The 57,671-nt window shown below is 49.9% G+C and carries 49 protein-coding genes (2 of these 49 cut by a window edge); 33 read left to right on the top strand and 16 right to left on the bottom strand.

Annotated features, from left to right (window positions below):
- From LGT44_RS02450 to flgL, 13 genes are all read left to right on the top strand, one after another.
- Window positions 1-66, top strand: the 3' end of a protein-coding gene (locus LGT44_RS02450; protein WP_274704275.1) for a CheR family methyltransferase. The gene continues 771 nt to the left of window position 1, outside the view; the window shows 66 of its 837 coding nt (coding positions 772-837); its start codon lies off the left edge, out of view; it ends in the stop codon at window positions 64-66.
- Between the two features lie 166 nt (window positions 67-232).
- Window positions 233-631 (top strand): flagellar basal body rod protein FlgB, encoded by a 399-nt coding sequence (gene flgB / locus LGT44_RS02445; RefSeq protein ID WP_230330518.1) that lies wholly within the window; start codon window positions 233-235, stop codon window positions 629-631.
- A 2-nt stretch (window positions 632-633) separates the two neighbouring features.
- A complete protein-coding gene (gene flgC, locus LGT44_RS02440) occupies window positions 634-1,080 on the top strand; it encodes a flagellar basal body rod protein FlgC (RefSeq protein WP_145465836.1) in 447 nt (148 codons plus the stop codon).
- A gap of 10 nt (window positions 1,081-1,090) precedes the next feature.
- Entirely contained in the window at window positions 1,091-1,882 is a 792-nt protein-coding gene (locus LGT44_RS02435; protein WP_145465835.1) for a flagellar hook assembly protein FlgD, read from the top strand.
- A 27-nt stretch (window positions 1,883-1,909) separates the two neighbouring features.
- Window positions 1,910-5,545 carry a flagellar hook-basal body complex protein gene (locus tag LGT44_RS02430; RefSeq protein ID WP_230330519.1) on the top strand — a complete coding sequence of 1,212 codons (3,636 nt, stop codon included), beginning with the start codon at window positions 1,910-1,912 and terminating at the stop codon, window positions 5,543-5,545.
- A gap of 204 nt (window positions 5,546-5,749) precedes the next feature.
- The gene (gene flgF, locus LGT44_RS02425; protein ID WP_230330520.1) at window positions 5,750-6,496 is read left to right on the top strand and encodes a flagellar basal-body rod protein FlgF; all 747 of its coding nucleotides are present in this window, start codon (window positions 5,750-5,752) and stop codon (window positions 6,494-6,496) included.
- A 13-nt stretch (window positions 6,497-6,509) separates the two neighbouring features.
- Window positions 6,510-7,295, top strand: a complete 786-nt coding sequence (gene flgG / locus LGT44_RS02420) for a flagellar basal-body rod protein FlgG (protein WP_145465832.1) — start codon at window positions 6,510-6,512, stop codon at window positions 7,293-7,295.
- A 10-nt stretch (window positions 7,296-7,305) separates the two neighbouring features.
- The gene (gene flgH, locus LGT44_RS02415) at window positions 7,306-8,004 is read left to right on the top strand and encodes a flagellar basal body L-ring protein FlgH (RefSeq protein WP_145465831.1); all 699 of its coding nucleotides are present in this window, start codon (window positions 7,306-7,308) and stop codon (window positions 8,002-8,004) included.
- Between the two features lie 20 nt (window positions 8,005-8,024).
- Window positions 8,025-9,122 (top strand): flagellar basal body P-ring protein FlgI, encoded by a 1,098-nt coding sequence (locus tag LGT44_RS02410; protein WP_145465830.1) that lies wholly within the window; start codon window positions 8,025-8,027, stop codon window positions 9,120-9,122.
- Window positions 9,123-9,150: 28 nt separating this feature from the next.
- A complete protein-coding gene (locus LGT44_RS02405) occupies window positions 9,151-9,450 on the top strand; it encodes a hypothetical protein (RefSeq protein ID WP_145465829.1) in 300 nt (99 codons plus the stop codon).
- A 291-nt stretch (window positions 9,451-9,741) separates the two neighbouring features.
- On the top strand, window positions 9,742-10,824 hold the full coding sequence (flgJ, locus tag LGT44_RS02400; RefSeq protein ID WP_230330521.1) for a flagellar assembly peptidoglycan hydrolase FlgJ: 1,083 nt from the start codon (window positions 9,742-9,744) through the stop codon (window positions 10,822-10,824).
- Window positions 10,817-13,798 carry a flagellar hook-associated protein FlgK gene (gene flgK / locus LGT44_RS02395; protein WP_230330522.1) on the top strand — a complete coding sequence of 994 codons (2,982 nt, stop codon included), beginning with the start codon at window positions 10,817-10,819 and terminating at the stop codon, window positions 13,796-13,798. Before flgJ ends, flgK begins: the two co-directional genes overlap by 8 nt.
- Before the next feature lie 21 nt (window positions 13,799-13,819).
- Window positions 13,820-15,058, top strand: a complete 1,239-nt coding sequence (gene flgL, locus LGT44_RS02390; protein ID WP_230330523.1) for a flagellar hook-associated protein FlgL — start codon at window positions 13,820-13,822, stop codon at window positions 15,056-15,058.
- Window positions 15,059-15,086: 28 nt separating this feature from the next.
- Here the strand turns inward: flgL and LGT44_RS02385 are convergent, their stop codons facing one another.
- The 14 genes from LGT44_RS02385 to LGT44_RS02320 are packed head-to-tail and all read right to left on the bottom strand — an operon-like array spanning window position 15,087 to window position 29,158.
- Window positions 15,087-15,854, bottom strand: coding sequence for a HisA/HisF-related TIM barrel protein (locus LGT44_RS02385; RefSeq protein ID WP_230330524.1), 768 nt, complete (start codon window positions 15,852-15,854; stop codon window positions 15,087-15,089).
- Window positions 15,847-16,467 (bottom strand): imidazole glycerol phosphate synthase subunit HisH, encoded by a 621-nt coding sequence (gene hisH, locus LGT44_RS02380; RefSeq protein ID WP_268866364.1) that lies wholly within the window; start codon window positions 16,465-16,467, stop codon window positions 15,847-15,849. Before hisH ends, LGT44_RS02385 begins: the two co-directional genes overlap by 8 nt.
- Entirely contained in the window at window positions 16,464-17,585 is a 1,122-nt protein-coding gene (locus LGT44_RS02375; RefSeq protein WP_230330526.1) for an N-acetyl sugar amidotransferase, read from the bottom strand. Before LGT44_RS02375 ends, hisH begins: the two co-directional genes overlap by 4 nt.
- Window positions 17,582-18,253: an LbetaH domain-containing protein gene (locus tag LGT44_RS02370; protein WP_230330527.1), complete on the bottom strand. Its 672-nt coding sequence runs from the start codon at window positions 18,251-18,253 to the stop codon at window positions 17,582-17,584. The genes LGT44_RS02375 and LGT44_RS02370 overlap by 4 nt, the downstream gene beginning before the upstream one ends.
- Window positions 18,254-18,263: 10 nt before the next feature.
- Entirely contained in the window at window positions 18,264-19,028 is a 765-nt protein-coding gene (locus LGT44_RS02365; protein WP_230330528.1) for an oxidoreductase, read from the bottom strand.
- An 8-nt stretch (window positions 19,029-19,036) separates the two neighbouring features.
- A complete protein-coding gene (locus LGT44_RS02360; RefSeq protein ID WP_230330529.1) occupies window positions 19,037-20,380 on the bottom strand; it encodes a glutamate-1-semialdehyde 2,1-aminomutase in 1,344 nt (447 codons plus the stop codon).
- On the bottom strand, window positions 20,377-21,087 hold the full coding sequence (locus tag LGT44_RS02355) for an acylneuraminate cytidylyltransferase family protein (RefSeq protein WP_230330530.1): 711 nt from the start codon (window positions 21,085-21,087) through the stop codon (window positions 20,377-20,379). The genes LGT44_RS02360 and LGT44_RS02355 overlap by 4 nt, the downstream gene beginning before the upstream one ends.
- Window positions 21,084-22,148: a nucleotidyltransferase family protein gene (locus LGT44_RS02350; protein ID WP_230330531.1), complete on the bottom strand. Its 1,065-nt coding sequence runs from the start codon at window positions 22,146-22,148 to the stop codon at window positions 21,084-21,086. The genes LGT44_RS02355 and LGT44_RS02350 overlap by 4 nt, the downstream gene beginning before the upstream one ends.
- A 2-nt stretch (window positions 22,149-22,150) precedes the next feature.
- Window positions 22,151-22,807, bottom strand: a complete 657-nt coding sequence (locus tag LGT44_RS02345; protein ID WP_230330532.1) for an acetyltransferase — start codon at window positions 22,805-22,807, stop codon at window positions 22,151-22,153.
- Complete coding sequence (gene neuB / locus LGT44_RS02340; RefSeq protein WP_230330533.1) at window positions 22,785-23,864, bottom strand: N-acetylneuraminate synthase; 1,080 nt, start codon at window positions 23,862-23,864, stop codon at window positions 22,785-22,787. Before neuB ends, LGT44_RS02345 begins: the two co-directional genes overlap by 23 nt.
- Entirely contained in the window at window positions 23,857-24,996 is a 1,140-nt protein-coding gene (gene neuC, locus LGT44_RS02335) for a UDP-N-acetylglucosamine 2-epimerase (RefSeq protein ID WP_230330534.1), read from the bottom strand. The genes neuB and neuC overlap by 8 nt, the downstream gene beginning before the upstream one ends.
- Window positions 24,989-26,143, bottom strand: coding sequence for a LegC family aminotransferase (locus LGT44_RS02330; RefSeq protein ID WP_230330535.1), 1,155 nt, complete (start codon window positions 26,141-26,143; stop codon window positions 24,989-24,991). The genes neuC and LGT44_RS02330 overlap by 8 nt, the downstream gene beginning before the upstream one ends.
- Entirely contained in the window at window positions 26,136-27,119 is a 984-nt protein-coding gene (locus tag LGT44_RS02325) for an NAD-dependent 4,6-dehydratase LegB (protein ID WP_230330536.1), read from the bottom strand. The genes LGT44_RS02330 and LGT44_RS02325 overlap by 8 nt, the downstream gene beginning before the upstream one ends.
- A 2-nt stretch (window positions 27,120-27,121) precedes the next feature.
- Window positions 27,122-29,158 (bottom strand): motility associated factor glycosyltransferase family protein, encoded by a 2,037-nt coding sequence (locus LGT44_RS02320; RefSeq protein ID WP_230330537.1) that lies wholly within the window; start codon window positions 29,156-29,158, stop codon window positions 27,122-27,124.
- 249 nt (window positions 29,159-29,407) lie between these two features.
- Here LGT44_RS02320 and LGT44_RS02315 point away from each other — a divergent pair, with 249 nt between their 5' ends.
- The 4 genes from LGT44_RS02315 to LGT44_RS02300 all read left to right on the top strand — a co-directional run bounded on the left by LGT44_RS02315 (window position 29,408) and on the right by LGT44_RS02300 (window position 37,650).
- Complete coding sequence (locus LGT44_RS02315; protein ID WP_230330538.1) at window positions 29,408-32,509, top strand: flagellin N-terminal helical domain-containing protein; 3,102 nt, start codon at window positions 29,408-29,410, stop codon at window positions 32,507-32,509.
- A gap of 65 nt (window positions 32,510-32,574) precedes the next feature.
- A complete protein-coding gene (locus LGT44_RS02310) occupies window positions 32,575-32,958 on the top strand; it encodes a flagellar protein FlaG (RefSeq protein WP_230330539.1) in 384 nt (127 codons plus the stop codon).
- A 137-nt stretch (window positions 32,959-33,095) separates the two neighbouring features.
- Window positions 33,096-37,046, top strand: a complete 3,951-nt coding sequence (fliD, locus tag LGT44_RS02305; protein WP_230330540.1) for a flagellar filament capping protein FliD — start codon at window positions 33,096-33,098, stop codon at window positions 37,044-37,046.
- A 166-nt stretch (window positions 37,047-37,212) separates the two neighbouring features.
- Window positions 37,213-37,650, top strand: coding sequence for an ester cyclase (locus LGT44_RS02300; RefSeq protein ID WP_230330541.1), 438 nt, complete (start codon window positions 37,213-37,215; stop codon window positions 37,648-37,650).
- Between the two features lie 78 nt (window positions 37,651-37,728).
- Here the strand turns inward: LGT44_RS02300 and LGT44_RS02295 are convergent, their stop codons facing one another.
- Window positions 37,729-37,923 carry a (2Fe-2S)-binding protein gene (locus tag LGT44_RS02295; protein WP_145465811.1) on the bottom strand — a complete coding sequence of 65 codons (195 nt, stop codon included), beginning with the start codon at window positions 37,921-37,923 and terminating at the stop codon, window positions 37,729-37,731.
- A 324-nt stretch (window positions 37,924-38,247) separates the two neighbouring features.
- On the opposite strand from LGT44_RS02295, the gene prfB reads away from it, so the two are divergent.
- The 3 genes from prfB to ung all read left to right on the top strand — a co-directional run bounded on the left by prfB (window position 38,248) and on the right by ung (window position 41,698).
- A protein-coding gene (prfB, locus tag LGT44_RS02290; RefSeq protein WP_230330542.1) for a peptide chain release factor 2 occupies window positions 38,248-39,343 on the top strand; the annotation gives its coding sequence in 2 pieces (ribosomal slippage) (window positions 38,248-38,319 and window positions 38,321-39,343; 1,095 coding nt in all).
- A 38-nt stretch (window positions 39,344-39,381) separates the two neighbouring features.
- On the top strand, window positions 39,382-40,914 hold the full coding sequence (gene lysS, locus LGT44_RS02285; protein ID WP_225693507.1) for a lysine--tRNA ligase: 1,533 nt from the start codon (window positions 39,382-39,384) through the stop codon (window positions 40,912-40,914).
- 106 nt (window positions 40,915-41,020) lie between these two features.
- Entirely contained in the window at window positions 41,021-41,698 is a 678-nt protein-coding gene (gene ung, locus LGT44_RS02280) for a uracil-DNA glycosylase (protein WP_230330543.1), read from the top strand.
- A 76-nt stretch (window positions 41,699-41,774) separates the two neighbouring features.
- Here ung and LGT44_RS02275 read toward each other — a convergent pair whose 3' ends face one another.
- The gene (locus LGT44_RS02275) at window positions 41,775-43,793 is read right to left on the bottom strand and encodes a methyltransferase domain-containing protein (RefSeq protein WP_230330544.1); all 2,019 of its coding nucleotides are present in this window, start codon (window positions 43,791-43,793) and stop codon (window positions 41,775-41,777) included.
- A 266-nt stretch (window positions 43,794-44,059) separates the two neighbouring features.
- Here LGT44_RS02275 and fliS point away from each other — a divergent pair, with 266 nt between their 5' ends.
- The 13 genes from fliS to LGT44_RS02210 all read left to right on the top strand — a co-directional run.
- Window positions 44,060-44,524 carry a flagellar export chaperone FliS gene (fliS, locus tag LGT44_RS02270; RefSeq protein ID WP_145465807.1) on the top strand — a complete coding sequence of 155 codons (465 nt, stop codon included), beginning with the start codon at window positions 44,060-44,062 and terminating at the stop codon, window positions 44,522-44,524.
- 250 nt (window positions 44,525-44,774) lie between these two features.
- Window positions 44,775-46,235 carry a sigma-54 dependent transcriptional regulator gene (locus tag LGT44_RS02265; protein WP_230333517.1) on the top strand — a complete coding sequence of 487 codons (1,461 nt, stop codon included), beginning with the start codon at window positions 44,775-44,777 and terminating at the stop codon, window positions 46,233-46,235.
- Between the two features lie 202 nt (window positions 46,236-46,437).
- Window positions 46,438-47,640: a sensor histidine kinase gene (locus tag LGT44_RS02260; RefSeq protein WP_230330545.1), complete on the top strand. Its 1,203-nt coding sequence runs from the start codon at window positions 46,438-46,440 to the stop codon at window positions 47,638-47,640.
- Between the two features lie 24 nt (window positions 47,641-47,664).
- Window positions 47,665-49,029: a sigma-54-dependent transcriptional regulator gene (locus tag LGT44_RS02255; protein ID WP_286719386.1), complete on the top strand. Its 1,365-nt coding sequence runs from the start codon at window positions 47,665-47,667 to the stop codon at window positions 49,027-49,029.
- Window positions 49,030-49,150: 121 nt separating this feature from the next.
- Window positions 49,151-49,549, top strand: a complete 399-nt coding sequence (gene fliE, locus LGT44_RS02250) for a flagellar hook-basal body complex protein FliE (protein WP_230330547.1) — start codon at window positions 49,151-49,153, stop codon at window positions 49,547-49,549.
- Between the two features lie 15 nt (window positions 49,550-49,564).
- Window positions 49,565-51,253, top strand: coding sequence for a flagellar basal-body MS-ring/collar protein FliF (fliF, locus tag LGT44_RS02245; protein ID WP_230330548.1), 1,689 nt, complete (start codon window positions 49,565-49,567; stop codon window positions 51,251-51,253).
- Window positions 51,243-52,277: a flagellar motor switch protein FliG gene (fliG, locus tag LGT44_RS02240; RefSeq protein WP_145465801.1), complete on the top strand. Its 1,035-nt coding sequence runs from the start codon at window positions 51,243-51,245 to the stop codon at window positions 52,275-52,277. Before fliF ends, fliG begins: the two co-directional genes overlap by 11 nt.
- A gap of 1 nt (window position 52,278) precedes the next feature.
- Window positions 52,279-53,313 (top strand): FliH/SctL family protein, encoded by a 1,035-nt coding sequence (locus LGT44_RS02235; RefSeq protein WP_230330549.1) that lies wholly within the window; start codon window positions 52,279-52,281, stop codon window positions 53,311-53,313.
- Window positions 53,300-54,637, top strand: a complete 1,338-nt coding sequence (fliI, locus tag LGT44_RS02230) for a flagellar protein export ATPase FliI (protein ID WP_230330550.1) — start codon at window positions 53,300-53,302, stop codon at window positions 54,635-54,637. The genes LGT44_RS02235 and fliI overlap by 14 nt, the downstream gene beginning before the upstream one ends.
- Window positions 54,634-55,098, top strand: a complete 465-nt coding sequence (fliJ, locus tag LGT44_RS02225) for a flagellar export protein FliJ (RefSeq protein WP_145465798.1) — start codon at window positions 54,634-54,636, stop codon at window positions 55,096-55,098. The genes fliI and fliJ overlap by 4 nt, the downstream gene beginning before the upstream one ends.
- 250 nt (window positions 55,099-55,348) lie before the next feature.
- Window positions 55,349-55,636, top strand: a complete 288-nt coding sequence (locus LGT44_RS02220; RefSeq protein ID WP_145465797.1) for an STAS domain-containing protein — start codon at window positions 55,349-55,351, stop codon at window positions 55,634-55,636.
- A gap of 43 nt (window positions 55,637-55,679) precedes the next feature.
- Entirely contained in the window at window positions 55,680-56,042 is a 363-nt protein-coding gene (locus tag LGT44_RS02215; protein ID WP_145465796.1) for a response regulator, read from the top strand.
- Window positions 56,043-56,047: 5 nt separating this feature from the next.
- Window positions 56,048-57,671 carry the 5' portion of a chemotaxis protein CheA gene (locus LGT44_RS02210; RefSeq protein WP_230330551.1) on the top strand. 488 nt of this gene lie beyond the right edge of the window, so only the first 1,624 of its 2,112 coding nucleotides appear in the window; the start codon lies at window positions 56,048-56,050; the stop codon falls past the right edge of the window.

Below are 57,671 nucleotides of genomic sequence, written 5' to 3'. Positions count from 1 at the left end.
TATTTCGAAATGGTGCAATGCCACCCGGGGATTGTGTACCGGGCGAAGAAGATCGGAGGTGTATAGCCTGTTTGCCGCCGGTCGGTAAAGGTTTGCCGTTGCCGTAGAATTGCCGCTCCATTGCCGCCTTAAAGGGCGGCTTTTTATTTTCAACCTATTGAAAAATAAGGATTATTTTTTTTGGCACAGGGGTTGCTATCTTCCAGTCATAGTCACGTAAGAGAATCAGATTATGGCCTCTATCAATTTCACCAACGCTCTCGGCGTTCATCCTTCTGCACTGCAGCTGCGCGCGGCGCGGGCAGAAATTCTGGCGAATAATCTGGCTAACTCCGACACCCCGGGGTTTAAAGCACGTGACATCAATTTTCAGGCCGTACTGGCCGGAGAGATTAACTCCCGTAACAGCGTAGCGCTGGAGCGCACTCACTCCGGTCATCTCAGTGGTCACAGCCAGCGCGATGATGAATTGCTGTACCGCAATCCGATTCAGCCCTCCATTGATGGCAACACCGTCGACTCGCAGATGGAGCAGGCGCTGTATGGCCGTAACAGCATGAATTACAACGCCAGCTTTGAATTTCTCAGTGGCAATTTCAAAGGCATGAAAGGCGCGATCCGGGGAGAATAATTATGTCGTTATCCAACGTATTTGATATCGCCGGTTCCGGCATGAATGCTCAGTCGATCCGGATTAACACGACCGCCAGTAATATCGCCAACGCAGAAAGTGCATCCAGCTCGGTCGATGAAACCTACCGTGCACGTAAGCCCTGGTTTGCGGTGATGCATAAAACTTTTATGGAAGTGAATGCTAATAACGAGTTTCAAAGCATTGAAGATGGCACCGGAGCCGGTGTTCAGGTGATGGGAATTGTGGAGAAGGATGCGCCGCTGCAGCAGCGTTTTCAGCCGGATCACCCAATGGCAAATGAAGATGGTTATGTGTACTACCCGAACGTGAACATTGTTGAAGAAATGACCGATATGATGTCTTCATCGCGCAGCTATCAGATGAATGTAGAGGTGCTGAAGACCGCAAAACAGATGCTGCAACGTACGTTGACTCTGGGACAGTAAGGAGCAGGTTATGGCAATTAATGAAGTCGGTAATAACACTGCTGCGCTGGATCAGTACCGCAAGCCCAGCAACAGTGCGGAACCAAAAGATAACGAGCTGGGACGTGATGCGTTTCTGGAGCTGATGGTTGCTCAGCTGAACAATCAGAACCCGCTGGAACCGACCGATAACCAGGCCTTTGTGGCACAGCTGGCACAGTTTTCCACGGTAGAAGGGATCGACAAACTCAATACCACCAGTGAAAGCATGATGTCGCGCTTTAACTCGGCTTCGGCGTTACAGGCATCCAGCCTTGTCGGCCAGTCGGTCATTGTGGAAGGCAATGAAACCGGTCTGCTGCTCAGTGGCGGGGTGGTCAGTGGCTACACCGAGGTGCCGGAAAGTGCCAGCAATCTGCAGCTGAGCATCGAAGACGAAAATGGCGTTCTGCTGGAACAGATTCCACTGGGCAACCGTACCGCCGGCTCGATGTCCGTGCGCTGGGACGGTCTGAATATGATGGTCGATGGCGAAATTATCGACATCGATGTGAATAAGCTTAACCGTCAGGAATATTACAAAGACGAAGACGGTGAGCTGGTCCTCGATGCCGAAGGCAACAAGATTCCTGTGCCTTATCCGGCTGGTGAGTACGTGTTCAAAGTCACCGGCACTATGGGTGGTAAATCAGAAGAGTTAGGAATGCAGATGAGCTCACGGGTTGACAGCGTCACCATGAGCGGCAGTGGAACGGTCACTCTGAATCTGGCGGGCGGTCGCAGTGCCTCGCTGGATCAGATTAAACAGATTCTGGATGAGTAGTTCGGAACGGGCAACGGAGACTAGATTATGGCTTTTAATATTGGTTTAAGTGGTATTCGGGCTGCCTCGACCGACCTTGAGGTAACAGGTAATAACATTGCCAACGCCAGCACCACCGGCTTTAAGCAATCACGGGCGGAATTTTCCGACGTGTACACCACCACATTGCTGGGTACCGGTGTTAAACCGGTCGGCAGTGGGGTTATGGTGGATAACGTCCGTCAGCAGTTCAGCCAGGGTAATATCAGCGGCACTGAAAGTGCGCTGGATATGGCCATTGACGGTAACGGCTTCTTTGTTCTGGAAGATCGCGGCAGTGTGTCTTACACCCGTGCCGGGATCTTCTCTCTCGATAAAAATGGCTATGTGGTGGCCAATAACGGCTCCCGTTTACAGGGCTACGCTGCCAATGAGAATGGTGTGGTTAATGGTGTACTGGGCGACATCCGTATTCAGGTTGCCAATCAGCCACCGCGACTGACTAATCTGGCATCGGCCATTCTGAACCTGAATGCCAGTGAAAAGGTATTGCAGGAGCAGGGTCTGCAGCTGGTATCCAATGGTCTGGCAATCGGTGCTGCAGATTCCGGTATTGCCGAGTCGACCCGCAGTATTCTGGATTCTGCCGGTCAGCCAACGACCGGCGGCACGCCGGCAGCGGTGGCTTTTGATGGTGCGCTGGGTGGTGGTAATACCGTCGCCAACGTGGCCACTGCCGGTACCGCCGGTGGTGAAACCTTTGATGTTGACCTCGGTGACGGCAACGGCGTGCAGACCATAACGCTGCAGGCGATTCCGGCCGGTTCTACTCAGGCAGAAGCCCTGACTCTGATTCAGCAGTCGATTGATACCGTGCTGGGTTCCCAGCAGCTGACAGCGACGACTGATGGCACCGGCAATCTGGTGTTCCAGCGTGCTGGCTACAGCGCAACGGATGGTTCCAGCTTTGCCTTTACCAACTCCGCCACTATGGCGGCCTTTGGTGCGGCCGGTGCCGTGACCGCAGGTACTCAGGGCTCACTGCTCTTTGTTGGTTCCGGTGCATTGACCGCTGACTTCCGCAGCATTCCCGGCACATCTACGACGACCCGTACTACCGCCACACCATCATTGAATATCGTGGCTTCTGACCCTGGGCAGTTTGCCCAGCTGACCGCCAGCAACCTCTATGGCGCGCTGGATATCAGTGCCGGTAGCGGTAACGTACTGGCCTTTACCATCGCTACCGAAACCGGTGCTACCTATCCGATTAACCTGAGCCAGGCAGCCTGGCAGGGCGCGGCTCCGGGTTCGGGTTATGCCACTTTAAGTATTGCTGATGCCGTGGCGCAGATTAATACGCAGATCACTGCAACTGCAGGTGCGGGTAACGAAGAAGTGCTGGCTGTTAATAATGCCGGCCGTATTGAGTTTCAGGTTCAGGCTCCGGCAACACAGGGTGACTATCTGCAGATTGCCAATAACTCGGTGTCTTCTGTGGGGCTGAGTCTGGACAGCATTGGCTTCCTGACAGGTAACCGCTTCGACAATGGCGTTGAACCGGTTCAGGCCAATAACGTTTTCCAATTGGAAGTCACCAGTACAACCGGTAATGGTGGCGGTCCGTTCAACATTACCATTCCGCCGGCGAATTATGCTTCGCTGGACGATCTGGCAGTGGCCATTCAGCAACAGATTGATGTGTATATCGGTGCCGCGGGTATCGCCGGTAAGGTTACCGTGGATGCGGTGGGCGGTCAGCTGGTGTTCACTAACACCAATGTGGGCTCCGGTGAAGGTATCTCGGTGACACCAACCGTAGCTGAACCGCAGGCGGTTGCAGCACTGGGCTTTGACAGCCTGTTTGTGGTTACCGGTGAAGACGAGGTGGATAAATCCAACAGCTTCCGTATTAACCTGACAGTACCGGCTCCGGATAACGAAAACCGCAGTGGCTCTGTGCTGATTACGCTGGATGAAGAATATCGTTCGGTGCAGCAACTGGCGGCCAGTATTAACCGCCAGCTGAACAGTCAGGATGCCGATGGTTACATCGGTGTGCAGGCGGCTGCGGTCGAAATTGAACCGAATGTGGTGCCGCCACAGTATCAGCTGGAACTGCGTGCCACTGAGGCCGGTGAAGCGTCGATTATTTCGATCAGTAATATCAGTGCCTCAGGCCCGGATATTACCGCCGCCGATCTCTATGGTCTGCTGCAGGCTAACCCGTCTGACGGTACGCTGCTGACCACCGGTATTGAGGGTGTGAATAATGAATATCCGCGCCAGACGGTCGTACTGACTGATCCGGACGGTGAAGAAACTGAAATCGTTATTCCTGAACGCAGTGAGGCTAATGCCATTGTTGCGCTGTTCAACAAGCAGCCAGGGGTCACGGCATCGGCACTGACCACCATGAATATTCCGCTGTCGGGTTATAACAGCCCTGGCAATGATATGAAGCTGACGCTGAATGGTCAGGTATTAACCTCTACCTCGCTGGAAGATATTGCCGACGAAATTAACTCCTACCGCGGCACGACATTGCCGGGTTTCAACGCCGAAATTACCGCTGCCGGTGATCTGGTCATCACCAATGAAATTGGCCGCGATATCAAGCTCAGTATTTCCAGTCCGGTCACTTCCGATTCGCTGGTGGTGCAGGGCGCCGATAACACCGGTCCGGTGGTACTGGGCGGCAGTACCAGTGCTGACCTGTCTGCGGCAGTGGGTGGTGTGGTGACCTTTATCCTGAACGAGAACTACACCCTGAGTCAGCCTGATCCGGTGGTATCCGGTATTTTCGGTGCGCTGACACCGGATGAGTTTACCCCTTACACCCTGAATGCTTTCGATCCGAAAGATCAGGACACCTACAACCACGCCACCTCGATGAATATCTATGACAGTCTGGGTAATACCCATGTCATGACACAGTATTTCGTTAAGGAACCGGTTGATCCGAGCCGTCCGAACGAGGCCAACCTGTGGGCAATGTATGTTCAGGTGGATGGCTTCGATGTGGGGGATCCTGATCCGACTCTGCCATTCCCACAGAACCTGGAGCCAACGCCGGCACGTTTTGAACTGTTCTTTAATCAGGACGGCAGCTTTGATCCGGTATCGACTGGTGATATCTACATCACCAACTGGGACCCTAAGGATGCCGATGGTAATCCGACCGGTGCCCTGAGTTCGGTGAACGTGCTGGAAGGTGGTCTGCCTCTGTCCGATCCGCCAAGCAACTCCAACTTCCAGATTGACCTGAGTGGCTCTACTCAGTTCGGCAGTGCTTTTGCGGTTAACGAAGTGAGCCAGAATGGTTACACCACCGGCCGTCTGACCGGACTGGAAGTGGATCAGGAAGGGATTATCTTCGCCCGCTTTACCAACGGTCAGGCACAGACACTGGGGCAGGTGGCTCTGGCCAACTTCCGCAACCCGGAAGGTCTGACCCCGCTGGGCGACACATCCTGGGCCGAGTCTTTTGAATCGGGTGATCCGACGGTTGGCTCTCCACGTACGGCTTCCTTTGGTCAGGTGCGCTCATCGGCACTGGAAGACTCTAACGTGGATTTATCGGAAGAGCTGGTTGGGCTGATCATTGCCCAGCGTAACTTCCAGGCCAGTGCCAAAACCATTGAAACCACCGATCAGGTCACTCAGAGCATTCTGAATATCTGATGACTGCCTGGCGGCAAGCCTCTTCCCCTCTGGCGGAAGAGGCTGCCGTTTTTTCCGCGCTTTTTCCCGTCTGATACCGTCAAAAAATCATAAGTTATTGAAAATAATGGCTTTTATGGTTTTGGCACGTCCTCTGCAATGTTTCCTGTAACTCATTCGGTAAGGTGGATTTTCCGTCTTACCCGCAAGAACAGAGGCAGAACTATGGACCGCGCTTTATACATTGCCATGTCAGGTGCCAAGCAAAATACGCTGGGGCAGGCCGCACACGCCAACAACCTGGCCAATGTCAGTACCACAGGCTTCCGCTCCGATTACACCCAGAGCCGGGCGATGGGCGTATTTGGCGATCATTTTCCAACCCGTGCTTATGCCATGACTGAACGCCCGGCCAGTGATTTCCGTCAGGGCCCTCTGATGGAAACCGGCAACCGTATGGACGTGACCATTGAAGGTGATGGCTGGTTTGCGGTGCAGGGACCCGACGGCCAGGAAGCATACACCCGTGCCGGCGATCTGAGCGTCGATGCCGATGGTCGTCTGGTGAATGGCAGTGGTCTGCAGTTGATTGGCGATGGCGGGCCTGTGGTGCTGCCAGAGTTTCAGAGTATTGAAGTCAGCCGCGCCGGTATCGTGACGATTCAGCCTTTGGGGGAAAACCCGGCAGCGGTCGCCGAACCGGTGCAGCTTAAGCTGGTGCGCCCGGATCTGCAGGCGCTGGAAAAAGGCGAAGACGGCCTGTTCCGTTTCCGTGATCCGGCCACACCGCCAGCGGTTGCCGACCCCAATATCACACTGGTTAACGGTTTTGTTGAAGGCAGTAACGTCAATGCGGTGAGCGAGCTGACCAGTTTGATTGCCCTTAACCGCCAGTACGAAATGCAGGTAAAGCTGATGAAACGGGTGGATGAAAATACCGCCGCAACCACACAAATTCTGGCCAACCAGTAACAGGAGCTGACCTATGTTAAATGCACTTTGGGTAAGTAAAACCGGACTGGAAGCACAGGATCTGGCGTTAACCACGGTTTCTAACAACCTGGCCAACGTATCCACCACCGGCTTTAAAAAAGACCGCGCGGTATTCGAAGACCTGCTGTACCAGATCCAGCGCCAGCCCGGTGCCAACTCCTCGGCTGACAGCCGTTTGCCGTCGGGTCTGCAGCTGGGTACTGGTGTACGTACTGCGGGTACGCAAAAGATTTTCACCACAGGTTCCCTGCAGCTGACCGATCAGCCGCTGGATATGGCCATTAACGGCCGTGGTTTTTTCCAGATCACAATGCCGGACGGCACCATTGGTTATACCCGTGACGGTACCTTTCATATCAACAATGAAGGGGTGGTGGTGAACGTGAACGGCTATCCGCTGGAGCCGCAGATAACCATTCCTGAGCAGACCAATAAGCTCACCGTCAGTAAAGACGGGATTGTGCAGGCCACCCTGTTTGGTGATCCGACGCCGCAGGAGCTGGGCCAGATTGAAACCGTCGACTTTATTAACCCGGCCGGTCTGCAGGCAGTGGGTGGTAACGTGTTCTATGAAACCGCCGCCAGTGGTGCACCGCAGGTAGGCGTACCGAATGAAGAAGGCTTTGGTACGGTAGAGCAGGGAGCGCTGGAAAACTCTAACGTTGAAGTGGTGGAAGAGCTGGTAAAAATGATTACCGTGCAACGTTCCTACGAAATGAATTCGAAGGTTGTATCCGCCGCCGATCAGATGCTGCAGTTCCTGACGCAGAACGTGTAAGGAGGTTGTTATGAATACGCTGTTTTCATCCCGTTTATCTCTGGCCGCGCTGATGCTTATAACATTGCAGGCCTGTACTTCAGTGCCTTTGGAGCCTGAGGTTTATCCGGATGATCCGGATTACGCGCCGGTATCCGCCGAAAGCCTGCAGCCACCACCAATGGCCAATGGTTCTTTATTTCAGGCACGCTACAGTTTTGGTTTGTACACCGATCAGCAGGCACGTCGTGTCGGCGATATTATTACGGTGATTTTTGATGAGCAGTATCAGTCATCAAAATCGGCGCAAACCAAGTCGGATAAAACCTCCAGCAACAGTATTGTGCCTAACAGTGTGATGGGGACGGTGCCAGGCTGGAAAAATCTGGGTCTGGATTCCGATACCTCGGCTGACCGTAAATTTAACGGCAAGGGCGAAGCTGATCGCTCTAACAGTCTGAGTGGCCAGATATCGGTATCGGTCGCGGAAATTATGCCTAACGGTATTTTACGTATCCGCGGTGAAAAATGGCTGACCCTGAGTGAAGGGGAGGAATATATCCGCATCAGTGGTCTGATCCGCCCGCAGGATATAACGCCGGACAATACAGTTTCATCAAGTAAAGTGGCCGATGCCCGTATTTCCTTCGGTGGTCGCGGTAATCTGAATAATGCGACCAAGCAGGGTTGGTTTGACCGTATTCTTAATTCGCCCTGGTGGCCACTGTAAGCCGGCCGAGGAGAAAAACCATGTTACGTTTTCTGAGTTGTCTGTTTGTGGTGTCGGTTTTTCTGGCACCGGCCGTACAGGCTGAACGGATTAAAGACATCACCAGTATTTCCGGTGTGCGTACCAACCAGCTGGTGGGGTATGGTCTGGTGGTGGGGCTGGATGGTACCGGTGATAAAGCACCGTTCACCACTCAGACTTTCCGCAACATGATGGCCGAATTCGGCATTACCCTGCCGGCCGGTGTCGATCCGAAATTAAAAAATGTGGCGGCGGTATCGGTTACTGCAGAATTACCGGCCTTTGCCAAGCCCGGACAACGGGTGGATGTCACCGTTGCCTCATTGGGTAATGCCAAAAGCCTGCGTGGTGGCGCGCTGATGTTTACTCCGCTCAAAGGTGCCGACGGAAATATTTACGCGGTTGCCCAGGGTAATCTGGTGGTTGGTGGTTTTGGCGCTGAAGGTAATGATGGTTCAAAAATTACCGTGAATGTACCCAGTGTCGGCCGTATTCCTAACGGTGCTTCTGTGGAGCAAACCGTGCCCAGCAATTTTTCCCGTGGTGACAGCCTGATTTTTAACCTCGACCAGCCGGACTTTACCACGGCCCGTGCGATGGTTGAGCGCATCAATACCTTACTCGGACCGGGAACCGCTGAAGCGCTGGATGCAACGTCGATCCGCGTCAGTGCACCGCGTGATACCAGTCAGCGTGTCAGTTATTTATCCATTATTGAAAATCTGGAAATTGAAACCGGTAAAGAACGGGCCAAGGTCATTATTAATTCCCGCACCGGTACTATTGTGATCGGGCAGAATGTGATGATTGAGCCGGTAGCTGTTACCCACGGCAGCCTGGTGGTAACCATTACCGAAGATTTTCAGGTTTCCCAGCCCAATGCCCTCGCCGATGGAGAAACCGTCGTCGTACCGCAGACCAATATTAATATCGATAACGGCGGCGATAACCGCATGTTTAAATTTGGTCCTGGCGTATCCCTCGACAGTATTGTTAAAGCGGTTAACGAAGTAGGGGCTGCGCCCGGTGATTTAATGGCTATTCTTGAAGCAATGAAGCAGGCCGGTGCGTTAAAGGCTGAATTGATTGTTATCTGATACGAATAAACATAAAGAGAACACGAATATGAGTGCTGAATTGTTTGAACAGGTAAAAAACCTGTCCCTGGAACTCCGCTCGCTGATTCGTCAGGGGGTTCGTGAGGGTGTCGATGAACGGATTCAGCGGCGCAACGAATTACTGCAGCAGTGGTTTGCCCAGATCAGTGAGCTGATTGATATGACCAATGAGCAGCAGGAGTTTCTGGAAGGTTTGCTGCAGGAAGAACAGCAGTTGCTGGCCGATTTGCAGCAGGAGCAGAAAAGTATCGCCAGCCGTCAGAGCGGCAAGAAAAAGCTTTCCCAATACGAACAGTTGCCGCATTGAAAGCGTACATCTGGCTCCCACGCTCTGCGTGGTAGTCTTTGCTGACACCGTTGCATTCCCATGCGGAGCATGGGAACGAGAAAAAGAAAAAAACTTCTTAATACGAACAATTGTCACACTGAGGCAATGCCTGTTCAGCCCATCAGACTTTACTGGCAGAAATGGCTCAGATGCTGATGTTATTCAAACTCAAAATCCGGACTTTGGTCCGGATTTTTTCTTCTCTCTTTACACTCGCTTAATCAGTCAATTGGCAAACATCTTGCAGTTTCCCTAACAAAGGAGATTGCTATGATCCAGACACAACCACAGAGCGCCCAGATTTATACCGACCTGAATGCCCTGCAGGGTATTCGTTCGTTGGGAAAAGACGATAAAAACGCCGCACTGATGGAAGTTGCCAAGCAGTTTGAATCGATGTTTCTGAACATGATGATGTCGTCCATGCGTGACGCCAACAAGGTGTTCGAAGAAGACTCGATGTTCAATTCTCCGGAAACCGATTTCTACCGAAAAATGTATGACGATCAGATGGCACTGTCGCTCTCCGGTCAGCAGGGCATGGGGCTTTCTCAGGTTATCTATCGTCAGCTGATGTCCAATTACGGTGACAACAAAAATGACGCCCAAGAGCTGGATCAGGGCAAGTTATTTGACCGTCGGGCACGTTCGCCGTTACCGATGGTTTCTCCCTCTCATGTTACTGCCCTCAATGCGACGATGGATGCCGTTGATGCTGAACTGCATCAGCTTCGTCCTCGGCCTCAGGCAGCGGTCACAGCCAGTGAACATTCTGTTGCTGCGGATACAACACCGCTTGTAGCAGCCAGCGGCAGCGGTAATAAAGGGCAACAGTTTGCCACTCCGGCAGAGTTCGTTGCCGCTCTTTATCCGCTGGCAGAAAAAGTCGGCGCTGAGTTGGGGGTCGAACCAAAAGCCATCGTTGCCCAGGCTGCGCTCGAAACGGGCTGGGGAAAATATATGATCAGCGATGATCAGGGCCGTAACAGTTTTAATTTTTTTGGTATTAAAGCCGACAGCCGCTGGCAGGGTGAGCGGGTCGACGTGGTTACCCACGAATACCGCGACGGTCTGGCAGTAAAGGAACGGGCGCCGTTCCGCTCTTACTCGTCGATGGAAGAAGGTGTGCGCGACTATGCCGACTTCCTGCAGGGCGCCGAGCGTTATCAGCAGGCCATTGGTCAGAATCTGGGCGCCGGACACTATGGTTATGCCCTGCAGCAGGCCGGCTATGCCACCGATCCACAATATGGAGCAAAAATTCAGCGTATTTCACAAAGTACAACCCTGAATTCTGCACTGGAGCAACTGCGTTCGTCAGCGCCGCTGACCGGAGATCGCAACGATGGCTAGTATTCTTGAAATTGGTATTTCCGGCCTGCGCGCAAGCCAGACGGCATTAACCATTACCGGCCAGAATATTACCAATGCCGGCACAGAGGGTTACAGCCGTCAGGTGATTGGCCAGAGTGCAGTCAGTCCGCAGAATAAAGGCGGTGTCTGGGTAGGTTCAGGCGTTAATGTTGATACCGTTAATCGTGTTTATGATCAGTTTCTGACTGAACAACTCTGGCGTGATACCTCAACCTTTAATGGCTTCGATACGCTGGCTTTAAACGCAGAACAGATTGACAGTTTACTGGCCGATTCCGGCACTGGTGTGCAGCCGGGTCTTGAGCGTATGTTTTCATCCCTGCAGGCCGTGGTGGATGATCCGGCTTCATTGCCGGCACGGGCAGTATTAATTTCAGAAAGTAATGGTCTGGTTGATCGTTTTACCTCGATCAGTGACCGCCTGTACGCACAGAACGATATTATTAATGGCCAGATGGATGTCATGGCCGGGCAGATTACCACCATTGCAGAAGGCATCGCTGAGCTGAATGAGCAGATTCAGTTTGCCACCGCATCGGCCAATGGTATCGAACCCAGCGATTTACTGGATGCCCGTGATAAATTAGTGAAAGACCTTTCCGAGCTGGTAAAAGTAAATGTTGTAGAACAAGACGATTCGGTCTGGAACGTTTTTATCGGCAATGGCCAGGCATTGGTTATTGGTAATGACTACAACGAAGTATTTGCCGATGCCGGTGGCTCTGATCCATCCCGTTCCGATCTGTATTTCCGCAAAGGTGATGTGATTCAGAACGTAACTAACGAAATTACGGGTGGTCAGCTGGGCGGTACATTGCAATTTCGTGAAGAAGTTCTGGATCCGGTATTAAATGGGTTAGGTCGCTTAGCGCTGGTGATTAATCAAACCTTTAATGAGCAACATAAGCTGGGTATTGATTTTGACGGTAAAATGGGCGAAAACTTTTTTACCGATATTAACGCACCGGAAAAAGCCTATAACCGTGTACTGGGCGACAGCCAGAATGCCCGCCCGAATGACCGCTTGTTGAGTGTTCATATTAAAGATGCCGGAGCGTTAACCACCAGTGAGTATCAGGTAGAATTTCCCGGTCCGGATGATTACACCTACCGTATTAAACGCCTGGACGACGATAAAATCGTCAGCAGTGGAGCATTGAGCGGTAGTTTTCCGGACTCGGTAGAGGTTGATGGTTTTGAAATCCGCTTTGAAGCCGGAAGCTTTCAGGCGGGCGATGATTTCCGCATTATGCCGACGCGCAATGAGTCGACTAAGGTTCAGGTTAATATCACCCGTCCTGAGCAGGTTGCCGTTGCTTCTCCGATTGTGACCGATTCCGCTATTGGTAATCAGGGAAATGCAGCGATATCTCAGGGTGGTGTTTATGACATTAATACGCCTTATTTTTCCCGTGAAGGTGAGCTGACACCACCGCTGTTGATCCGCTTCACTTCGCCAACCACTTACGATGTGCTGGATAACACCGATCCGGGGAAGCCTATTCCGCTGTTTCCGCCGCTGATGAATCAGACTTACGTGCCGGGTATCAGTAATTCGATTCTGCCAGCTGATGAAGGCAAAACAGCCTTTACCAGCTTTGGTGGTTATCTGCCGGTTAATACAACCTATCAGGCGCCACCACCGGCCACTAATGTGACACCGAAGAATGGCTTTTTCCCGGAACGCATTGTCATCAGCCATACCGACCCGGTCAGTGGCAAGGTGACGACACAGCCGACATTAATTACCAAGGCAAATGCCTCGGCAAAAGAAATTGCAGAGCAATTGAGCAAGCGTGAGGGTATTGAAGCCCTGGCACGGACAACGGTTGAGCTGAGTGATTTCAGCAGCGATGCGAATCCTTTTCAGCCTATGACGTTCAGCCTGAACGGAATTGTTCTGACCGATACCCTTGGCCCGAATCAGACGAAATACGATGCCAATTACCCGGAAGAAGTACCCGACCCGGTAACGCCGGATTTTATTGCCGATCGCATTAACAGCAATCGTGATCTGCAGGATTTGGGGATCGTTGCGCGCAGTGATGGCAGCAGAGTCGTGATCACCGCACTGAATGGTGACGATATTAATCTGGAGATATCCGGTGACAATGGCGACGGATTCAACGTCAGTAATGGTCAGGACATTATTCTGCGTGAAACCGGCGAAGCGCCATTTACGCCACTGACTGAGTACGATGGCTATGACTTCAGTGAGGGTGGTCCTTACACCTACGAATTTGATGTACCGGGACAGGGCACCTTTAATATCGAGCTGAATGATACCTATGCAACGGGAGCCGAGGTTGTCGATGCTATCCGTACCCAGCTGGAAAATTCTGGTTTTACTTTTTCCGGCAATCTGGATGTGGATATTGATGAGCGTGGCACCATCAGTTTTCAGCCGCGTCTGCCGATGAATGCCACCGGTGTGCATGGCTCATCCAAGATATCCATGGGCGGACAGATCAAAGTGATTGCCGATCCCGGTTACAGTCTGGATATCGAACCACCGGGTAATAATTTGTTCGCCGAGAATCCGGTGGGCGAACCAGTACACTTTGGTTTTGATGTTGAAATCAGTGGTCTGGCACAAAGAGGTGACGAATTCACCGTTGGATTTAATACCGATGGTACTTCAGACAGCCGTAATGGTGTGGCTCTGGCGGCACTGCAGAATGAAGACACGGTGGCCGGAAATACCAGTTATTCGGAATCCTACTCCCGGTTGGTCGAAGAAATTGGCTCTGTAACCAGCCGCGCTCAGATTAACCGTGATTCCAGCGAGGTATTGTTACGGAATTCTGAAGGTGCAGTAACCAGCCTGTCTGGCGTTAACCTCGATGAGGAAGCGGCAGCCTTGATTAAATATGAACTGGCCTATAACGCCAGTGCTCAGGTAATTCAGGTTGCACGCAGTATTTTTGATACCTTGATTTCGACCTTCCGTTAAGGCTTTGGCAGGAGATTACTGATGCGTATAGCAACATTGCAGAGTTTTAATACCGGTCTTAATGGCATTCTGGATAACCAGTCTTCGGTTAATAAAACCCAGCAGCAGGTTTCCAGTGGCCGGCGCGTACTGACACCGGCCGACGATCCTATTGCTGCTACAAAAATTCTTCAACTGCAGCAGGACCAGGCATTGCGGGATCAGTATGACCGCAACATGACAGCGGCCGATAACCGCCTGAAACTGGAAGATGCAACCCTTGGGTCTATTACCGATAACCTGACCCGCCTGAAAGAACTCACGGTTAAAGCTGGTGGCGGCTCTCTGACCCTGACTGACCGTCAGGCGATTGCCGCTGAGGTTTATCAGATTCAGGAAGGCCTGGTCGATTTATTCAATACCCGTGATGCCAATGGTGAATATGTGTTTGCTGGTTTTAAAGGCGGCAATGCGCCTTTTGTTAAAAACGACAGTGGACGCTATGACTACAAAGGTGATGAAGGACAACGCTTTCTGACTATTGGCGCTTCTACCAATGTCGCAACCGGGGATAATGGCAAAAGTCTTTTTGTCGATGTGGAGGCAGCTAAAAACACTTTCACGGCTGAGTTGAATCCACTCAATAAAGGCACCATGCGGATTAGTCCCGGATTTGTTATTGATGAAGAAAAGTATGCGGATTTTTACCCTGATGATCTGATCATCACTTTTAATCCAGAGTCTGCTATTACCCCCGCTGGTCCTAATTACACCATTCGTCGTGCTTCCGATGATCGGGTCGTTGAAGGTATGAAGAACATGGCTTATAGCCCAGGCTCTGATATTGTTGCTGCGGGTATTAGTATTACTCTGAACAGCGACCCTGAACCGGGTGATGAGGTGTTGATAAAATCTTCACCTAAACAAAGCATAACCGACACGATTTTCCGTCTTACAGAGGGTCTGAACACTCTGGAAGATAATGTAGTGGACTCAGAGACGCTGGATATTCTGATTGAAGATACCCTTACTAATCTGGCGTTTGCTCAGGCATCGGTATCGGAAATCCGCAGTCAGGTTGGTGCCCGACTCAATGTGGTTGAAAATACCCGGAATTTGTCAGCGGATGTTGGTCTGGTGAATAAAGAAGTGTTATCAAAACTTTCGGATGTTGATTTTGCTGAGGCTGTCAGTCGTCTGTCTTTGCAGAGCTTTCTGCTGGAAGCGGCACAGCAAAGCTATACAACTATCTCAAGGTTATCATTATTTAATCAATTATAATCGGCATCCACAGGCGAGAAAGAATATCTTAATTGTTAAATTTTGCTAATGGTGCTCCGCTTCGAAGAAGTTCATTTCTGGCGTTTCCCAAACCTTTTCCGACGAAATTGAAGAGATTTGCTGTTGCTGCAGCATCAATGAGAGGGTTTTCAAGAGCCTGACTCAGGTGGCTGCTATGCCCGGCACCTCCGGCGAAGATAATGGGGATTTTCCAGTTTTCGGGGATTGTGTGTAGCACATCGAAATCATATCCCTGTCCGGTGCCATCACGATGTATAGCGTTTAGGTAGATTTCGCCAACTTCAAGTTTTGCCAGATGTTGAAGATGATCGTTCAACAATCCTTGCTCCTGAGTCGCGCTATGACTGAATACTTGTGGATGATCCTGATAAGTCCAGTCAATACTGGCGACTATACATTGACTGCCATAACATGATACCAATTCCCTGATGAACTCAGGTTGTTCGAAGCAAGCAGTGTTTACGACAAGTTTATCTGCTCCATGAGCAAGAAGTGCAGAGGCGGTTTGCATGTTTCTGATCTGTCCTCCAGCAGCTACTGGTATCATGCAGTGCCCGACTATTTCCTCCAGAATTTGGAGAAATTCGGGGATTTTATTTTCATCATCATCAAGGTTAAGAACGATAAGCTCATCAATGGCATCAGATATTGTCTCAAAATGATAGTTCTTGAATAGCCATTGAATATTTCCTACCTTCTGCAGCCGGAAGTTCCTGCTGAGCAGGAAGCTGCCGTTTTTATAAAGCAGGGTGAAAATAAGACGCTTCTTAAGCACGCTTAATCTCCAGGAAGTTTTTCAGCAATTTCAATCCGTTTTTTTGACTCTTTTCCGGATGAAATTGAACGCCAAAAACATTTTCTTTTCTGAATCCTGCAACAAATGGCATACCATAATCACAGTAAATGTAATCGGCAGTCTTATCATCGTCTTTCATGGCGTAGCTATGTGTAAAGTAAAAGTCACTGTTTTGGTTGATATCAACTGTCAGGTCATTATTCGTTTCCCAGTACACGTTGTTAAACCCTACGTGTGGAATGCGAATGTCTGAACTGCCATCAAGCTTGGTAATTTTATTTTCGATAAGCCGGAGTCCTTCACACACTCCATCCTCCGTGCTTTCAGAACCAAGAAGTTGCATTCCTAAGCAGATCCCCAGAGTTGGAGTGCCATTTTCTGTTGCAGCGAGCCTGATTACTTCGCTTAAACCAAGGCGGTTCAGGTTTTCCATAGCTCGTCGGAACGAACCAACTCCTGGCAAAATAATCAAATCGGAACTTTTTATGACAGCGGGATCCTGACTAACGGATGAGTCATAGCCAAGCCTCTTCAGAGCATTTCTGACTGAGAGATGATTACCCATGCCATAGTCAATCAGTGTAATTATCATATGATTTCGAATTTTGGCATCCAACGATCGCCATCTTTATAGAACAGATCTTTATTAGCAAAATTATCGATTGTTTTATCAAATAGCTCCCGGCTGATTTTGTAGTAATCAAGGTACTTTTCGATAAAAGGCTCCGGATAACAATTATCATACATCTGGGCCAGCATTACTCCCTGGTCGCGTGACATGGCACCACGTCTTATATCAATACCGGCATCCTGAGTGGCCCGGCCAAAGCCGAATTTAAGATACATCAGGTAGGTGTGCAGGTCATACAGGCAAGTATCGTTTTGGGCGAAATTTGTATAGGTTCCAGTGTTGGACTCTTCTTTTTCCTGCAGGCCGCAATGTTCCTTAGCGATCATGTAGTTACGGTAAGGATCCCAGCTTTCAAAGTATGAAAAGTGAGCACACTCAATATTGCCTAATTTCTGATCATCTGCATCAAAGCGCCAGAAATAGGTTTGCTGACTACTGAGATCCCGAAGAGTTTTTTCATATTGACCCTCCAGATAAACACGCTTCATAAACTCAGCAGTGAAAACCGGACGGTTTTTACTTTCGGTAGAGCCGCCATACTCTATCTCACCGTCTTCACCATACATGACCAGGTTTACGCCGAAGTTAGCAGCTGTCCTGATCACGCCAGCAAGAATTGCGACAACCCATCCGTAGAGTGGTCTTCCCTGTTCGAGAAAACCCCGGCGATTGAGTTCTTGCATGACCTTCTGATTAGGGTTTATCTGAATGGTATCGTAGCCAGAGGCAATATAATTTTGAAGGTTCTGATCACCGATAGAAAAGCTCAGTGGTGGGGTTATGGTTACAGCAAGCGGATGCATGCCAAACTCATGCTTCAGCATATAGCTTACGTATGATCCGTCCTTTCCGCCGCTTACGGGAACAACAACATCAAACTCGCCGGTTTTGCTTCGATGCTTTTCCAGCAGGGACTTCAGCTCCAGCATTCTTGAAGACCAGTCAAATGTTTTCTTCTCCTCTGCCCACTGACAGGCATTGCAGCGTCCCTGGTCATCAAACTCTATGCGCGGACGGGTAGACATGTTCAGACATGTCTTACACCAGAATAACGCTGACTGGTTGTTAGCAGTTGTCATACTGGGTTCTCCATAAAAAAATCTTCTTTTACCGAACGGTTGTTCGGTGTCGAACGGACATTCGGATACATACCGCTGTATACACGATTGTCCTCTGAATCTGTAAGCTTTCTTAAAAAGCTACGGGCCCCAATCACTGTGTTACTTCCTAACTGGCAGTTTCCTATGACACTTGCTCCGGAGTACAGAACATTTGATCCGGAAAAAGATGGATATACGCCGTCTTTATCCGAGCCAATAGTAACATTTTGATAAATCACCAGATAATCAGAAAATTCAGCATTACCTATAACACTGCCAACCGGGTGTACAAGAAGAAATATTTCAGGCATTTTTATGCTATAAAATAAATCAAGACCATTCAGCAATTTATTCAGGTAAAAAGCTTTTTCTGCCAAAGGCAAATTGCCGGTTAAGTAAGCCTGATTGGCAAGGAAATAGAGAAATGTTGCATAGTGGTCAGAATTCATGTGATTGAAAACCGGTAGCCCATTGCTCTGATAGTACTTTCCCCTGATACCGCGGAAACAATGTTCGACTCTTTTCATGGCTTCACTACAGCAATCTGAAACTGATTCCCGCCATTCAGTTTTGTTGTCAGGAAAGAAGTGGGAAATTTGACTTTTAATGTAACCCTCAAGTTCAGAAGAGCTGATACTGGTATGCACTTGATCTCTCCTAAAGCGTAAACCCATCGTCAACGATTATATTCTGTCCGTTTATGTAGCGCGACTCCTCTGACAACAGAAATAGCAGGGTTCCACACAAATCGTCAGGACTTAGCATACCTTTACTTGAGGAGTTTTTTTCATATGCATTCAGAAACTCTTCTGGCTGACCGTCAAGAACTCCTCCGGGGCTTATCGCATTAACCCGGATGTTATGACCCTTAAAGCGTCTGGCCATATAGCGCGTAAGATGAATTATGGCTGACTTTATTGCAGCATACTCAACAGGCATGGTCATGCTTGTGCCGGAATATATTTCAAATTTTGGTGCAATGCAGCCGTAAATCGATGCGATATTTATGATATTTCCACTTTTTTCTTTATAGAAGTGTCGGGAAAATTTCTTCGAAAGTTCAAAATACGGCGTTACGTTATCCGATAGATTTTTGCTGAAGTCGTTGTAGGTAACATCAAAGAAGTCGGCGCCGTAGTTTCCACTACGGATGTAGAGATTGTTGACCAGACCATATACATTACCAAAACGGGAAAGGCTCGAATCCAGAAGTTTCTGGGAGTCCTCGGCCCTGGTTGCATCAAAGATACAGGCATATGCCTCATGACCATCTGATCTTAGTTCCGCTGCAAGATTTTCTGCACTTTCTTCATTCTTGTCCGCAATAACGAGATTGTATCCATAGCTCGCGACTGATTTGCAGAACGATTTACCAATTAATCCGGCAGCGCCAGTTATTACAACAGTTTTTTTAAGGGGCATTTTAACCTTCAGTTATACTTACGGAAGACAGGCTTTACAGACTCACCAATCAGATACTTATCAATACTTTCGTCCAATGCTTTACGGAGAGTAATCAGCGATTGGTCAAGTGCATGATCCACATGTCTGAGCTCTTTATCGCCGTGGTTATATGCAATGGAAATCCAAGGCATCATCACTTGTCTGCTAAGCATTTCCTGCATAAATAAAGTCCGTAAAGGCATTGATACATTACCCTCACGATCCTTTAATACTATGCTTGGCGAGCAGTCGAAGCCAGATGCTATCAGATTTTCTTTCAAACCATGCTCAAGCGCTTTGCAGTTAATCAGATTCTTAAGCTTTTTACCAAAACTCCAGAGATGATCGATAACATCATGGTTTTCATAGAAATCCATAGTGGCTATGAATGCGCCCAATCCACTCATTTCAGCGCCGTGTGTTGTTGACAGCAAAAAAACGCGCTCCTGACCAGTTTCATCAATAGAGCCAAGACTCATAATGTCGCGCTTACCAGCAACTGCGGCTACGGAAAAGCCGTTAGCCATGGCTTTCCCAAAAGTTGTCAGATCTGGCTGAATATTGTACAACGCCTGCGCACCATATTTATGCCAGCGAAATCCCGTTATCATTTCATCAAGAATGAAAACAATATTGTGCTTTTTACAAAGATACTCGACGTCATTCAGATAAGATTTCCCTTGTTCAAAGACAGAGGCAGCCGGTTCTTCGGTTGTTGCTGCTTCCATTACCAGGCAAGCAATATCGTCACCATGTTCATCCAGAATATTTTCCAGTGCACGGGTGTTATTGTAGGGAAAGGTGATCGTCATCCGGGATATTTCATCAGGAATACCCCGGTTGATAACTGTTGAGCCAATGAACCAGTCATCGAACGAAAAAAACGGGTGGTCTGAACAGCGCAAAACCAGCTTTCTTCCGGTATAGGCCCTGGCAAGTTTCACTGCGGCAGATACCGCAGTCGAGCCATTTTTCGTAAACTTTACCATCTCTGCACTGGCTATCATGCTGGTAAGGCGTTCAGCTGCTTCCAGTTCGATCATCGACGCGCGTGTCAGGTTGTTGCCTGACATGATTTGTTGAATCGCCGAGTTATTTACTGAGGGTTCGGCATAACCAATGGCAACGGATCTGAGCGCCATTCCAAAATCAAGGAACTCATTACCTTCAGAATCTTTTACATAAACCCCGGAACCGCTGCTGAGAATCTGAGGAGCGTTGGCAGGGAACTGATCTGAACCACGTGAATAGGTATGTGCTCCGCCGGGGATGACTTCTTTCAGGCGTTGTTCATAGCCCTTATTAGCTGCTTTCTTTGCCGGAAGACTCACGATAGTACCTCTCTGTTCTGCATAATGGCCTCAATGCATATGAAATCGGTCATGGAGTCAATTTCATAGCTTTTCCATTCAGGTACGATAAAGCCAATAGTTCGGTCATGATAAAAGCCGTGCTTATTCAGTAATGCATCCACTTTACTGATGTAAAGTGTACCGTCCATTCTGTACACCTCTGGGAGCTCCTGACGTCGGACAGCCTTGGAGAAGTCAGCATTCAGACTATGGATTAATTTTTCTTCGTCGAGTGTTAATAAATACGCCGGATGAGACTTTATTTCCTGTGTTATGCCAACGATGGCATCCGCCTTTTCCCACGAACCAATCAATGACTCAAGAGCAACATCAATATCCTTAGTTTCAGTCAGCGGTGATGTGGGTTCCAGCAAGACCAGAATGTCGTAGCTTTCCTGCAATTGCTTCAATAGATCTTCAATAACGTCAATGGTCGTTGTTGTGTCCTGAGCAAGGTTTTCTGGCCGCAGGAACGGAACATCCGCCTGATATTGACGGGCAATACCGGCGTATTTCTCGCTGTCAGTGGAGACGATAATACGGTCTATATATTTGCTGCCTCGGGCGCAACAAACAGGCCAGGCAAGGAGGGGTTTTCCTGCCAGTTCACGGATGTTCTTATCTTTCAGGCCTTTGCTGCCACTCCTGGCCGGAACAACACAGAGTACTCGTTTACCGTCTATCATCCGCGCATTTCCCGGTCACTGAAGTCATTCAGAAAATCCTGTTGAGCCTGGTTGTAGTCCGGCATTTTTCCTATGTCTAGCCAATACTCATGAATTGGAAAGAGCGATACGTTTTTACCGGAATTGATCTGGGCTTGTAGTAAGTCCGGCATATCAGTGGGTGAAGACGATGACACTATTCTGCGCAGCTCGGGGCTAATGACATAAATACCTGCATTGATGAAAAACGACTGGATTGGCTTTTCTACAATTTTCTCGACCTGGTGGCCATCGCTGTGAATTACACCATAAGGGATTTGATATTCGTGGCGTCGTACGCACATGGTGGCAGTAGCCTGATGTTCTTCGTGGTATGAAAGAAGTTGATTGAAGTTTACTTTGGTCAGTAAATCTCCATTCATCATCAGGATAGGCTCTTGCAGGTCATCAGGAAGAAGACTTAGTGCCCCGGCCGTTCCCAGTGGTGATTCTTCATGAACGTAGTGAATATCAACTCCCCAGCGCTCGCCTTTGCCAAAGTAGCCGGTGATCTTTTCATGAAGATAGTGTGTTGAAATATAAAACTGGTGAAAACCGTGCTCAATAAAGCTTTCCAGAATAGTCTCCAGAATTGGTTTGTTACCGACTTTAAGCAGTGGCTTAGGGCAGTCATCAGTCAGCGGTTTTAGTCGTTTACCAAAGCCGCCTGCCATCAGAAAAACCGGATTGGACTTTCTTTTGGCGGAATCAAGTTCCCGCGCAGTATACAAATCAATAACGATACCACTTTCAATAACCGGAACTTGTTGAACAGAGTGCCGGCGCATCAACGTGCGTATTTGTGCCAATGATTGTGCCGGGGTTGCGGTGACGGGTTCTTTGCACATGATCTCATGCAGTGGACACGCAAGATTTCTGTCGTTCAGAAGTGCCCGGCGTATATCACCGTCTGTGACGGTGCCAAGTAGTTGGCGGCTTTCATCGCAAACGAGAGCAATCTGGAGACTTGTATCATTAATGACTTTAATGGCACGTTCTATCGTATCTGTTTCTGAAAGCAACACGCTTTGCCAATGTGTCATGATTACCTCCGCCTGGCTTCAGTGACGACCTCCGGACTACGTACCACCTGCATGGAATCGATTGACTTGGTGATGGTTGTGCCGGCTCCTATTACGGTATCGGCACCAACGTCAATTTCTTGAATGATGGTCGCTCCTGCTCCTATATGCACCCTTTGTGCCAGCTGTACTGAACCACACAGCGTTGCCCCCGGAGCTATGTGGCAGAATTCAGCTATACGGCAGTCGTGGTCAATACGGGCGGCGGTATTGACGATGCTGTGTTTGCCGATAATGCTCCCGGTCTGAATGATGGCTCCGGCAAGTATTTGCACGCCTGCGGCAAGCTTTGTATCTGCGGCAATAACCGCTGAGGGGTGAATGACCTGACAGAAAACAAAGCCCAGACTTTCGGCCTTTGCAGCTACTGTGAACCGGGTATCTGAGAAGGGTACAGAACCGATACCATTTACAAGCCGGACGGTGGATGGAGGAACGCGGGCAAGGATGTCATCATTGCCAAGGTAGGGAATTTCACGCCAAGCGGAAAACTGCGCTACCGGATCTATAAATCCCTGTATCCGCTGACCGCTGCATAGCAATGTGTCGGCGACGATTCTGGCGTGTCCACCGGTTCCCAGAATGATAATGGGTGAATCAGATGAGTTCATCCTGCTCATAATCTCTTCTGGCAATAGTGTTGATCATTTCCCAGTAACAGGCTGGCGATAAACCGTTGCCAGGCCGTTTCGCGGTAATGTTATGAGCAGTCAGCATTTGGCCTGCTTTAATTGGCAATGCCGCTACCAGACTTTTTCTGGCAGCTGTCATATTACGTTCTTCTGCAGCAGTGGCAGCCTTGTGCGATGAACCAAGTATGGTTTCAGTTCGTCTGATTGCGTCAATTAACCGTTTAAGTTCAGCGGGTTCCAGTGATGCCTGATGGTCGGGTCCAGGAAGAGTGCGGCTCAGGGTAAAGTGTTTCTCTACGATACTTGCTCCGGCAGCAACAGCCAGAGGGGCAGCAAATATATCCGCTGTGTGATCAGAGAATCCGACCGGGCACTGGAAACGTCTGCTCAGGGCTGGTATTACCCGAAGGTTCACATCTTCATCAGAAGTCGGGTAGGCGGTTGTGCACTGCAGTATGGTTACTCTGCTCATCAATTGATCAGGCTGAATACTATGCAGGGCTGCTGTCAGTTCATCTCTTGATACCGGTTCACGATCCGGATGAATAATAGCAAAGGCTACAGTTGCCAGAGCCTCTTCTATTTCTTTTTCTGATGCCATACCGGTTGACAATATCAAAGGCAGTCCGGAGCGCGCATGACGCAGAATAAAGGGTAAATTAGTAAGCTCACCGGAAGGGATTTTCAAGCGCTTTACGCAAAGCTCTGACAGAAGAAAGTCTAATGAAGGCTCATCAAATGCGGTTGCCAGAAATTCAATACCTCTCTCATTACAGTATTGACTGATTTTTATAAAATCTTCGTGGCTTAGTTCGAGCATTTTAAGCATGGCTTGCTGGTTGTCGTTTTGATCGCCCGATGCTTTTTGATAATCGGCCTTTGCTGCCTGATTTGTTGCCAGCATGCGGCTGTCAAAAATCTGGAATTTAACAATATCTGCCTTCGCATCTATTGCTGCATCGACAAGCTGTAAAGCCAGTCCGAGGTTTCCATTGTGATTGACACCAGCTTCGGCAATGATCAGAACTTTCGCTGTATTACTCATTAAACTCTTTCTCCAGTAGCGAAGAGTAGTCCAGACTTCTCAGTGCATGCAGAGTATTCAGGCTTGTATCACCATGATCATAGGGATTGTCGAATGATTCTGCTTTGCCAGTTAAAATCTTCTGTAATGCAGATAAAATATCTTCTGCAATGGGTTCTACATCAATCACCGATGATGCACGCTCCCTGCCTTTCTGCCTGTTTCCTATGTTCAGGGTTCTTGTTCCCATTGATGGAGCTTCAATAATTCCGCTTGATGAATTACCAATAACGGCATCAACGGCTTTAATCAGGGTTAGATAGCGCTTTACGCCCAGGCTTTTATGCAGGCTGACCCGCTCTGGATAACGGGATTGAAATTCACAGATTTTTCTGATAATTCCAATGTGTCCGGAATCGGAATTAGGGTAGGTAATGATGATGCCTAATTCTGGTATTTTTTCGAGCGCGGAGAGTATTTCATTTAACTCCTGTTTGCTTTTTTCCGGAGCCAGACTGTCAGGATGATAGGTAAGCAGAATATTGTGCAACTGCCAGTTTATCCCATTTTCCTGAATAAGCTGTCTGAAATCAGCAAGGACTTGCCTTCTGCAGTTTTCGACACCCGGGGCTCCGACCAGAAATATGCGTTCAGCAGATTCGCCCATTTTTATCAGTCTGCGTCTGGCTTCTTCAGTCGCACATAGGTGTACATGTGACAGCTTACTGATGGCATGTCGGAACTGATTGTCCTGGGAGCCGAAACTCAATTCCCCACCGTGCAAGTGAAGGATCGGGATGTTCATCATGCAGCAGGCTTGGGCTACTGCCAGTGTTTCGTAGCGGTCGCCAAGGACCAGCATTGCATCGGCTGCTAATTCTGGCAGAACGTCAGCCAGCCCGGTAAGTACTGCCGCTGAACGTATAACATTCCCTCTGGGACTGTCATCCGAGTAGCTCAGCGGAAGTGTTGTGTATGTGGTAATGCCATCGTTTTTGATTTCTTCAATGGTGTTACCAAATTTTTCATCCAGATGAGTTCCGCTGATAATCAGGCTGACCGAAAAGTCTTCGGCTTCATTCAGCACTTTCAGGACAGGATGCAGCAGACCATATTCCGCTCTGGTTGCAGTGAAGCATGCAATTTTAATCATAGCAGGGAGCCTCGAATGGAACGCTGCTGGGCAGGCTCACTGCTCTGCTGTATAGCCAATCTGTCTGTGGCAGTGGCAGATCAGTCACTGATTGCAGATGCTGCTGTCTGTGCAGAGGATACCATGCAGGCCTTGCCTGAATATCGTGGACTTTAAGAAATTGTAACAGCTCCTCTTTTTCTTCAGCGCTGTTCATAATGACGGTATTGAGCCAATGATTAGACTGGGCTTCCGGATTATTCACCAGCTTGTAACAGAAACGCTGGAAAAATACCCGATATTCTCTGTGGATTGTTTTCTTTTTGTTCAGAAAAGCTGGCAGTTTCTTGTACTGAGCGATTCCCAGACTGGCATTTAAGTTTGGAAGGCGGTAGTTGAATCCGGCTTCGCTGTGACGAAATTCAAATGGATCAGGTATTTTGGCTGTAGTCGATACGTGCTTCAGACGTTTCGCCAGGGTTTCATTCTTGCACAGGATCATGCCGCCGGCTCCTGTGGTCATAATTTTATTGCCGTTAAAGCTCAAAATTCCAAAGGTACCAAAAGTCCCGCAATGCTTCCCTTCAGTAAAACTACCCAATGCTTCGGCGGCATCTTCAACTAATGGGATTGACCAGTTACGGCATATTTCGGCGATTGCAGCTATTTTTGCCGGTTCACCGAATGAGTGCATAGGCACACATGCAGCAATCCTGCGTTTGCTGGCTTTATGGATGCAAATGTTTTCCTGCTGCTTGCATTCCTCTTCGAGAAAATGAAGTAGTGCTTCCGGACACATGCTGCCTTCAGGTAAAGCAATGTCGATATAAACCGGTTTAGCTCCCGTTTGCAGAATGGCGTGCCCGGTAGCTGCAAAGCTCAATGACTGAGTCAGTACAATGTCACCGCTATGAACTCCCAAAACGTGTAAGGAAAGATGCAGTGCAGCAGTACCATTGACTGTCGCTATAGCGTATCCGGAGTCACAAAATTTAGCGATTAACTTTTCAAACTCTCCGATTTCAGGCCCCACGGATGATACGAAAGTGCTGTTGATACAAGCAGCAACTGCCGATGCTTCTTCCTGCGAAAATGAAGGGCGGTGAAGCGGTATTGTATTTTCACCGGGATACATGGAGCGTATTAAATCTTTCAGCTGCTCAAACATTGTATTGATCTGCTTTGTAGCGTGAAAGATTGTCGGGAATACAGAACCATTCGATCGTTCTTCTCAGGCCTTCTTCCAGAGAAATCTGATGCTTGTAGCCGGTTAGCCGCAGGAGCTTACTGTTATCGCATACCAGACGGTGTACCTCTGATTTTTCCGGACGAATACGGCTACTGTCGTGGATGATTTCTACATCGGAATTAATGATGTCGCGAATCATACGGACGGTATCCAGAATGGATACTTCGGTATTGCTGCCTATGTTTATAATTTCGCCCACAGTGTTTTTTCTTCCCAGCAGACTGATAAGGCCATTGCAGGTGTCTTCTACATAGTTAAAATCGCGGGTCGGTGAGAGGTCGCCGAGCTGGATATGGTTTTTTCCGGCAGCAATCTGGGTAATAATGGTCGGAATAACTGCTCGTGCGGATTGGCGCGGACCATAAGTATTGAAAGGGCGCGCCAGCGTTACGGGGAGATCAAATGCGTTGTAGTAACTCATAGCCATAGAGTCTGAACTTATCTTAGACGCGCTGTATGGCGATTGTGGCTGCAGTGGATGCTCTTCATTGATCGGTATATAGCGCGCAGTACCATAAACTTCGCTTGTCGAAGTTTGAATAAAGTGTTCGATATTTTCGTTACGTGCTGCCTGCAGTAAGTTAACCGTGCCCTCGATATTCGTGGCTACGTAGCTGGCTGGCGCCAGGTATGAGTATGGGATTGCGATCAATGCTGCCAGATTAAATACGGCGGAACAGCCTTTGACTGCTTGTTGGCAGAAGAATGGATCGCGTATATCACCACTGATAATTTCCATATCCTGCGTGAGTGAAGAATTGTCCAGCCATCCCCAGGAGTTAAAGGAGTTATAAAGTGTCATTGCTCTGACCGGATAGCCTGCTTTGGTCAGAAGTTCGGCCAGGTGAGATCCAATAAAACCATCTGCACCAGTAATCAGAATGGGTTTCTGCATTGTTAAACTCCCTCAACCGCTTCGGTAATCATTTTAGTAAGTAACGGATCATTTTCGACGCTGACATCACGATATACAATTGAGCAGTAGTGTTCCGGCCATTCGTTAAGAAATTCTCTGAATACTTTTAACCAGTGTTTAATTAATTCTGTTCTTTCATCGCCATCAAGTGCGTAGGCATGGGCATAGCCAATTGATAAGAAAAACCAGACAGAGCCGCGGAAAATGTAATAGATCGTCTTTAATTTCTGGTAGATGTCCTCTTCGAGGAAGCGTGCAATCCGATACAAAGTATCGGAAAAGCTGCTCATACTTATTTCCATATGATCAAGTTCATCAAGAATCCGTATTGATACGCGGCGTATGGCGTCTTCAAGCAGCTTTAATTTTTCATCCTGTTCATCCTGATAAACCGGATTTCCAGCTTGTCTGATACATGACAGGGTGCTTGTATAATCACCAGGCATATTCTGGATCATCTCTTTAAAAACATCGATATCATTCAACCATTCTGCATTGTCAATTTTTGCTCCTAACGAGCAGTTATAAGCATGCAGTTCCCGGTTGTTCATGACGGATGCCAGTTCGACTTCAACACGGCGTTTTCCGGTGTAAAGAAAGGGAATTGTTTTAATGTCATGGCCCTGAACGCCAGGGGTTGGCATGCCCTGATCAAGGTTGTCCCAAGTGCTGTCTATCAGGTCTTCAGGGTTCTCATCGGTATAATAGATACTGTCTTTTGAATGGTGTTTTTCGGGGTCAATGTAGCCAAAATCCATTCCAAACAAAAACAGATTTTCAAATCCAAGATGAAGGAAAACACCAAGTCCGGCATTGGTGGCAGATGGCGTGCAGCCAGAAACGACATTGTTTTCAGAAAACAAGCTGGCCATAGCGGTGGAGTCTTTGAAGTACATCTGCTTGCTGTCATACAGAGCAAAAATCTTTGGAGGAACCTGAGCTGCAGCCATAAGCGTGGTGCCGTTGGTATCAGAACGCGTTACGGTTCTGGAATAAGCTTCCGCCGCAACATAATCGGACTCCAGCTCAACCTGAAAATCAGGATGAATACCATTTCTGCGCAGTACGTCGCGCGCAGAGCCACAGGAAACAATAATGGCTTTCTTCTGTGCTGCCTGGATCCAGTCCATTCTTTCATCCAATGAAGGACCAGAGCCAATGATGAGTACAGGAGTATCGGTATGAGTGCCGAGTGGTTTACGCAGGCGGGGGATACCAGCCCGGAAGTTGTGCAGGGCATTATTCAGCTGGTTGATCTCATCATCGTAGTTTCCCCACAGGCTGTAGTACATCGTAATGTCTTTGCGTACACGAGCCAGAATTTTTTCATTACGATTCGTTCCCCGGTGGTTATAGAAAACGGTTGCCGTAGGAAAAAACGGCGGTTGCTTAACCAGGTGGTTCCATAGAATACCGAACGCTGCACTATCGTTGCTGCTTGGCAATAATATGAGTGTTACAGATTTATGCGGATCATTTATCAGGGGTAGAAAGAGTTCTTCCCAGTCAATGACAAATAAGCTGGCGTAGATCTCATCTTTATCTCTTTCACAGATCACTAAGTGGTTAACAGAGACACTCTGTAGCAGCTTTTCAATATGCAGGCCTAAGCCTATGCCCATTATGCACAGCATGGGGATGTGATTATCAAAGGGATAAAAATTGAAGTTCTCATTTGTCAATGGGCTGTTATCGACGATTTCAGCCAGCTTTTTTGCTGAAAATCTTGGAATAGAAAAGGTATTGCGGAATCCGGTCGCAACGGTGATTAGCCGATTATTCCGGTGGCAGCCGTTTATAAATGACGACACCTCCGATGCGGCTGCTTGTGCGGCGTCATTGATCAATATCTGGCCAGTTTCGGTATCCAGCAGCTGGAACCTGTTCTTTTGGGTGTCGGCATTCAGCCGTTTTTTTTCAGGGCAGTGTTCGTTGAGCAGCGGATAAAGCGCCGGAAAATTATCTCTTATAAATGACAAATTTTTGACTTTTAGTGCGGCCAGGCGCTCTAGGTTCATAACGGGATCCCTGATTTGTGTATTGCCTTGGTATATCTAAGACTTGGCGGCGTCTTTTTGACTTAACCTAGCAGAGTCTGTGCCATCTGGGGAAGCCTTGATGGTTATATCTGAATCATTTTTTATTCCTAAAGGTTCTTATTATTCTTTAAAGGACTTGGAATTGTTGCCGTTAACAAGGATGTACAACACGAACGCGCTGTTCGGGACGATCCGGCGGCGATTGTGAAATCTGTCGGAGGAACGGTTATGCCTCAAATTATTAATACCAACATTGCGTCGCTGAATGCTCAGCGCAACCTGGATAAGTCCCAGTCATCAAATCAACAGGCTTTGCAACGCTTGTCTTCTGGTCTGCGTATTAACAGCGCAAAAGATGATGCTGCCGGTCTGGCGATTTCCACCCGTTTTACGTCTCAGATTAAAGGTCTGAACGTTGCTGTGCGTAACGCTGGTGACGGTATCGCGCTTGCTCAGACGGCTGAAGGTGCGCTGGGTTCTATGAACGAAAACCTGCAGCGTATCCGCGAGTTGGCGGTACAGTCTGCGAACGCCACTAACTCAGATGTTGACCGCGAGGCTCTTCAGGCTGAGGTTGATCAGCTGGTTGCTGAGATCACCCGTACTTCTGAAGAGACCGATTTTAACGGTCGTAAACTGCTGGACGGTTCTTTTTCTGCAACATTCCAGGTTGGCGCCAATGCAGGTCAGACTGTTGATGTTTCTATCTCAGAACTGACAGCAAACAAGTTAGGTGCTTCTGATCAGTCTGGTATTTCTGCTCAGGGTAAGGGAGCGGCGCTGCAGAATGGTGACTTGATCATCAACAATATTGCCGTCAGCCCATCCAAAGCAGCGGATGATACCGCCTCAACCAAGAACGCTTCTTTCAGTGCGATTGCCAAAGCGGAAGCTATCAATGCCGTTTATGATCAGACCGGTGTTAAAGCGTTCGCTAACGAGAACGTTGCTTCCGGTTCTGAAATGTCTACCAAGGCCGGTACTGTTACGCTGACCCTGAATAATGTAGATATTTCCCTTTCAACATCGACTGATTCTGTCGGAACACGTGCTTCTGTTGTTGAAGCAATTAATGCTGTGTCCGATCAGACCGGTGTAACTGCAGTTTCCTCTGGTACAGATGCTAATGGCGTGAAGCTGGTTGCTGCTGATGGCCGCAATATTGATATCGCTTTTGGTTCTTTCACTGGTGGTATCACCTCGGATGCCGATGCAGCGGCAGCTACAGGTCTGGCAGCAGAAAACACTTACTACGGTGGTTACACGTTGGTTGCTGATGGTGATGTTGACTCTGTGGTGATTACCGGTGGTGATGGTACCGGTAACGGTAACCTGGACAATGCAGGCCTTAATCGAGGTACTTATGAAGCAGGTGCTGCGCAGGTCGCTTCAACTGTAACCACTCTGACTACTGGTGCAGAATTCAGTACTGACTTGCCTACAGGAACTGCAGGTGCACAGCTGTCGACAGCTTTAGGTCTGGTGTCTGATGGTCGTATCGCTTTCGGTACTTCTGAAACGGTCACTGTAACAACGAATGATGGTCAGTCGGCGAGCTTCAGTGCAGGCAGTGCAGGTAATCTGGGCGCTAAAGAAATTGCTGCTGCTATTAACGGTTTGGATGGTATTTCTGCAGCAGCAGAAACCAAACTCAAGCTGGAAGCCGCCGGTGGTGATGGTTACTTTACTGGTGGGCAGATTCAGGTCTTCGACAGTTCTACTGAAGGTAATGCACTGATTTCCATCAGTCTGTCGTCAACCGCTTCAACGGTTGAAGATATTGCTAATGCAATCAATGCGACTCCGTCCTCAGGTCTTGTAGCTACCTATGTTGCTGGTGCGACAGGTGGTGCTACTGACGGTGATGTATTCATCACTGATGCGGATGGCGATACTCTGGTTATTACCGGCGGCGCTGCTGCGGGTGGTACCACGTCCAGCTTTGATGTGACTGTCTACGATGCAACAGGTACCAGTAGTGCCAAGGTCGCGGGTGTTGGTGGTACGCAGACCAGTGGTGTTCTGGTAACAGGTTACTTAAAAGATGTTGATGTTACTGGCGATGACCTGAAAAGCATCAGTCTCAGCAGTAACCTGGCTGTTGCCGGAATTGCAACATCAGGTTCGGTCACTGGCGGTAGTATCTTCAACTTCCGTGAAACCAACACTGGTGCTACTGATATCAACAGTGTTTCTGTTGATGCCGCTCAGGAGCCGGTGCGTGGTCTGAAAGAAGGTGACCTGACTATTAATGGCGTGAATATCGAAGCTGCAGATGTAAGCGCAGATAAAGCTTCTGCAACGGTGGCTTCTGATGGCTCAGCCATTCAGACTTCTGTTAAATCTCAGTCTGCTATCGCAATTGCTGACGCAATTAACAAGGTATCGGATAAGACGGGTGTTACTGCAACAGCCAATGAAACCGTTGTGGTTGGTTCTGGCTCGGCCACCGACATGGCCACTAAGCAGACTGCTGCTAAGGCGGCTGGTTATGAAGCTGGTGAGAGTGGCAAGCTGTATATCAACGGCGTTGATATTGGCGTGGTGAGTCTTGTTGATGACGGTACCGGCAATATTGATACCGACGCGACCAAGGCTAATACCATTGATCTGATTAACCAGAAGTCCGGTCAGACTGGTGTTACTGCAGAAGATAACGGTGTGTCGATTACGCTGCGTGCAGCAGACGGCCGTAATATCTCTGTCGCGCTGGATAACGATGGCGCTAACAACGGTGTCGATCCGGCTGCCGCAGGTGCTAATGGTTTTGGTTCTCTGATTGGTCTGGACTCATCCATTGATGGTATTGGCGAGGCTGATATCGGTACTGCCACGGCATCCGATAATATCGGTACCCGAGGCTCAGCAACCGAAGGTGCAACTTACGAAACCACCTACGGTACCGTGACACTGTCTTCTGCCAAAGAAATCTCTCTGGAAGCCGGTTCTAACGGTAAAGATGAGATTGAAGCTCTCGGCTTCAAGGTTGCGCAGTATGGTGGCGGTGAAGATGGTCAGTTCCTGAGTGAAATTGATATCTCCACGTTCGAAGGCGCTACTGCGGCAATCACTGCGATCGACAATGCGATTGGTCAGGTGGCCAGTCAGCGTGCCGACCTCGGTGCGATTCAGAACCGTCTGAGCTCTACAGTAAGTAACCTGCAGGTTACCTCTGAGAACCTGAACTCCGCGAACTCACGGATTCAGGATGCGGACTTCGCGGCAGAAACCGCCGAGCTGTCACGTACTCAGGTACTGCAACAGGCCGGTATCTCGGTACTGGCTCAGGCGAACGCTGCCGGTCAGCAGGTTCTGTCTCTTCTGGGATAATAGCGGACTGATGGGGAAGGCCAGCCTTCCCCAGGCTGCTTAACCAAGAACCTGAGAGGTGACTTATGAACGAGCTGAAACTGAATATGGTAGACCATACAGCTGTATCACCCTCAGCTACAGCCGGTAAGAAAGCTTACGCGAAGGCGGCAAGTGACCCGGTTGCAGGTTCCGATAGCGGCAAGTCTTTGCCGGTTGGAACTGAGAAAGTTGCGGAACTGAATAAGGACCAGGTCAGAGAAGCAATTTCCCGTATTAATGAGTATGTACAGCAAACCGAAAGAACACTGGATTTCCAGCTGGACGAAGATAGCGGCAAGACCATTATCCGTGTCTATGACCGGGCATCATCGGAACTGATCCGACAGATTCCCAGTGAGCTGGCTCTGGAACTGGCGCAGAAATTGAATGATGAGGAACCATCTTTATTGTTCAGCGCGCAAGTTTAGGTGATCAGTGTATGGGTTAGGTAAACAACCCTTCAGGAAACCCTGCATTGGCCGATAAAGCCAATACAGGGTTTTTTGTTTCAGGGCCATCTAAGCTTGATACAGACCGGATGGTTCGGTAACACGGGGGAACAGGTATGGCGTCAATTGAATCACTGGGATTAGGTTCAGGTGTTCTGACCACTGATCTGGTGGAAAAGATCATCACTGCAGAGAAAGAAGCTGCCACCTTGCGTTTGGATCGGCGGCAAGAATTGGTTGAAGCTAAAATCACTGCCTATGGTGAAATTCAGTCGATGATGGCGAAGGTTCAGTCTGCTGCCAACAGCTTGTCTAGTCCCAGTCTTGTGGGCTCGACCACGGCGACTTCATCCGATGAGGATGTTCTGACGGTAACAACCTCTAGCCTGTCCGAGCCGGGTACTTATAATATTGAAGTGCTGAATACGGCCAAATCCCATTCCCTTGCCACACAAACCTACAGCAGCTTTGACGAAATTATTGGTACCGGAAAACTGGTATTCACCTTTGGTGATATCACCTATGGCGCCGGCGGCAATTTTGTCAGCCAGGACCTGAATCCGGATCGTCTTGGTAAAACCATTACCATTGATGATTCTAACCGCACCCTCAGCGGTATCCGTGATGCGATCAATAATGCTGACATGGGTGTGAATGCCACTATTATCAACGATGGTAGCGGTTATCGCCTGTTAATGACCTCGGAAGAAACCGGTGCTGAAAATGCTATGCGTATTGTCGCGTTGGACGAATCCGGTGCGATGGTCAATGGTGGGTTGGGAGCCTTGGCTTTCAATGAGAGTCAGAACACTGCTGCAAATATGAGTCAGACCAGTCGTGGCGAGGATGCGCAGCTGAATGTGAATGGTCTGACGATTACCCGCAGTAGCAACTCTGTTGATGAAGTTATTAAGGGGGTGACCCTAAATCTTAAAAATGCCGACGTTGGTAAAAATATCAGCGTGACGGTCAGTGCTGATACCGACAAACTGACCGAAAGCATTCAGGGCTTTGTCGATGCCTATAACGAGCTGAAAACCTTTGTTGACGATCTGTCCGGTTATGATGCTGATAAACGACAGGCGGGCTTGTTATTAGGAGATTCGACTATTCGCGGCATGATGTCGCAGGTACGCTCTATGATCAGCGAACCTATTATTGGCTTAACCGGTAAATACCGCTCTTTAACCGAGCTTGGGGTTGATACCAATAAGGATAATGACTATCAGCTGGATTTTGATACGACCACATTTCAGAAAGCAATGGCCGAAGACCGGGCGTCAATTCTGGGTTTGCTGGCTAAGTCCGGTACCACCACAGACAGCCAGATTACCTATGTTAACGACTCAATCAATACCAAGCCGGGCACCTATGATGTCAACATTACTCAGTTAGCGAGTCAGGCTAAATACGTTGGTGGATCACTGTCTTCGCTGGATTTTTCTTCACCGGTTGTCATTGATGATAGCAACGATAATTTTCGTATTAACGTAAATGGCCAGACAGCCAGTATTGAACTTACCCATGGCAGTTACAGCTCTGGTGAGGATCTTGCCAAGCAATTGGCGCTGCAGATTAACAGCAGTGAAACCCTGTCTAAATATGGGCACAGTGTTTCTGTTGATTACAGTGCCATGGATAAAAACTTTTCCATTACCTCAAACAAATACGGCTCTGAGTCGCAGGTTTATTTTGCGGCTGTCGATCCTAATCTGGCCAACACACTGGGCTTTAATAAGCTCGGTCAGGGGACCTATAAAGGCGTCGAGCTGACCACGCTGAATGCCGAAGCATTTAATGGCAAAGGCGCTACTACTCAGATCGGGGACCGTGCGGTATCTGCTGATTCAGGAATCAATTTCTCTGCTAATAATGCGACTTTCTCACTGGATGTGGATGGCAATGGCCCGGTCGCTGTTGTTGTTAATCAGAATGCCAGTGGTCAGGATCTGAATGGTGACGGGGTATTTGGTGACAGAAAAGATACCTTGCAGGCGATCCAGACAGCCATTGATGCAACCGCTCTGAATGGTCAGGTAACGGCTTCCTTTGATGATAACGGTTATCTGATTTTTGAGACGGTTGCTGAGGGCATTTCTCGCAGCATTGAGTTGACCGCTGTTGGCTCTAGTGCCACGGATGTACAGCTGGGTCTTAATGGTACTCAGGGCGTACAGACTAACGGTAAAGATCCGGGCCTGATCTTTGGTTCACCGGTTGAATTTAATGTACAGGTTGATGGTATCGAAAGTGCTACCAAGGTTTCTGTGCCGGCCGGTACCTATGCAACAGGGGATGCCTTAGCGGCAGAGATTCAGAATCAGTTAAATATTACGCTGGCCGGTGATGCTAATTTTGCCGGTGCGGTTAAAGGTGCGGAAACCGCAACGGCAACCCGTGATATCAGCACCAATATTGATTTTTCCACAACCAATGCCGGCTTCCGCCTGAATGTATCGGGTGTGGAAAAAGATGTGCTGGTTAACAGCGATTCCGGTGACAATATCGTGGATATTCAGACCGCACTGGATAATGCTTTTGGTGCTGGAGTGGTCAGTGCCAGTCTGGACGGAACCGGGCTGAAATTAACTACGGTAGCAACCGGGCACGAAGAATATATTGAAGTTGTCAGCGATGGCCGCGGTGCGCAAAGCAGCAGCTTTGCCGATATTTCTGCCGGTATTGATTTCAGTGGCGGGCAGAATGCAACCTTCACCCTGACGCTGGACGGCGTTGATATCAACGTTGACGTAAACGGCGATGGCACAACCGGCAGTAATAATGCCGACTCCAACCTGATTGTTATCCAGCAGGCTTTGGATAACGCGCTGGCTGCCAGTGGACAATTTGCTGCCGGAGATGTGAAAGCCCGTGTTGATGGCAGCGGCCAGTTGTATTTTGAAACCCAGAGTAAAGATGGTGTTAAAACCGCAGCGACCTTTGGTGCTGGCGCCGCTCTGGAAATTAAAAACCTTGGCGGTACTGCGCTAAGCTCTCTGGGTCTTGCGGCTGAAACTGTCAGCAACGGTTATGATGGACTTGGCCTGACCGACACCTCCAGAACCTTTGGTTACGATCTGGATGCAGTGGTTGATTATGTTTACGATCCGGAATCAGATCTTGGCTCCCTGAATATTACCATTGGTGGTCAGGGGACGGCGGTTGGTTTTACCGGGCTGGACAGCTCGTCTATTGCTTTTCTCGGGTTGCAGGATGTCAGCCTGTACTCACCGTCAGCAGCTAAAGGCAAAGACGTTGCGGGCACCATTAACGGCATAGAAGCAACGGGTAACGGTCAGTTCCTGCGTGCCGTTGACGGCAATGTTAAGGCCAGCAATGGTTATTATATTGGTAATGAGGCGGCCGATTTTTCGACCCCGGTTGATATCGACGCAACCAATAATACCTTTAAGATCAAAATCGACGGAGTAGAGGCTGAGGTTACCTTAAATCAGCCTGCGACTTACAACAGTGGCGCAACACTGGCTCAGGCACTGCAGCAGGCGATTAATGATACTGCGGCATTTAAAGATGAAAGCATTGCCGTCAAAGTGGAATTCACCAGCGATCCGGCATCCTTTGCCAATAATAAATTCGGCATTATTTCAGCCTCAACCGGGGCATCGTCATCTGTTGAAATGACAGATTTCTCCAATGAAGCGGCGGCCATTTTTGGTTTTGTCCGTGGTGCCGGTGATGGTGAGTCGGGTAAAGATCAGGTGGGTACAATCGATGATGCTTCCGGTCTGCGTCTGAAAATTACTGGTGGCAATGTCGGCGAGCGCGGTAGTGTTACCTATATCACCGGTTTTGGTGATCAGCTGAAAGATATTATGGACAGTTTCCTTAATGGCCAGAAAAGTGTGCTGGGTGTGAAGCAGGCAGGACTGGATGATGAGCTTTCCAGTGTTGATGTTGATCGGGCTAAGATGGAGGCACGTGTCTCGGCACAGGAAGCCCGGCTTAAAGCCCAGTTCCTGTATAACGATGCCATTATTTCGACCCTTAATACGACTCTGGATTATGTGAAGCAGCAGTTTGAAGCAATGAATAACTCCAAGAAATAACCCCTGATCCGGACAGGGACGTCGCGGGCTATACCTGAATGTGAGATATATCGCACATAAGATTAGATTGGCAAATTGCGCCACGCTGGTACAGAATGCCTGAGTACTTAGTTGAACCGGTCACATCGGTTCGGCAGGAGTTCCACTTTTAGGGCAGGGATGTGCCATGTCAGACCATAATAAACAACTCGTAGAGCATTTTATTAATCTGTCCTGGAATACCGGACGTTTCAGTCTGTTGCGTCAGATTGCCACCCCCGATTTTGTTTACCATACGACGTTTGCTGAAGGTTTTAAGGACATTGATTCCTTCGTCGAATACGTCAAACAAATTCGCACTTCCATCGTCGATCTTGATGTCTCCATTGAAGAAATCATGGCGGAAGGTGATCGCGTTATAACGATATCGACATTCAGTGGATCTTTTCAGAAGCCACTGTTTGGTTTTCCCCCAAATAATAAAGTTATTGGTTTCAGTGCGGTGTCTACCTGGGAAATTCGCCGGGGAAGAGTCTGCAGCCAGAATACGCTGATCGATCTGGCCGGGCTGCAGCGTCAGATGGCTCAGGACTGGGGAAACGGCCTGGTACGGGCAGCCGGATAAAAGCTTTGTGTCGTGATTGTCAGCCAATAAAAAAGAGCGCCCAGGGCGCTCTTTTTTTGCATCTGAATGGCTGTTTTCTCAGCTGGCTACTGCGAACTCGCAGGGCGGCAGGCGGGATGTATGCTCACGGATCATCTGCTTAGCGCTCTGACCGCAGCAGCCGCAGTCGGTACCAACGCCCAGCTTCTGACGGATCTGGGCATAACTGTCGCCTTGCTCGACAGCCTGCTCAATCTGTTGCTGGGTAACGGCTTTGCACAAACATACGTACATGGTAATCAAATCCGGATGCGAATCACTTTGATTTGTAATTTAATCTTAATGCGAAGGATTTGCAATAGCCTTATTAGATATTTCCTATCTACGTCATAAGCAGTAGCAACATCCAGAGCTGCCATGGTTTCAATCACCACCTGTAGCCGCTGCGCTCTTCAGGCCCCGGCTGAGCTGTCTTGCTGCGCGGTCTCAGCCTGAAACACACTCGCATCCGGCGCCTGACTTCTGTAAAATGCTGCCTCTTTTTTGTCGCCAGCGCCCTGAGCGCCGGCCGTACTGACTCCGACCGGCCTGTCTGCCGGATGACAACAGGGTATTACATTGGAAATTAATCCGATCCTCGAAACCATCAAAGACCTGACAGCGCGCACCGACGTGCTTAGGGGGTATCTTTGACTACGCCAACAAGCTTGAGCGTCTGGAAGAAGTAGAACAGGAACTGTCACAGGGCGACGTCTGGGATAACCCGGAACGTGCGCAGGAGCTGGGCAAAGAACGCTCAGCTCTGGAAAATGTGGTCAAAACCATTGATACCCTGGATACCGGCCTGAGTGACGCCCGTGACCTGCTGGACATGGCTGTTGAGGAAAATGACGAAAACTCGGTAGAAGATATCCGCGCCGAACTTGCTGCCTTGCAGAAAGAACTGGAAGTGCTGGAATTCCGCCGTATGTTCTCCGGCGAACTGGACCCGAACAACTGCTACGTTGAAATCCAGTCCGGCTCCGGCGGCACTGAAGCCCAGGATTGGGCGAATATGATGCTGCGTATGTACCTGCGCTGGATCGAAGCACATGGCTTCAAAGGCGAGCTGATGGAAGTGTCTGAAGGCGAAGTCGCGGGTATCAAAGGTGCCACTATCCGCGTCGAAGGTGAGTATGCCTACGGCTGGTTACGCACCGAAACCGGTGTACACCGTCTGGTGCGTAAGAGCCCGTTTGACTCCGGCAACCGTCGTCATACGTCGTTCTCATCGGTGTTTGTATCACCGGAAGTGGACGATAACATTGACATCGAGATTAACCCGGCCGACCTGCGTATCGACGTTTACCGCGCCTCCGGTGCCGGTGGTCAGCACGTTAACCGGACAGAATCTGCAGTGCGTATTACTCACTTGCCGACCAATATTGTGACTCAGTGTCAGAACGACCGTTCGCAGCACAAGAACAAAGACCAGGCGATGAAACAGCTGAAAGCCAAGCTGTATGAGCTGGAAATGCAGAAACGTAATGCTGAGGCTCAGGCGCTGGAAGATACCAAGTCGGATATCGGCTGGGGCAGCCAGATCCGTTCTTACGTGCTTGACGATGCCCGTATCAAAGACCTGCGTACCGGGGTTGAAACCCGCAATACCCAAGCGGTACTGGACGGCGACCTTGACCAGTTTATCGAAGCGAGCCTGAAGAAAGGCCTGTAACCACACGCTTCGTATCATCTAATTTTTAGGGTAACACCATGACAGACAACAAAGTGACCGAGCAGCCAGCTCAGGATGAGAACAAACTGATCGCCGAGCGCCGCGCCAAGCTCGAACAGCTGCGTAGCAACTGCAAATCGAATGCTCACCCGAACGATTTCCGTCGTGAACATCTGGCCGGTGAACTGAAAGCCGAACACGGCAGCAAGAGTCAGGAAGAACTGGCCGCTGCCGGTATCCGTGTTGCTGTTGCCGGTCGTGTGATGCGTCGCGGTGGTCCTTTTGTGGGGATTCAGGACAGCACCGGCTCGATCCAGATTTACATGGCCAAAGGCATGCAGAAAGAAAGCGAAGCCTGGCAGGTTCTGGATCTGGGCGACATCGTTGCCGGTTCGGGTACGTTACACCTGTCCGGTAAAGGCGAGCTGTATGTCGATATCGACGAGCTCAGCAACTTCCGCATCCTGACCAAGGCACTGCGTCCGCTGCCGGATAAATTCCACGGTCTGGCCGATCAGGAAATGAAATACCGTCAGCGTTATGTTGACCTGATCATTAACGAAGATACCCGCCGTACCTTCCTGATCCGCTCAAAAATTATTGAAGGTATCCGTTACTTCCTGTCGCAGCGCGGCTTTATGGAAGTGGAAACTCCGATGCTGCAAACCATTCCCGGCGGCGCATCGGCCAAGCCGTTTGAAACTCACCACAATGCACTGGGCATCGATATGTTCCTGCGTATTGCGCCGGAGCTGTATCTGAAGCGTCTGGTGGTGGGCGGTTTTGACCGCGTGTTCGAGATTAACCGTAACTTCCGTAACGAAGGTCTGAGCACCCGTCACAATCCTGAATTCACCATGATCGAGTTCTATCAGGCCTATGCCGATTACCGCGACATGATGGATACCACCGAAGCCATGCTGCGCTTCCTGGCCGAAAGCGTATTGGGCACCACCACGCTGGAATACGGTGATGCGACCTACGACTTTGCCCAGCCATTTACCCGTATGAGCATGGTCGATGCCATCCTCAAATATAATCCGGAAATGGATGCGGCTGTTCTGCGCGATGCTGAAAACAACATCGAAACCCTGAAAGAGTATGCCCGCAGCGTGGGTATCCATCTGGGACCGAAAGAAGCAGGCTGGGGTGCCGGTAAGCTGGTGTGTGAAATCTTTGAAGCCACCGCCGAAGAGAAGCTGGATCAGCCGACCTTTATTACCGAATATCCGTGGGAAGTGTCACCACTGGCGCGTCGCAACGACGACAACCCGTTTGTGACCGACCGCTTTGAATTCTTTGTTGGCGGACGCGAACTGGCCAATGGCTTCTCCGAGCTTAACGATGCCGAAGATCAGGCTGCCCGTTTCCGTAAGCAGGTTGAAGAAAAAGATGCCGGCGATGATGAAGCGATGCACTACGACGAAGACTACGTACGCGCGCTGGAATACGGTCTGCCACCAACGGCTGGTGAAGGTATTGGTATCGACCGTCTGGTGATGCTGTTCACCAACAGCCATACCATTAAAGACGTTATTCTGTTCCCGCACATGAAGCCTCTGGCGGATTAACGCTGAGCAGACGATAACAACAGGCAGCTTCGGCTGCCTGTTTTGTTAGGGCCTGTTGCCATAAACAACCCGGACAGTTAACAGACAGTTTTTAAGGATATTAATTATGGGAAAAGCCGGAGAATTACATCCATCCTGGCAGGCGGTGCTTGGTTCTGAACTTGAGCTGCCTTATATGCATAATCTGCGCGAATTTCTCAAGGCAGAGAAGGCGGCGGGTAAGGTTATCTTCCCCCCGGGTCCGCAGATCTTTAATGCCTTTAATCACACGCCGTTTCAGCAGGTGCGTGTGGTGATTATTGGCCAGGACCCGTACCACGGTCCGGGGCAGGCCCATGGTTTAAGTTTTTCGGTACAGCCCGGGGTAAAAATTCCACCATCACTGGTGAATATTTTTAAAGAAATTGAAGGTGATCTGGGGCTGCGTATGAGCGGCAGTGGTGATCTGACGCCATGGGCTGATCAGGGCGTTTTATTATTGAATGCAACGCTGACGGTGGAGCAGGCCAATGCCGGTTCACATCAGGGTAAAGGCTGGGAGCAGTTTACTGATGCGGCTATCCGTGCGCTGAATGAGCAGCGTGAAGGGCTGGTATTTGTCCTCTGGGGCAGTTATGCACAGAAAAAAGGTGCCGTGATTGATCCGCAGAAGCACCTGGTGCTGAAGTCGGTGCACCCTTCGCCATTATCTGCGCACCGCGGCTTTTTTGGTAATCGCCAGTTCTCACGTATTAACGATTACCTTATTTCCCGTGGTGAAGCACCGATACAGTGGCAGCTTTAAGCGCAGGAAAATAAAACGCAGGATTTATGGAGCGCGGCCAGATGGCAGCTCAGGTTCAGCTGTCATCTGGCCGTTTTTATGGTTTACGCGCATAAAACTGATACATACCGGCAAATAACTGCGGATTATTCTGCTCCAGTGTGTGCCATTCTGCGGCGGTAATCCGGCTACTGTGTTTACCTGTAAGGCTGAGTAATTCCTGCGATTCAGGGGGCGGCAGCATGCCAATCCATTCCAGTCCGGCACTGGCCAGAAAATCTTCTAATTCCAGAACATCAAACACATGCTCCTGCTCATGAAACAGCAGGTCGCGGCAGGCGCTCAGACTGTAAAAGTCCGGTGAGTTATAGATCTCAGTCCAGTCACCTTCTATCGAACTTTGTAATAAAGCTTCACGTACCAGACGCATTTCTGCAGGTTTTCCTGGTTGTTTATTTCCCCAGAGTTTGCGCAATTCACTGATCTGCCGGCGTGCAGTTGCGCTGTACAGGGCAAGCTTAATAACGCCACCGGATTTCAGTTTCCGTGTCAGTGCCTGCAGGCCAGTGACAGGAGAGTGCATATGATGCAAAACGCCGGAACATTCAATTACATCAAAGGTTTCGTGGAGCTTATCAAGCTGCAGAATATCCCCCTGAATAAACTGAATATTACGTTTGTGGCGCTTTTCTGCCTGATATTTCGCATAAGCCAGTGCGCTGTAACTCAGATCCAGTGCGCAGACTTTTACCTGCGTGAAATATTGTGCAAGACGGATGGCATGGCGGCCAGTGCCGCAGCCAGCAACCAGAATATCAAGGGAGCCGCCGTCAGCTTGAGCGAGCAGTCCGTGCTCAGGGAATGCTGCCTGTAACGCCGCCCGGTAATTACCCGGTTGGCTGTACCCTATGTCTGTCCAGCGGGGATAGGGGTTTTGATTGTACTGCTGTTGCACTTTTCGTGAGGTGTTGTCGGCACTTTCCCCTAACGCCGGAATACTGTTAATAATGCTGTTCAGATTCTGTTGCTCAGTAATCGCCTGACGTATAAGGCTATCCATTACTTTTGGCCACTGCAGTTTTTTACTGCTTAAAGCCGGGAAAAATTCGCACTGAATTAATGGTTTATACATTTGCAGCAGCAAAAGAGCCGGATAGATGTCATCTGCTGTCAGCTCATCAATACTCAGCATCTTTGTGCACAGTATTTCCAGTTGCTGTACCAGAGCTTCTTCCTGTGAGGTTATATACCAGACAGATTCATTTAATGAGCATTGGTATGCCAATGCTGAGACCAGTGGCAGCAGATCTTTTTTAATAGCAAGGTTGCTGCTGCAGGACAGTAACAAAGACTTTCTCAGAGTCAGCAGCAAGCGCTCAATTAATGGATCGCAAAAATAAAAGCGTGTCAGTGCCTGTAGTAATAGGTTGTCGTTGGCAATGGTTTCCAGTTCAAGCGGGCATCCGGCTTCAGATAAGCGTAATTTATGTTTCAGCAGTGATGTGGTCAGACTGCGTAACTGGCTGTGATCACTATCGGTAAAATCGAAGTAGCGTAACAGATCCTGTTCCAGCTCTTCTGAATAAAAGTCCGCTATAACGTGGGAAGCAGACTCAAATAATTTACTGCGGATCTGCTTGTCGCGTGACTGGGTTTTGATCAGTTCACGATAATGGCGGAAAGCTTCAACATAATCTCCCTGCAGTAATTTTACGTGGGCGAGGAAATTAGCTGCTTTAGTGGCCACCCGCGATATACGACAGGAGCGGGTGAAATAATCTTCGGCTTTATCGAGCTGATGTTGGTTCAGGGCGATATGGCCAGCGCTGTATAGCAGGCTGGCACTGTCAGGCTTTATGCTCAGGCCGCGATTAACCCAGTACTCTGCAGCGCTGACATGCTGACGCTGCAGTTCGATACGGGCAAGAAGGTTTAATCCGGCAAGGTTGTCAGGCCGCAGCTGCTGTGCTGCTTCAGCCAGAGCACAGGCTTCCTGCAGCAGGTGCTCATCCTGCTGTGCAACAGCATCGCTGTACAGCTTGCTCGCCAGTTCGTACAGGTGGCGGTGTTCCCCTGTACCACTGCGGGCGACGGTCTGTAGTTGTGCGCTAGCCATAATTAAAGCCTCATTAAAAAATGCACTGACAATTTCCCTGTCAGCATAATGTGTGCCATTTTGTAAGTGATTGAATAATAAGGGCTTTGTCGATTTTTATAGCGGCAACAATGGGTGGCTATGGTTGCCGTCCGGCGAGGCATTGCCGTTTTTATGGAATACTGGAGTGGCTCTGTGGGTGTGTAAGGAATGAAACAGAGGCTAAAGATATTCTCCATGCGGCCGTAACATTGGTAACAGGCTTTTGCGAATTCAGGAGACGTGACATGTATAAGAGCGGTGCTAAGCAATATCAGCAGGTTAATGTGACTTCCGAAGTATTGGATGCCGACCCTCATCGCCTGATTCAATTGCTGATGGAGGCAGCGCTGACGCGCATGTCACAGGCGAAAGGAGCGATTGAGCGTAAAGAGATGGATACCAAAGCCAATCTGCTGGGACGGGTGATGGAAATTATCCAGACTCTGCAGGGCAGTCTGGACCACTCGGCCGGCGGTGAACTGGCGCAGAATCTTGACCGTCTTTATGACTATATGAATCGCCGACTATTGGAAGCCACCAGTCAGAACAACCTGGCGATGATCGATGAGGTGATGAGCCTGTTACTGGAAGTTAAACAGGGCTGGGATGGTATCCGTCAGGAATATCTGCAAAGTCTGAATGGCACAACTGCATCACCTTCTGTTAATTCTGTCAGCGATGTTCGCCTGGAAAGCCATATTTCTGTCTGAAATTTAATCATTTCCCTTCGGAATCCCGGCGCAATTTGTTCACGGTGGACAGATTGTGCCTTGTCTTTTGACGACACCTTCAGCTATAAATGCCCCCAGCGTGAACGCTTAACAACAAATTATTATTTAACGTCAGAAGTTTGACTTGCTTATGGATTGCTACTTAACTTACGTAGTTCCAGTCAATCTTATGACATTATAAAAAGAAGAATTGACCGATAGTCACATTGGGAAGGAAAGGCTGACCACCATGTGGAGAGAAATTAAAGTACTGCTGGTAGACGATGATGCGCAGCGGCGACACGACATGAAAGTCATTCTTGATTTTCTTGGCGAAGAAGCAATTGTTGCTCAGACCACCGACTGGCGCAGGGAGGTGGAAGGTAAAATCGAAGACAGTACAGAAATCAGCGCCGTCCTTCTTGGTGACAGTAGTTCCATTGCGCTGGAAGATGTAATAGAAGGTTTACTGAGTTGGGATAAAGGCATCCCGATTCTTTTTATGGGCGACAGCTCATTGCCAGACAGTATGCCTGAGCATATTCACCGTGCTTTATTAGCCAATGTGGAGATGCCTCCGAGCTACAACAAATTGCTCGACAGCCTGCATCGCTGCCAGGTATATCGCGAACAATATACGCATAACCGCAGTCGCGGAGAGCGCCGAGAGGTACAGCTGTTCCGCAGTCTGGTGGGCACCAGCCGTCAGGTTCAGCATGTCCGTGAACTGATTATGCAGGTTGCGGATAAAGACGTCAGCGTGATGATTCAGGGTGAATCCTGTACCGGTAAAGAAGTGGTTGCGCGCAATCTGCATTACCATTCCCATCGTCGAAATAAACCTTTTGTGCCGGTTAACTGTGGCGCTATTCCTGCTGAGTTGCTGGAAAGTGAACTGTTCGGTCATGAAAAAGGCGCCTTTACCGGAGCCATTAACAGCCGCCCCGGGCGTTTCGAGATGGCTGAAGGCGGTACGCTCTTTCTCGATGAAATCGGCGATATGCCGCTGAATATGCAGGTAAAAATACTGCGTGTTCTGCAGGAGCATACCTTTGAGCGGGTGGGCAGCAATAAAACCATCGAGACAAATGTGCGCATCATTGCGGCTACCCATAAAAACCTCGAACAAATGATTGAAGATGGTACTTTCCGTGAGGATTTGTACTACCGTCTCAATGTATTCCCGATTGATATGCCTTCCCTGCGGGAGCGTGTCGAAGATCTGCCGTTATTGCTGAATGAGCTGATTTCCCGCCTGGAAAACGAAAAACGCGGTTCTATCCGCTTTAATTCTGCTGCCATTATGTCTCTGTGCCGTCATGACTGGCACGGTAACGTTCGGGAACTGGCCAATCTGGTGGAGCGGCTGGCGATTCTGCATCCCTATGGCGTGATCGGGGTGAATGAGCTGCCGAAGAAATTCCGCCATGTTGATGACAATGATGAAAGCCTGTCGGTGCCGGTTATTGCTGATGTAACCCAGAATGATGGCCGCCTGGCGGGTATCGACTCTCCGGCATTACTGCCGGTTAATGGTCTGGATTTACGTGAATATCTGCAGGATCTTGAGTGTTCATTAATTCAGCAGGCGCTGGATGATGCTAACGGCATCGTTGCCCGCGCTGCTGAGAAATTAAATATCCGGCGTACGACTTTGGTCGAAAAAATGCGCAAATATAATCTGCAACGCAAGGAAAAAGATTTCGCCTGAGAGCGTCTTCTTTTTTGATCAACCCACAGAAACGCCGCGCTTTGCGCGGCGTTTCTTTTTCTCTCTGTATTCCGTTCTGCTTACCTGCCTGTTTTGTTGACGCTTTTCTTAGGGGTTGGCGCTAGAAAAACGGCACGCTAATTGCTCAACCCCTGTTCAGACTGTTTTTTTGTCGGTTTTTCGACAAACAACTGAGGTGGACATGGCAAATGCAGCATTGAGTCAGGTAAGAGAGCATCTTCCTCCAGCGTCAGGGCATATGGATCAGGCAGAGTTACGCCAGGCCTTTGTGCTGTTCAGTGAAATGTCTCAGCAACTGACGGATTCATACAGCTTTCTGGAAAATAAAGTTGAGCAGCTCAGTGGTGAATTAGCCAATGTCTCGGCGCAGCGTATGCAGGAGCTGGCGGAAAAAGAACGGCTCGCGCATCGTCTGGAAAGCCTGTTGCAGTTATTGCCAGCCGGCGTTCTGCTATTGGATAAAAACGGCTATGTCCGTCAGAGCAACCCCGCCGCGGATGAGCTGCTGTTAGCCGCTTCCGGAGCTGCGTCTCTGTGTGGTCAGCGCTGGCGCACGTTAATTCAGAAGTGTTTTAAGCCCCGCCGGGATGATGGTCATGAGATTTCTCTGGTCGATGGCCGCCGTGTACACCTGCGTACAGCACCAATGGCCAATGAGCCGGGGCAATTGATTCTGTTAACGGATATGACTGAAACCCGTGCCCTGCAGGCACAGCTGAGTCAGCATGAACGTTTGTCGGCGATGGGAAAGATGGTGGCATCGCTGGCCCATCAGATCCGTACGCCACTGGCTGCAGCCACGTTGTACGCCGGGCATCTGGCCGGTGAGCAGATCGCCGAAGATACCCGTATCCGCTTTGCCGGAAAGCTGCAGGAGCGTCTGCGTCATCTGGAAAATCAGGTTCGCGACATGCTGATTTTTGCCCGTGGCGAAGCCCCGCTGAATGATGAAGTGACCCTTGAGCAACTGATGCAGGGTGTCGCCGCTGCTATGGAGGTGCCACTGGCGAATTTTGCTGCGACCTGCCATATCGACAATCAGATTCCGCATGTCCGCATTATCTGCAACCGTGATGCATTAATCAGCTCGCTGATGAACCTTGTGAACAACGCGCTGGAATCCAGCAGCAGTCCTGTGCATCTGGAAATTCTGGTCAGCGCCACCCGCGAAGGCCGTGTCCGTATTCAGGTAATGGATAACGGTCCGGGTATGAACGCGGAGCAGAAGCAGAAAATTATGGAGCCTTTTTATACCACTAAAGCCAATGGTACAGGTCTTGGCCTGGCTGTCGTTCAGGCAGTTGCCCGTGCCCATCGGGCAGACTTTTTATTAACTGACAGTCCAGCCGGTGGCGTGTCGGCGGAATTAATTTTGCCGGTTTAAGCCGTCAGAACGGAGGAAATGATTATGCGTTTATTGGTAGTGGAAGATGATCCGCGTCTGCGCGAAGCCATTGTTGATACCCTGATGCTGAAAGGCCACGAGGTGTGTGAAGCGCCGAATGGTGTTGAGGCGATTGCCATTGTCCGCAGTCAGAATCTTGACCTGGTCCTGTCGGATATCAATATGCCGGGCATGGATGGACTGGAATTACTGCAGACCATTAAGCAGGAGCATCCCTGGTTGCCGGTGGTACTGATGACGGCCTATGGCGATGTTGGGCAGGCGGTTAAAGCCATGCAGCGCGGGGCCAATGATTATTTAATGAAACCCTTCGAATTACAGGAACTGGATGCTTTGCTGCGTCCGTTTAATAACGATGCGCCGGTGGCCGATGACTCCGAACCGGTATGTGAAGCGCTGGCATCGCAGCAGTTATTCCAGCTGGCGCAGCGGGTTGCGCAGACCGATTCCACAGTATTAATCAGTGGAGAAAGCGGAACCGGTAAAGAAGTTCTGGCACGTTATATTCACCAGCAATCAGACCGTCGTCACCAGCCTTTTATTGCCATTAACTGTGCCGCGATTCCGGAAAACATGCTGGAAGCCATGTTGTTTGGTTATGAAAAGGGCGCGTTTACCGGCGCCTATAATGCCATGCCGGGTAAATTCGAGCAGGCAGAAGGTGGCACCTTATTGCTTGATGAAATCACGGAAATGGACCTTGGTCTTCAGGCCAAATTATTACGTGTATTACAGGAACGTCAGGTTGAGCGTCTGGGCGGAAAAAAAGTGCTCGATCTGGATGTGCGTATTGTCGCCACCACCAACCGTGAGCTGGCCGACTACGTTGCCGAAGGAAAATTCCGCGAAGATTTATATTACCGCCTGAGTGTCTTCCCACTGCAGTGGTTGCCACTGCGTGAACGTAAAGACGATATCCTGCCACTTGCCGGACGCTTGCTGGCACACCACGCGCGCAAAATGAAACGACCGGTACCGCGTCTGATGGCGGATGCCGAACAGAAACTGCTGGCGCATCCATGGCCGGGCAATGTCCGTGAGCTGGATAACACCATGCAGCGTGCACTGATTATGCAAACCGGCCCGCAATTATTCGCCAATGATTTTATTCTGACTCCGGTGCCGAAAAACCGTCAGGAAAATATCAGTGTGACAACACCTGTGATGACAGAAGTCATGGTGGATGATGGTGAGCTGGGGAATGATCTGCGCCACCGTGAAGTGGAATTGATTGTGCGTGCTTTAAAAGAAGAGCCAAGCCGTAAAGAAGCAGCCGACCGTCTGGGAATCAGCCCGCGTACTCTGCGTTATAAAATGGCGAAACTGCGTGATGAAGGTGTGGATGTCGAGGCCATGCTGGTTTCCTGATTCTCCTTTGTAAACTGGCAAGGCTATTGCAGTGTCAGTAAAAGGAGTAAGAAAAGTGACTAAAAGCGTCAAATTTCTGAAGTAACAGGCAGACCATCATTGCAGTGCTGAGGGTAAAAACATGGTTGATCGCGTAGATATTAATTCGGTTCTGATGCAGATGCGGCAGGTGAAAAGCCAGCTGCGCAGCCAGAATGCCAATGCACCGCAGTCAGTCAATCCACAAGCCACTCTGAATCAGGTACGGCAGGCAAGGCTGAGTGAAAATGAAACCGCGGTACGGGGTGACAATACTGTACCGGATTTTCAGAGCATGTTTAAAAATGCCATCGACAGCGTGAATGCCAACCAGAAAGTTGCCGGTGACCTGGCAACCCGTTTTGAGCAGGGTGATCCTTCCGTTGATTTACCGGAAGTGATGATTGCCCTGCAAAAATCCAGCGTCTCTTTTCAGGCTATGACCCAGGTACGTAATAAACTGGTCGAAGCCTATAAAGATGTTATGAATATGCCGGTTTAATTCTGGTACTGACTTATGGATAACGCAGCCGCATCAACGACCGACGATCTGGAAGTTTCTCCGCCGGCAAAGCAGGAAACAGCAGAAGCCGGGCATCCGGTTTTATCAGGTTTTAATCGTCTGTCCATCGTTCGTCAGATCGGTGTTATTGCCGGTATTGCTTTGGTTATCGCATTGGCGATTGCCATTTTAATGTGGTCGCGCGAACCAACCTATAAGCCACTGATCCATCGTCTGCAGGATCACAATGCGCAGGATATTGTCGAAGTTCTGCAGCGTGAAAGTATTCCCTTCGAAATTGATCCCACTACCCAGATATTAATGGTGCAGGCCGGGGATCTGCATGAAGCCAGAATGAAACTGGCCGCCGCCAGCTTAATTGACGATAAAACCGTTGGTCTTGAAGTGCTGGATAAAGACAGCACGCTGGGGACCAGCCAGTTTATTGAAAATGCCCGTTACCGCCGTGGCCTGGAAGGTGAGCTGGCGCGCACTATTGCCAGTGTGAAATCGGTGCGTAATGCCCGTGTACATCTGGCATTGCCCAAACAATCGGTTTTTGTCCGCGACCAGCGCAAGCCACGGGCGTCGGTGTTTATTGAATTATATGCAGGCCGTGATTTATCCCGCGATCAGGTGGAAGCCATTATTAATCTGGTGGCATCCAGTGTCAGCGAAATGGACCGGGCTGATGTGTCGGTGGTTGATCAGCAGGGTAATTTGCTGTCAAAAATAGAAGAGCAGAGCGGCGAAATGCTGGCTCATAAACAGCTCGAATATACCGAAAAAGTTCAGAGTTCTATTACCCAGGCCGTGAATAATATTCTTAAACCGGTATTGGGCAGCGAAAACTATAAGGCAGAAGTCTCGGCCGATGTTGACTTCACCGTACAGGAACAGAGTGAAGAACTGTACAACCCGGACTTAATTGCCCTGCGCAGCGAGCAATTACTCAACGAAGAAAATGCCGATAAAACCAATGGCGGAATTCCGGGAGCATTGTCCAATCAGCCGCCGGCTGCGGCGAATGCACCGGAAGTGGCTAACGGTGGTGCCGGAGGCGCTGGTGCAGGTGTTAACCGCCGCTCGGAATCGACCCGTAATTACGAAATTGACCGCACTCTGAGTTATAAACAACAGCAGATTGGCCGTATCCGCCGTCTGACCGTTGCGGTGGTGGTGAATGATCGCGCCAGTGTGAATGCCGAAGGCGAAACGGTCTATACCCCCTGGACGGATAACGACCTGCAACGCCTGGAAGTACTGGTAAAAGATGCCGTTGGTTTTAATGCGGCCCGTGGCGACAGCGTCAACGTTATCAACTCACCCTTTATGGGCAAAGGCGAGATTGAACTGGGTGATCCGGATTTCTGGACCCAGCCATGGTTCTGGGAAATCATGAAACAAATTCTTGCCGGCCTGTTTATTCTGGTGCTGATCTTTGGTGTGATCAGGCCTACTATCAAGAGTATTGCCAACCGTGGCCGCGACGAAGCTTCGATCCTGCTGGATGAGCTGGAAGACGCTGAAGCCGGTCTGGATGATGACAAAGTAACCCTGGCGGGCATGGATGAGTTCCTGCTGCCGGGGGCGTCAGAAAGTTTTGAGCGCCAGCTGGATGCACTGAAAGGGCTGATTGCCGAAGATCCGGCGCGGGTAGCTCAGGTCGTAATCAAGTGGGTGAACGAAGATCATGGCAAATGAGAACACACCAGCGGAAGCTGATGGCGGCCTGACCAAACTCAGCCGGCTGGAACGTGCCGCCGTATTGCTGATGAGTCTGGGTGAAAAAGATGCGGCCGAAATCCTGAAACATATGGGCCCGAAAGAAGTACAGCGCGTCGGTACCGCGATGGCGACCCTGAATAACATTAACCAGACCCAGGTAGAGGGTGTGGTGGCCGAGTTTCTCGAAGCGGTGAGCGGCCAGACCGGTATGGGGCTGGGCTCGGATAATTACATCCGCAATATGCTGACTCAGGCGCTGGGTAATGATAAAGCCGGTGCGCTTATCGACCGTATCCTGCTGGGCGGCAATACCACTGGTCTGGATTCGCTGAAGTGGATGGAGCCGCGCCAGGTGGCTGATCTGATCCGTCACGAGCACCCGCAGATTCAGGCCATTGTTGTCTCGTATCTGGATGCCGATCAGTCGGCAGAAATCCTCTCCAATTTTGATGAAAAAGTACGCCTCGATATCATCATGCGTGTTGCCGCACTGGAAGCGGTACAGCCAGCAGCGCTGCACGAACTGAACGATATTCTTGAGCGTCAGTTCTCCGGCAAAGCGGGCGCACAGACCACCAGTATTGGTGGTGTCAAAGTGGCGGCCAATATCGTCAACTTCGTCGACAGTACTATGGCCAGTGATCTGCTTGAGCAGATCAAAGAAGTGGACGAAGATCTGGGCATTCAGATTCAGGATCTTATGTTCGTGTTCGACAACCTGGTGGATGTCGACGACCGTGGTATCCAGGCGCTGATGCGCGAAGTTTCTACCGATCTGTTGGTGGTCGCGCTGAAAGGCGCCGACCCGCTGGTACAGGAAAAAATCTTCAAAAATATGTCGAAGCGTGCAGCCGAGCTGCTGCGTGATGACCTTGAGGCTAAAGGGCCGGTCAAAGTCAGCGAAGTGGAAGGCGCACAGAAAGAAATTCTCACCATCGCCCGTCGTCTGGCTGATGCCGGCGAAATCGTGCTGGGCGGTGGCGGTGAGGCCATGATGTAACATGACAGAACTTCATCAGAAGCATCATCTGCCGCCCATTCCTGCCAAAGAAGCCAGGGAGGTAAAACCCTGGCGCCTGCCATTCTGGACCGAGCCTCCGGCCTGGCTGGTGGAGAAAGAAGCCGCTGAGAAAGCAGCGGCAGAACAGTCCTCTGACGAGGGCGATGATATTGCTGATGTCAGCCTGCCGACGGCTGAAGAGCTGGAGAATATCCGCCGCGATGCCTATAACGCGGGTCTTGAGCAGGGGCTGATCGAAGGGCGCCAGCAGGGGCAGCGCGAAGGTTATGACGCCGGACATGCCGAAGGTTATAAAGCGGCTTTTGATCAGGGCCATACCGAAGGCCGGGAAGAAGGGTTCGGCGCCGGTGAAGCCGATGGCAAACGCAAAGGTCAGGCGGATATCAATGCCGTGGTCGGCCGTCTTGAACGGGTTGTGAAACAACTGCAGAGCGGATTGATTGAACGTGACCAGCAATTGCCGGAAGTACTGGCAGCGTTAGTCGCGGGAATCTGTGAGCGGGTCATCGGTACACAGCTTGCCGATGGCGCCGTGAATATTCACCGCTTTGTGCAGCATGCGCTCGCTGAATTACCGTCAGGTGAGGAAGAGGTCAAAGTGTTTGTGGGTCCGGATGATGCCCGCCATCTGCAGGCCAGTCTGGAAGTCAGCGGTCAGGAATTGCACTACAGCGTTGACGATAAGCTTCCGGCGGGTAATTGCCGTATCGAGAGTGAACACTCACTGGTCGAGTATTCATCGGCCGAATATCTGAATCAGTTGTTGGATAGCGTGCTGCCGCAACTGATGCATCAGGCCGCCAGTTTCCCGGATGAGGATGAGCAGGCCGGGTGGCAGGAACCCGAATCCGTTGTCAGTGCTGCGGTTATGGATATCGATTCGCCAGCAGATTCTGCGGCTGAATTTGTCCCTGCTGAGTCTGACAATGAAGCTCCGGCACCCGATTCGCTTCCGATAGATAAGGGCGAGACGGATAACGTTTGGCCTGAAGGCGACGGACATGAGCCTGAGTGAGCGCTGGCAACATATTCAGTTACCGGATAAACCCTATCAGCCGAAAGTAGCCGGACGGCTGGTCCGGATGGTCGGCCTGACCCTGGAGGCGGTCGGGCTGAGTGTGCGGGTGGGTGACCGCTGTATGGTCGAACGCAAGCAGGCCGAGGATATCGAGGCCGAAGTCGTTGGCTTTGACCGTGAACGTATTTTTCTGATGCCGATTGAGCAGGTCGATGGCCTGCGTGCCGGAGCACGGGTATGGCCTCTGTCGGTTGCTGCTGATGTTCCGGTGGGGTTTAACCTGCTTGGCCGCGTGCTGGATGGCACAGGGCGGCCACTGGATCAGAAAGGCCCGCTGCAGGATGTTGATCAGGGCAACCTGCAGGGCCGCCCGATAAACCCTCTGCACCGCGCGCCTATTCGCGAAACCCTGGACGTTGGTATCCGTGCTATCAACGCCTTGCTGACCGTTGGCCGTGGCCAGCGTATCGGTTTATTTGCCGGTTCCGGCGTCGGTAAAAGCGTGTTGCTCGGTATGATGACGCGCTTTACCCAGGCCGACATTATTGTGGTCGGCCTGATCGGTGAACGTGGCCGTGAGGTGAAAGAATTCATTGACGAAATTCTTGGTGAAGAAGGCCTGAGCCGCTCGGTCGTGGTGGCTTCTCCGGCGGATGATTCGCCATTAATGCGCTTACGTGCCGCGCAGTATTGCACTTCCGTTGCCGAATATTTCCGTGATCAGGGGCAGAACGTTCTGCTGCTGATGGATTCGCTTACCCGCTATGCCCAGGCACAACGTGAGATTGCCCTGGCGGTAGGCGAGCCGCCAGCGACCAAAGGCTATCCACCGTCGGTGTTTAATAAATTACCTAAATTGGTTGAACGCACTGGTAATGGTCAGGAAGGCGGCGGTTCTATTACTGCGTTTTATACCGTACTGAGTGAAGGCGATGATATGCAGGACCCGATCGCCGATGCCAGCCGGGCAATTCTTGACGGCCATATTGTGCTGTCGCGTAAGCTGGCTGAAGAAGGCCATTATCCCGCCATTGATGTTGAAGCATCGGTCAGCCGGGTTATGCCACAGATTGTCAGTGAGCAATGGCTGCGTAAGGCGCAATTGTGTAAACAGCTGATGTCGCATTACCGCCAGAACCAGGATCTGATCAGTGTCGGTGCCTATCAGCCCGGCAGCGATAACCTGCTGGATGTGGCGATTGAACGACTGCCAAAAATCAAAGCGATGCTGCGTCAGAGTCTGCACGAAGGTGCTGACATGGCGTCGAGCGAAAAACAGCTGAACGATTTATTCCCGTCCCCGCCCCAGGCTAAGTTATGAGAAAGCACCCGCGTGCGCGCCGTTTGCAGGTACTGCTGGATATGGCTGAAAAAGCCGAGCAACAGGCGCTGCAGGAGTGGGGAAAGCTGCAACAGAAATTGCAACAGGAAGAGCAGCAACGGGCGCAACTTACGGGTTATGCCAATGAATACCAACAGCAGCTTTCATCCCCCACGGATAAGGCTCTGAGTTCTGGTTTTCTGCATAACACGTTGGGCTTTATTGGCCAGATAGAAGCTGCGCTGCAGACTCAGAATGAGCAGATCAAATTGCTGCAGGAGCGTGTAGCGACGGCCCGTAGTCATTATCTTGAGCATCATGGCAAGGTTAAAGCACTATCCGGATTGATGGACCGGCTGGATCATGAGCACGATCAGCAAGCTGATAAAGAACTGCAGAAGCAGTCTGATGAGTGGGCTAACCGTGCCGCCTTTCAAAATTCCCGCAGCAACCAGAAGTAATTTCATTTAAGTGCATGAATGGCGCGTACTGATACTAAAGTCTGATAATTTTACGATTCCCCTCTCCGTGTTCCTGCGGACCGGTGTTTTTACCTGCGGGTTTATACGAATCATCCTGTCGTACTTGTCCCCAATCAATTCCTGAATCGCGCAACATATAAACGCTGAACGGGTTGTTATTCACAGATTCTCTAGCAGCTTTGTAATCAGCGTCTAATCTTAGTTATCAGACATTAAACAGGGCTTTGCTATGACTGATAACGTCATTATTGACTGCGGAGAACGGCTCAGTATTGAGCAGGTAGAAAAGCTATATGCCAGTGCAGAGCAGGCGCTGGCAACCGCAGGAGATATCAGTCTGGTCGCGGGTCAGGTTCAGTATTGTGACAGTGCCGGCCTGCAGCTGGTTCTGGCTTTGCAAAAAACACTGGAAAAAACCGGCCACAGAATTTACTGGCAAAGTGTCAGTGATTCGGTGAGGGAAATATCCGGTTATCTTGGCCTGACACAAGCATTAAATCTTAGTGAACAAGATTAATCAGCCCGATAACGAGCTATTTTAAACAACAGGAGCTGTAAATATGGCGAGTATTTTAGCTGTCGATGACTCTGCATCCATGCGACAGATGGTGTCTTTCACACTGCGTGGTGCCGGGCATGATGTACAGGAGGCCTGTGATGGCGTTCAGGCCCTTGAATTTGCCGGTCAAAAAAAATACGACCTTGTACTGTCCGATGTGAACATGCCCAACATGAATGGCATCGAATTAGTTAAGGAATTGCGCCAACTGGCCGATTACAAGTTTGTGCCTGTGCTTATGCTGACAACTGAATCTGCAGGCGATGTAAAAGCACAGGGAAAGCAGGCCGGAGCAACAGGGTGGATCGTCAAGCCTTTTAATCCGGAGCAGCTTCTGAGCACGATTAAACGCGTTCTGGGGTAACCGGTATGAGCATCGATCTTTCGCAGTTTCATCAGATATTCTTCGAAGAAAGTTTCGAAGGCCTTGATGTGATGGAGAGCCAGTTACTCGACCTGCAGCCGCAGGAGGTCGATGCAGAAAGTGTGAATACTATTTTCCGTGCTGCCCATTCAATCAAAGGCGGTGCCGGTACCTTTGGTTTTATGCAGGTATCGGAATTTACCCATGTAGTGGAAACCCTGCTGGATGAAATCCGCAGTGGTACCCGCAGTATGCAGCGCAACTACATTGATCTGTTTCTGCAATCTGTTGATTGTCTGAGAGCCATGCTTGGCAGTCTGCAATCCGGTTCAGAACCTGATGGTGAGCGTGCGGCGACCTTAAAAGCCAGCTTTGAAAAAATTCTGCAGCAATCAGCCGATAGCGATTCCCAGGTGACTGAAGAAAAACCCACCGTTGCTGACGAGGGCTGCAGTAACGGCTGGCGTATTACCTTTCGTCCGGCAGAAGATATTCTGCAAACCGGTAACGAACCATTCCGCATGTTCCGAGAGCTGCAGGAACTAGTCGGCGCTGACAACCTGACCGTTATCCCGTTAACCGATAACCTTCCGGAATTTACCAGCCTGCATCCTGAAAACTGTTATCTCAGCTGGGTTCTGGAAGTCCGCAGTGATGTGAATCGTGATGATATTGCCGCTGTATTTGAGTGGGTAGCTGACGATTGCGATATCGATTATCAACCATTATCTGTTGCTGCTGCTCCTGATATCCCGACTGCTGATACTGCAGTGACAGAGATGGCTGAGTCTGCAGTCAGCACCGACAGCACCGAGCCGGTTTCTGCTGTTATACCGGATAAAGTTTCAGAAGCACTCAGCGCATCGGCCGCGCAGCAAGCTAAGCCGGCCGCCCGTACAGCAGGAAAATCTAACGAGCCCTCTTCTATCCGGGTGTCGATCGATAAAGTCGATAGTCTGATCAATATGGTTGGCGAATTAGTAATTACGCAATCCATGCTTGGCCAGCTTGGGCAGGACTTTGATATGAGTCGTCTTGCCCGCTTGCAGGAAGGACTGACACAGTTAGAACAGAATACCCGCGAGCTGCAGGAAAGCGTGATGAAAATCCGCATGATGCCGATCAGCTTTGCCTTCAGTCGCTTTCCTCGTCTTGTCCGGGATCTGGGAGGACAGCTGGGCAAACAGGTAAATCTGGTCATGCTGGGTGAAAATACCGAGCTGGATAAAACCGTGATGGAGAAAATCGGTGATCCGTTAGTGCACCTGGTGCGTAATTCTCTGGATCATGGGCTGGAAACAACGGAACAGCGTCTGGCTGCAGGTAAGCCGGGAGAGGGTACCATCACCCTGAATGCCTATCATCAGGGCGGCAATATCGTGATCGAAGTTAAAGATGATGGTGCCGGCCTCAATGAAGAACGGATTCTGAATAAAGCCAGACAAAAGGGCCTGGTGCCTGAAACTCAGGAACTCAGCAGCGAAGAAATTCACCAGCTGATTTTTCTTCCCGGATTTTCCACCGCCGATGTGGTCAGTGATATTTCCGGCCGCGGTGTAGGGATGGATGTTGTCCGCCGTAATATTGCCGAACTTAATGGCAGCATCGAAGTTAAATCCAAACGCGGCA

The organism is Thalassolituus alkanivorans, from assembly GCF_020447205.1.
Taxonomy (GTDB): domain Bacteria; phylum Pseudomonadota; class Gammaproteobacteria; order Pseudomonadales; family Oceanobacteraceae; genus Venatoribacter; species Venatoribacter alkanivorans.
Note: the sequence above shows the minus strand (reverse complement) of the source record. Positions and strands in the feature narration are given on the sequence as shown.

Coding starts and splice junctions, on each gene's coding strand:
- flgB (WP_230330518.1), top strand. CDS start 233: ATGGCCTCTATCAATTTCACCAACGCTCTCGGCGTTCATCCTTCTGCA.
- flgC (WP_145465836.1), top strand. CDS start 634: ATGTCGTTATCCAACGTATTTGATATCGCCGGTTCCGGCATGAATGCT.
- LGT44_RS02435 (WP_145465835.1), top strand. CDS start 1,091: ATGGCAATTAATGAAGTCGGTAATAACACTGCTGCGCTGGATCAGTAC.
- LGT44_RS02430 (WP_230330519.1), top strand. CDS start 1,910: ATGGCTTTTAATATTGGTTTAAGTGGTATTCGGGCTGCCTCGACCGAC.
- flgF (WP_230330520.1), top strand. CDS start 5,750: ATGGACCGCGCTTTATACATTGCCATGTCAGGTGCCAAGCAAAATACG.
- flgG (WP_145465832.1), top strand. CDS start 6,510: ATGTTAAATGCACTTTGGGTAAGTAAAACCGGACTGGAAGCACAGGAT.
- flgH (WP_145465831.1), top strand. CDS start 7,306: ATGAATACGCTGTTTTCATCCCGTTTATCTCTGGCCGCGCTGATGCTT.
- LGT44_RS02410 (WP_145465830.1), top strand. CDS start 8,025: ATGTTACGTTTTCTGAGTTGTCTGTTTGTGGTGTCGGTTTTTCTGGCA.
- LGT44_RS02405 (WP_145465829.1), top strand. CDS start 9,151: ATGAGTGCTGAATTGTTTGAACAGGTAAAAAACCTGTCCCTGGAACTC.
- flgJ (WP_230330521.1), top strand. CDS start 9,742: ATGATCCAGACACAACCACAGAGCGCCCAGATTTATACCGACCTGAAT.
- flgK (WP_230330522.1), top strand. CDS start 10,817: ATGGCTAGTATTCTTGAAATTGGTATTTCCGGCCTGCGCGCAAGCCAG.
- flgL (WP_230330523.1), top strand. CDS start 13,820: ATGCGTATAGCAACATTGCAGAGTTTTAATACCGGTCTTAATGGCATT.
- hisH (WP_268866364.1), bottom strand. CDS start 16,467: ATGATAATTACACTGATTGACTATGGCATGGGTAATCATCTCTCAGTC.
- LGT44_RS02375 (WP_230330526.1), bottom strand. CDS start 17,585: ATGACAACTGCTAACAACCAGTCAGCGTTATTCTGGTGTAAGACATGT.
- LGT44_RS02365 (WP_230330528.1), bottom strand. CDS start 19,028: ATGCCCCTTAAAAAAACTGTTGTAATAACTGGCGCTGCCGGATTAATT.
- LGT44_RS02355 (WP_230330530.1), bottom strand. CDS start 21,087: ATGATAGACGGTAAACGAGTACTCTGTGTTGTTCCGGCCAGGAGTGGC.
- LGT44_RS02350 (WP_230330531.1), bottom strand. CDS start 22,148: ATGACACATTGGCAAAGCGTGTTGCTTTCAGAAACAGATACGATAGAA.
- LGT44_RS02345 (WP_230330532.1), bottom strand. CDS start 22,807: ATGAGCAGGATGAACTCATCTGATTCACCCATTATCATTCTGGGAACC.
- neuB (WP_230330533.1), bottom strand. CDS start 23,864: ATGAGTAATACAGCGAAAGTTCTGATCATTGCCGAAGCTGGTGTCAAT.
- neuC (WP_230330534.1), bottom strand. CDS start 24,996: ATGATTAAAATTGCATGCTTCACTGCAACCAGAGCGGAATATGGTCTG.
- LGT44_RS02330 (WP_230330535.1), bottom strand. CDS start 26,143: ATGTTTGAGCAGCTGAAAGATTTAATACGCTCCATGTATCCCGGTGAA.
- LGT44_RS02325 (WP_230330536.1), bottom strand. CDS start 27,119: ATGCAGAAACCCATTCTGATTACTGGTGCAGATGGTTTTATTGGATCT.
- LGT44_RS02320 (WP_230330537.1), bottom strand. CDS start 29,158: ATGAACCTAGAGCGCCTGGCCGCACTAAAAGTCAAAAATTTGTCATTT.
- LGT44_RS02315 (WP_230330538.1), top strand. CDS start 29,408: ATGCCTCAAATTATTAATACCAACATTGCGTCGCTGAATGCTCAGCGC.
- LGT44_RS02310 (WP_230330539.1), top strand. CDS start 32,575: ATGAACGAGCTGAAACTGAATATGGTAGACCATACAGCTGTATCACCC.
- fliD (WP_230330540.1), top strand. CDS start 33,096: ATGGCGTCAATTGAATCACTGGGATTAGGTTCAGGTGTTCTGACCACT.
- LGT44_RS02300 (WP_230330541.1), top strand. CDS start 37,213: ATGTCAGACCATAATAAACAACTCGTAGAGCATTTTATTAATCTGTCC.
- LGT44_RS02295 (WP_145465811.1), bottom strand. CDS start 37,923: ATGTACGTATGTTTGTGCAAAGCCGTTACCCAGCAACAGATTGAGCAG.
- lysS (WP_225693507.1), top strand. CDS start 39,382: ATGACAGACAACAAAGTGACCGAGCAGCCAGCTCAGGATGAGAACAAA.
- ung (WP_230330543.1), top strand. CDS start 41,021: ATGGGAAAAGCCGGAGAATTACATCCATCCTGGCAGGCGGTGCTTGGT.
- LGT44_RS02275 (WP_230330544.1), bottom strand. CDS start 43,793: ATGGCTAGCGCACAACTACAGACCGTCGCCCGCAGTGGTACAGGGGAA.
- fliS (WP_145465807.1), top strand. CDS start 44,060: ATGTATAAGAGCGGTGCTAAGCAATATCAGCAGGTTAATGTGACTTCC.
- LGT44_RS02265 (WP_230333517.1), top strand. CDS start 44,775: ATGTGGAGAGAAATTAAAGTACTGCTGGTAGACGATGATGCGCAGCGG.
- LGT44_RS02260 (WP_230330545.1), top strand. CDS start 46,438: ATGGCAAATGCAGCATTGAGTCAGGTAAGAGAGCATCTTCCTCCAGCG.
- LGT44_RS02255 (WP_286719386.1), top strand. CDS start 47,665: ATGCGTTTATTGGTAGTGGAAGATGATCCGCGTCTGCGCGAAGCCATT.
- fliE (WP_230330547.1), top strand. CDS start 49,151: ATGGTTGATCGCGTAGATATTAATTCGGTTCTGATGCAGATGCGGCAG.
- fliF (WP_230330548.1), top strand. CDS start 49,565: ATGGATAACGCAGCCGCATCAACGACCGACGATCTGGAAGTTTCTCCG.
- fliG (WP_145465801.1), top strand. CDS start 51,243: ATGGCAAATGAGAACACACCAGCGGAAGCTGATGGCGGCCTGACCAAA.
- LGT44_RS02235 (WP_230330549.1), top strand. CDS start 52,279: ATGACAGAACTTCATCAGAAGCATCATCTGCCGCCCATTCCTGCCAAA.
- fliI (WP_230330550.1), top strand. CDS start 53,300: ATGAGCCTGAGTGAGCGCTGGCAACATATTCAGTTACCGGATAAACCC.
- fliJ (WP_145465798.1), top strand. CDS start 54,634: ATGAGAAAGCACCCGCGTGCGCGCCGTTTGCAGGTACTGCTGGATATG.
- LGT44_RS02220 (WP_145465797.1), top strand. CDS start 55,349: ATGACTGATAACGTCATTATTGACTGCGGAGAACGGCTCAGTATTGAG.
- LGT44_RS02215 (WP_145465796.1), top strand. CDS start 55,680: ATGGCGAGTATTTTAGCTGTCGATGACTCTGCATCCATGCGACAGATG.